This is a genomic window from Azospirillum sp. P4_B5 (assembly GCF_056402275.1).
The window spans coordinates 1-53823 of record NZ_JBFUHT010000032.1 but is presented as its reverse complement, the minus strand read 5'-3'; the positions used below and the strand labels follow the sequence as shown (position 1 = coordinate 53823).

Sequence of the window (53823 nt, the reverse complement as noted above, 5' to 3'; positions counted from 1 at the left end):
AGGAGTCTGGGACGCGTGGTGAGGCCCCAGGTTGGCGTGGCTCGGCGCGGCATAGACGAGCAGCGTGGCCAGCATCAGCAGGCTCACCACCACCCTCCTCACCGACGACCGCGTCGCACGCCACATGGCGTTTGCCTCATCTTGTGGGAGCCGTGCGGCACCCCAGTGCCCACCGCACCCTTATGGAAACCTACGACCGTTCCCTGGCCCCTGCAACAACAGATGGCTTCGGCAACGATCCCCACCAAGCGTCGGAGAAGGAGTGCGTCGGAATGTCCCCCGCACCTTCGACCGGGTCGGAGATGCCACAGGAAGAACCCTGCGCCTTCCAGCCGCTGGAAGGTCAAGGACAAAGTCGAACACGTCTCCTGTCCGGTCACCGGCGCCGTCCTGCCGCAGGCGCAAGGCACCACCGCCCGGTGACGTTTCACCCACGGCGTTTCCACTACCGGACCGTGACACGGGCGCCGGGTTGATGCCGATCAATTCCCGGACCTACGATACGGGTTACGGTTGGCATGGCCTGGGAAGTCCCGGGTCATTGGTGACGATGGCAGACATGACGCGGTTGGGCCACATCTTCGCCGTTCTGGCGTTCGCCTTCGCGCTCCTGGTGGGCGCGGCGGGCGGAGCCATGGCGCATGTGGAGGCCCATGGCGGCCCGATCGACCACAGTTCCCACCACACGCCATCGCCTTCGACCCCGTCGCATGGCGACTCCCACAAGGCCGCCCTCGTGGTCGTGGCTCCGTGTTGCCCGGCGGCCGAAGCCCCGGCGGACCATGTCGTCGCCGTCGCGGTGACGATGGTGGACACGTTCTGGCACCCGCGGCCCGACTACGCCCCCAACGCCCGGGACATCGCGCCGGACACGCCCCCTCCGAAAACTGTCCTCTGACCGGCCGAGCGCCCTGACGCCGTCTGCGTCGGATGCCCGGCCACGCGCCGCCCGACCGGCGGCGTTCGCGAGCGATTCCGACCACGCGACCAGAGGACTCTCACGATGTCTGAGAGGCATTTCACGACCCGTCGCGGCTTCATCGCCGGACTGGGCTTCGGCGCCGTCTCCCTGTACGGCGCCTGGGCGGCATACGGGGCCGCACCGCTCCCCTTCGGCGGCAAGGCGGCCGCTGCCCCCGAACCCGACACTCACGGTGGTGGTCATGGCGGCCATGGTGCCGCCGAAGCACCCGCCGAGGCCGGTGGCCACAGTGGTCACGGGGCTTCTGCGGGCATGGCGCCCGAGGAGTTCCGTTTCGAACACGACTACTTCATCCAGCGGTACACGCAGAAGGACGGCAGCGTGAACCCGCACGTCAGCGAGGACACGCACAGCCACGCCGCCGAGGGACATGACCACGGCCATGACGCCGGAGGCGAGCCGGTGGACGTCTACCTGATGGCCCAGAAATTCTCCTACAGCCCGGACATGTTGTGGCTGAAGGCCGGGCAGGCGTACCGGTTCCGCATGATGGCGGACGACATAACCCACGGAGCGTCGATCCAGCTGGGAGCCGCTAGCCGGATTATCCGTCTCCGCCCGGGCACGGTCACCGAGCAGACGATCACCTTCACTAAGCCGGGCGAGTACCTCGTGTACTGCACCGTCTACTGCGGCCAGGCGCACGACGCCATGCAGGGCCGCATCGTCGTCGCGTGACCCGGGGAGGCCCCACCATGGATACCATCTCAACGAACGTCGCCCCGGTCGGCTCCAAGCCCACCCTGGCGGCGCGCATCAAAGCCCTGCCGACGCCCGACAAGGCGCTCCTCAAGCTGCTGTTCGGTGCCGCCCAGCTGGCGCTGGTGCTGGGCTTGATCGGAGGCTTTGCGACCGCACTGGCCCGTGCCGGTGCGCTGACCTTCTTCCCCGACGACGCCTACCGCCTGCTCACCCTGCACGGCGTGTCGGTGTTCTTCTACTGGCTGTACCTGATCCAAGCGGCCCTCCTGCTTGTGCTCGCCGCTGCCGAGAACGGACGCGGGCTGGCGTTGCGCCCGTTCGCCTGGCTGGGTGCCGCGCTGATGCTGGCGGGCTTCGGTGTCAGCGAATGGATCTCCTACACCGGCACGCCGCTGCTCTACGACGGCAGCCCGGAACTCGCCGCGGACGATCCGCGCTCGGTCGGGTTCTTCGCGCTGGGCTACCTGCTGCTCTCCGGCGGCCTGGTCGCCTCGGCCGTGAGCGGCATCGCGACGGTGCTCCAGCCCCGGCTGCGTGGCGAGGCGGACGCATTCACCTCCATCGGCTTCGCGCTGTTCGCCTGGGCGGGGTTCCTAGTGGTCAGCGCCATCGCGGCGACGAACGCCTTCCTGCCGGGCGTGCTGTGGTCGCTGGGCGCCGGGCCGTTCCCGGCCGACTACGGCACCGAGTGGCACATCCTGTTCCACAACCTGCACTACCTGCCGCTGATGGCGACGGTGCTGGTGTGGTACGTGCTGACCGAGCACCTGACCGGCGTGAAGTCCATCCACGGCGCCAGGATGTCGAAGGTCGTCTTCGCGGCGTATCTGGTCTTCGTGCCGCCGACCAGCCTCTACCACATGTTCCTGGAGCCGAACCTGTCCGAAGGCGTGCGGGTGGTCGGCTCGCTGCTGTCGCTGTTCGTCTCGGTCCCGACGCTGGCGGCCTTCGCCATCATCGTCTCCTCGCTGGAGGCCAGCGCCCGGGCGCGTGGCGCAACCGGCTTCTTCGGCTGGATGCGCGCGCTGCCATGGAACAACCCGGCCATGACGAACATGGGCTGGGCGGTGGCGAACATGATGATCGGCATCACCTTCGCTTTCGTCCTGATCCAGGGCGAACTGGCACCGATGCTGTCGGACACCTTCTTCGTGCCCGGCTACTTCCACTTCTTCGCGGTCGGTGTGCTGACCCAGACGTTCCTGGCCGCCATGATGGTCATGCTCCCGGCACTCGGCGGCGGCACGCTGTGGCGCCCGGCGGTGCTGAGGCGCATGCCCCTGCTGGTGACGATCGGTCTGGTCATCTTCGGCGCCGCGGGCATCACGGCCGGGTTCATGGGCGTGCCGCGCCGGGTGTTCGACGTGAGCTACGGCGGCATGGCCCCCGCGGCGTGGCCGGTGCTGATGGCCCTGGTCGGCGTCGGCGCCACGGTCTTCGCCGTGGCCATCTCGGTCACCGTCTACGGCGTCGTGCGCACGCTGCTGTCGCGGCGCGCGACGGCTGAACGGGCTCCCGTGGTCGATTGGCAGGCCGGGGCGCGCGGCGTCGGCGTCGCGCCCGCGTGGACCGGGCCGGTGTCGGTCGCCGCGCTGGTCGCCGCCATGTACGTCTTCACCATCGTCGCGTTCCAGCTGATCCAATCCCTGCCGATCATCGCGATCGGCGGCGGGCATGGGCACTGAGCGCAGGAGAAAAGCCATGAAGAACGACGAACTCTGGCTGACCCTGGCCATCGTCACGGTGTGGGCGGGGTTGGCCGCCGTCTACGCCTTCGTACCCAGCCTCGGGATGCCCGGCTACGTCCGGGTCTGGGGCGGCGGCGCCATCGTGTTTCTGGTGCTCGCCGGGATGCTGTTCGCCGTCGGCCGCAAGGCGCGTAGGGGCTGAGCCGTTGCGCACGCCGCCGCGGGGGTGAGGGCATTGCTCAGCCCCCGTGGCGCCCGATGTCACTTCTTGATGCCGAGGAGGTTCTCGGCCTGGGCGAGCGTTGCCTCCGACTCGGCATGCTTCCCCTGCTTGTGGAGCGCCTCGCCGTCGGCGCGGAGCTTTTTGACCTCGGCCAACTTCGCGGCGTCCAGCTTCGGATTGGCCGCGAGCGCCTGGTCGATGGCGGCCATGTGCCTGGGGCAACTGTTGGCGAGCGCCGGGCCGGTGAGGGCGACGGCGAAGATGGTGGCCAAGGCGATGTTCCTCAACATGCTTCCCCTCCCGTTTTGCGGCACGCGAGAGCGCGGGCCGTTTGATGGACGTCGGAACAGCGCCGGGTATTACAGCACCCGCGACCGCGGATAACGACTGGGCAACAGTATAAAGGCATCCAGGATGGCATTCCGCCATCGTCCACTCCCAGGAGGGTGCCTTGAAGCTGGTTCGCGACGCGAGGACATTGAAGCTGAAGGCAATCGCCTCGCTTCGAACTGCCATGACGGGGTTCAACTCCTTCGGTGAGGACGGCCGCGTCACCACGGTCCTCCTCCACCTTCAGCATGCGTCCGAGATGCTTTTGAAGGCGGCCCTCGTGCAGAAAAGGGTGCAGGTCTTCGACCGGGAGAAACAGTTCTCCTTGGGCTTCGAAAAGTGTGTCAACTTGGCGAAGATGCACTGCGGAGTCACCGAGGACGAGGCGGGCATCTTCAAGGCGGTGGACGCCATGCGGGACGCGGCCCAGCACTGGTTCGTCTACGTCTCGGAGGACATCCTTTACCTGCATACCCGCGCACTGGTGACCGCCTTCGGCTCCGTCCTAAAGCGGTCGCTCGACGACGACCTGTCGTCGCACCTGCCGACCCGTGTCCTGCCAGTCTCCACGATGCCTGCGGGGGACTTCGACTTCCTGATCGACCGTGAGCATAAGCTGGTTGCAGAACTCCCGGCCCCCGGGCGCCGCGCCCAGGATGAAGCGCGGGGGGCGTCAGGGCCATGCTTGCGATGGAGTCCCATGTCTCTGACGACGTCGAGATCTCCGAACGGGACATCGAGCGCGTGGTGAAGGCGGTCAAGGGCGGAAAGTCCGTTGCCGACGTCTTCCCCCGCCTCATGGCCCTGAGGGCAACCGCGACCGGCGCCGGGCCGACCGTCAAGATCAAAATCGAGAAGAAGGTCGGAGCGCCGGTGAGGCTGATCGCGAGCGACGATCCGGCAGAGGCCGGGGCCGTCCGCGAGGTCGACCTTCGCAAGCGATTCCACATGAGCGCCACGGACTTGGCGGCGAAGAGCGGGCTGACGCCGCCGAAGGCCAACGCGGTCCGGCAATGGTGCGGGATCGACGGCGATGCCCAGTGCTGCCACGTTTTCCAGCACGGCAGCATGAAGTTCCCGTCCTACTCGGACCACGCCCTGACAAAGATGAAGAAAGCGGTCGAGGACCACGGGATCGACGCGATTTGGGCCGCGCACAAGGGGAAAGCAGCCAAACCGGTGCCCGAAGTGCGCGCGGCGTAGGGTCGGGTCCGGACCAGTCGCGTCGACCGTCCAACCGCTGTTCCTCGACCTCTCACAGATTGGTTGGCCGGTTGATCCGACCAAGGTCCGCCGCATCGGCCGCCATGCGCCTCACGCACCAGCGGGCGTAGGTCCTGGCGAACAGGATGCCAAGGATGCGTCCGTCAGGCGATGCGGGGCGAGAGAAGTCGATGAACACGCGCAGCGCCGAACCGTCCCCCTTGGGTTCAATCTCGAAGCCCATGCGGTACGGACCGATGACCAGAAGCCGGGGGCGCCCCATGGTCTCCCACACCTTGCGCCGCGGCGGATCGCGTTCGGTGACAACCTCGTCGACGCCCAGGGAGATGTCGAGGAAACGGCCGCTCATGCGGATGACCGATCCGACAGCACGCCCCTTGTCCTCGTCGAAGGCGTAGGTCATGCGCCCGCCCAGCGTCATCATGGAAGGCTTCTCCATGTGCGCGGCGAGCCGCGTGTGATCGTCCAGGCGTTCGAAAAGCTGCTCTGGCGCCATGGCCACCTCGACGGTCGCGGATTCGTGGAACGGGTAAGCCATATCCGCCTACTGCGGAAGCCATCGTTCTCGGGGACGAAATGGTCCGGCAGGGGCACCCTCGGGGGCCCTGCCTCTTCAACAAGCCGCCGTGGCGCGTGTCCCGCCAGCGCCGCTCAGACGAGCGTGCGCAAGATGGCGTGGATGGCCTTCATGCCGCTTCCGAACCGGGCGATGGACTCCCGGTGCGACTCCAGTTCCCCGTATGGCAGGTAGCGGACCTTGAGGTCGGCCACGCGCGAGAAGGCGGGCCGGGCCAGCTGGGTGCGGACCTCCTCCTCGCGGCCGTTCGGCGCCACCAGGAACAGGCACTCCAGTGCGTGCGCGTCGCCGCCGAGCGCGAGGTCGAGCATGCGGACAATGCCCGAGTAGATCGAGGTGGAGTGCTCGACTTCGAAGGCGGCGGCGACGTGCGCCTTGCCGCGGTCGAGCCACAGCACGTCGATCAATCGGACGGCGTCGGCGCCCGGCGCCTTCTCGATCGCCTCCGGCAGGCGCTCAAGGCAGCCCGCGCCGAGCTTGCCGCCGTTGTAAGGCCGCCCACGGTCGTTCGACGCGATCCAGACGTCGTAGTCCAACGCCCTGCCGAGGTCGCGCAGCCAGCCCTGGATTTCGGTGTGCGTGCGGTCGCCCTCGCGCTGGGCGGCGGCCGCCTTCGTCGCCTTGTCGCTTTCCTCGCGGACCTTGGCCAAGTCGGCCTCCCAGGCGGCCCGGGCGGCCGCGTCGTCCTCGCGCGGCCGCGCGGCATACCGGCCCGAACCGACGTCGAACAGCAGGCCGCCGACGGCGCCGAGGTCGTTGGAGAGCAGGTCGCGGTGCTCGGCGTTGAACGTCAGGATGCCCTGGCGCATGGCCAGGAACTCGTTGTGGCTTTCGAGTTCGCCACATCCAGGGGCTTTGGGATGTAGGGAAGGCCGCACTCAAAAGCCTTCTTAGGCCCATGTTGGATCGGATCAGAATAGGCCGAGGACACCGGCGTTGCGGTACAGCATGTAGGCGGCGACGGCGAACAGCACGGCCGCGAAGACCTTGGTCAGCGCGCCCTTGCGCGTGGACAGCCCCACCGCGGCCTTCATGCCCGCGAACCCGCCGACCACGCCACCGGCGATGAACAGCGCCGCAACCGTCCAGTCGACAAGTCCCGAGAGCGCGTAGTTGGCCGCCGTGGTCAGGCCGAAGGCGCCCACCGAGAACAGCGACGACCCGATGGCGTTGAGCACGGCCATGCCGCTGCCGAGCAGAAGGCCCGGGACGATCAGGAAGCCGCCGCCGATCCCGAAGAAGCCCGAAATCGCGCCGGTCAGGAAGCCGATGCCGACCAGGCGCACCGCAATGGACTTGTTGATGCGCACCCCGGGGTCGCCCTCGCTCCCGCGCTTCCTCAGCATGGAGGCGCCGACCGCGACCATCACCAGCGCGAACAGGAACAGCAGGCTCTCGCCGTTGACCGCCTTGCCGAGCGTCGAGCCGACCAGCGCCCCGATCACCCCGGACGCGGCGAAGGTCGCCGCGCAGGGCCACTTCACCGTCCCGGCCCGTGCGTGCTGGGCCAGGTTGGCGAAGGCGTTCGCCGCGACCGCCAGGGCGCTGGTGCCGATGGCGACGTGGGGGTCCGGCACGCCCACGACGTAAAGCAGCAGCGGCACGGCCAGGATCGACCCGCCGCCTCCGATCAGCCCGAGGGAGAAGCCGACCAGCGAGCCGGACAGGATCGTGAGGAGTTCGGGCATCTGAGCGTTCCAGGTCGGAGAAGGTCACACTGTCGCAGCGCGACGCACGCGGATGGACCGCATCAGGTCATGGGCGCCGATCCCGGCGAGCATGGCGGCGACGAACAGCCCCGCCCCAGGAACACTAAGGCCGAACGCGGCGAGCGCCGGGCCGGGGCAGTAGCCGACCAGCCCCCAGCCGACGCCGAACAGGACAGCGCCGGTCGCGAGTCGGCGGTCGACGGCCGTTGCGGTCGGGCCACGGAGCGCCGTGTCGATCAAGGGCGTCCCGCGTCGGCGCGCAAGGGCGAAGCCGACCGCCGCGACCGGGATGGCGGCGGCCATCACGAAGGCGAGGCTCGGGTCCCAGGAGCCCGCCACGTCGAGGAAGTCCAGCACCTTGGCCGGGTCGATCATGGAGGACACCGTCAGGCCGAGGCCGAACAGCAGGCCTGACGCGAGGGCGACGAGCAGGGCGGGCATGGCGGTCAAACTCCGATCAGGTGGCGGGTGACGAAGACGGTGGCGGCGGCGCTGGCCATAAACAGGCCGGTGGCCGTCAGGGAACGCGGCGACAGTCGGGCCAGGCCGCAGACACCATGACCGCTCGTGCAGCCGCTGCCCAGTCGGGTGCCGAAGCCGACCAGCAGACCGGCGACGATCAGAGTGGCGGGGCTGGCGGGCGACGCGGAATGCGGCAGCGCACCGCCCGCCGCGCCGTAGAGCAGCGGCGCCGCCATCAGGCCGACCAGAAAGGCGGCACGCCAGGCGACGTCGCCGGGGCGCCGCGCGCCAAGGCCGCCGAGGATGCCGCTGATCCCGGCGATCCGGCCTTTGGCAACCCACAGGAGGGCCGCGGACAAACCGATCAGGAGGCCGCCGAGCGCGGCCGAAGCAGGCGTAAAGTTTTCCATGGGTCTCTAAGGTCGGGATTGGGCCGTCATTCGGGGCGAGAAGCGGCGCAGAACAGGCGGTAGAGGTCGGTGAGGATGGGGCGGACCCGGTCTGAGCCGATGCGGTAGAAAATGACCGTGCCGTCCCGGCGGGTCGCGACGAGTCCTTCCTCGCGCAGCTTGGCGAGGTGCTGGGACAGGTTGGACTGGGAGAGACCGAGGCGCCGGACGAGCTCGCCAACCGGCACCTCGCCCTCAAGCAGCGAGCACAGGATCATCAAGCGATGGCGGCTCGCGAGCGAGCGCAGGAATGCCTCGGCATCGGCGGCGCGGGCTTCCAACTCGGCGGGGTCCATCGGCGGATCGTTGGGGGTGTCCGGCATAGTTTCCAAATCATTAATTTAGTCTTGACTAATGTATGAGGCCGAGCCACCTGTTCAAGCGGTATTGGGAACGGACCCGCCAGGCCAGCCAGGAGGTCTCCATGAAACCCGACGTGATGCCGCTTTTCGACGAGGCGACCAACACCGTCAGCTATGTCGTCGTCGATCCCGCCACCCGGGCCGCGGCTCTGGTCGACAGCGTGCTCGACTTCGACCCGAAGTCGGGCCGCACCGCGACCGCCTCGGCCGACCGCATGATCGCGCTGGTGCGCGAGCGCGGCCTTACCGTGGGGTGGATCCTGGAGACACACGTCCACGCCGACCATCTGTCGGCGGCGCCCTACCTGAAGGAACGGGTCGGCGGCCGCATCGGCATCGGCGAGCACATCCGCGAGGTCCAGAAGGTCTTCCGCACCCTGTTCAACATGGAACCCGGTTTCGTGGCCGACGGCCGCCAATTCGACCATCTGTTCGCCGACGGCGAGCGGTTCCGGATCGGCGGCCTGGAGGCTCAGGCCATCCACACGCCCGGCCACACCCCGGCGGACATGACCTACCTTATCGGCGACGCGGCCTTCGTCGGCGACACCCTGTTCCAGCCCGACTACGGCACGGCGCGCTGTGACTTCCCAGGCGGCGACGCCCACGCCCTGTACCGCTCGATCCGGCGCATCCTGACCCTACCGCCTGAGACGCGGCTCTTCACCGGCCACGACTACAAGGCGCCGGGCCGGGACGAGTACGCCTGGGAGAGCACGGCCGCCGAGCAGCGGGCGTGCAACGTCCACGTTCGGGACGGTGTGGGCGAGGACGAGTTCGTGGCGCTCCGCACAGCCCGTGACCGGACACTGGACATGCCGAAGTTGATCCTGCCCTCGGTGCAGGTGAATGTGCGCGCCGGGCGGTTGCCGCCCGCCGAGGAGAACGGCAAACGCTACCTCAAGATCCCCATCGACTCTCTGTGAGCGCCCGTCAGGGCTCCCCGGTGTCCGGCATCTCCTGGCGGGTCCCGGAGACCAGATCCTCGATCCACGTCGTCGCGGCGACGGCCTAAGGCAGGCCGAGGGTCGGGATCGCCAGGAGCGCCACTTGCCGGATCGCTTCAGGGTCGACGCCTTCGGCGAGCGCGCGGCGGACATGGGAATGGACAGCACCCTCCGAGCGGGCGCCGATTGCCAAGGCCAACTTCACCAGCCGCCTCGTCGTGTCGTCGAGCGGCCCCGATCCGGCAAAAACGACAGAAGAGACTCACAGGAAGGGAAGAGACACCCCATGAAGACCATCAACACGCTGGCCTGCGCGCTCGCGGCCCTAGCCGTCGGCACGATCACCCTCGCCGTGCCGCACGCGGCGGACCCGCAAAGGATCGACCTGACCCAATGGACGCCGCCGGATATTGCGACGGTGAAGGACGACGACCTCGGCAAGCTCGTCAAGTACGGCCACACACTGACGACCGAGACCCACAGGCATCTCGGCCCGGAGGCCGCCGACCCGGCCAAGCGGTACGCCGGGAACAACCTGGCCTGCCAAAGCTGCCACCTGAACGCCGGAACGCAGCCCTACTCGATGCCGTGGACCGGCGTGCATGCGGTCTTCCCACAGTACCGTGGCCGCGAGGACGCGATCAGCACCATCGAGGAGCGCGTCAACGGCTGCATGGAGCGCAGCATGAACGGCAAGGCGCTGCCGCTGGAGGGCACCGAGATGAAGGCGTTCGTCGCCTACATGAAGTGGCTGTCCACCGGCATCCCGGTCGGCGCGAAGATCGAGGGGGCGGGCACCCGGCCGATCAAGGAACCGGCCCGCGCCGCCAACCCTGAACGCGGCAAGCAGGTCTACGCCGAGGTCTGCGCCGCCTGCCACGGCGAGGACGGCCAGGGCGTGCGCAAGGGGCAGGTCGGCGACGGACAGGGCTACCAGTTCCCGCCGCTGTGGGGGCCGGACAGCTACAACGACGGCGCGGGCATGTACCGCCAACTGACCGCGGCGGCCTTCGTCCACAGCAACATGCCGCTGGGCACGACCCACGAGGCGCCGGCCGTCTCGGACGAGGACGCCTACGACGTCATCGCCTTCGTGAACAGCCAACCGCGTCCCCACAAGGCCAACCTCGACAAGGATTTCCCGAACCGCCTGCGCAAGCCTGTGGACATGCCGTTCCCGCCGTTCGCCGACGGCTTCCCGGCCGAACAGCACAAGTACGGCCCCTACGATCCGATCCGCGCCAAGCTGAAGGAGTTGCAGCGGGCGACGCAGTAAACGGTCAGGCGTCCCCTCGGCGGAGGAGCCGGCGGGCTTCTCCGCCACTCCTGTCAGCCGCCAGAGTGAACCTCGCGTTCGACGCGCGTCAGCAGGTCGGTGAAGAAGGTCACGTCCTCCGGCGTCAGGCCCAGCTTGGCGTGGCGGGGCAGGAACTCGGCCACGGGACGGCCGCTCTCCCGCCCGTGCAGCACGCCGTCGCGGACCACCAGCGATTCCCGGGCCAGATCGGCGGCGGACTCGTGGCAGCGGCCGCACCGTTCCTTGAAGCGCGGTCCCGTGCTGGCCTGGGCGAGCAGCATCTCGTACATCGGCCGCACGAGGTTCTGCGGCAGGTGATGGTGTTGCAGGAAGACGATCAGGTCGTCCGTGTGATGGCGGCCCTGGAGCTTGCCGTCCTTCACGGTGAGGAACCGTTGGGCGAAGGCCCCGGCGTGGGGGTGGCAGTCCCCGCAGGTCTGCTCCCAAAACTGGTGCAGGTCGGTCGCCTTGCCCGGCGATGTCGCAAGGAGCAACGGAACCAGGAACGGCAGCGCAAAGACGGTTCTCATGCCGCGTCTCTTCGAGAAGCAAGGAATCAACCGACTGCGGGCAGCATGGCACGTTTCCTCATCGGATAGTACCCCCTCCCTACGTAAATCACGGCGGCCCGCGCCAGATACCGCCGTCTTTCACCGCACGACGGCGGTGGCCACCGGGTGGCTCCTGGACGCTGCGCCACTCTCCCTGCGCAGGGCGATCACCGCGCTGCACGCTTGTCCACCACTCCGGGAATGTCCCGGGTCGGCCGCGGGAACCTGCCCTTGAGGGCGTCCACGCCTTCCTGGGGGCGGGCAGCGGGCACGAGATCTTGTCGGGCACGACGGCGTTCCGCGGTCGACATGTTCATCGCGCGATCGCGGGTCTCGACCAGCCCAGGCTGAGCCTCGCCGTCACGGTTGAACGACCAGGCCAGCATGGGAGGGCCGTAGGGCATCCGGTCACCCGGTTGCGTGCCCTTCTCGGACTGCCATGTGTGCCAGGTCTTGCCATAGCTGTTCATCTTGCTCTTCATCAACTCGTGCTCGGCGACGTCGGGCAGGTTCGGCGCCACCAACTGTCCGGACAGGATCTCTCCATTGTGGGGGTGCCAATACCGGCGCTCCTGCCGCGGCAACCGCTCGAACAGTCGCTCGGAGATGATGTACTCGACACCCGTCAGGTTGGCGCTCGCGGTGTTGCCGTCGAACAGCGCGCACTGGGCGAAGTCTTCATTCACCTGGCGACAGAAGTGGTGCGCCTCCATCTGGTGGTTGGGCTCGTTCTTCATGGGATGGAAGCCCACGAGGTAGACATCCATCCCGCCGAGCGGCGCGTTGCTTTGAAGCACCGCCGCCCCGGCCTCGAGCACGTTGGTCTTCATGCTCTCGGCGCCGCCCTGCGGGCTGACGGACGGCGCCACGCTTCCTGTGCCGGTGCAGGCGGCAAGCGCCACCACGAGCGCGAGGGACAGAGCGGTTCGGTGATGCGGTATGGCCATGGTCCCGTCCTTAAAAATTGGAAAGTCGAGGCTCCGGGGCTGCATGGAACGGACCCTCCGCACGCCCCGGAGAAGACAGGATGGAATTGCCCGGCCCGCCGCCGAGTCAGGCGGCCGGTCGGGAGCACCGCCCCGCGCAGGACGACGTCGCGGGCGCTTACGACGGGCTATGCGGGCACGCCCTGGAAGGACTTGTCCCCGATACGGCGCAGTGCCTCCGGTGCGTCGTCGGGGCAGTCGCCGCAGAGGCGGTTCGCAGGGACCGCCACGTCGATCTTCTTCGGGTACGGCAGGCTCAGGTTCGCCATGATCGCGGCGAACTCCTCCAGGCTCTTGTCGTCGCCCAGGCGCGGATTGCGTTCCCGCTCCTGGAGCACGGTCGAGGCATGCCGGTGCTGGTAGTCGTGGCTGGGGTAGACGAGCGTGTCGTCCGGCAAGGTGAAGATCTTCTCGCGCACCGACCGGTAGAGCGCCTCGGTGCTGCCGTTCTGGAAGTCCGTGCGACCGCAGCCGTCGATCAGCAGGGCGTCGCCGGTGAACACCCGCGGCGTGTCCCCGCGTTCGACGAGGAAGCAATGGTGCGTGTCGGTGTGGCCCGGGGTGTGGAGCGGCTTGAAGGTCAGGCTGCCCATGGTGAGCGGCTGGTCCTCGGCGATCCCGATATCGGCGCACGGCAGCCCGTCCATCGCCGGATAGGCCACCTTGCAGCCGGTCAGGCTGCGCAGTCGACAGGCCGAACTGATGTGGTCGGCGTGGATGTGCGTGTCGAGCGTCACGGCGAGCCGCAAGCCGAGTTGCTGGATCAGCGCCAGATCACGCTCGACCGTTTCCAGCACCGGGTCGAGCAGGATCGCCTGGCCGGTGTCGCGGCAGCCGAACAGGTAGGTGTAGGTCGAGGATTCCGGCTCGAACAGCTGACGGAAGATCACGGCGCCCCTCCTCGCGTCTTTCCGCCGTCCACGTAGCGTGTGAACAACGCCCTCATCTCCGGCGTCCCGAACTGGAAGCCCATCGCCTCGGCCTTGGCCGCCGCCGCGTCGTCGGACAGGCCCTCGATGCGGGCGACGTGCATGAAGGTGAAGAGGGCGGCGCGGCGCCCCGACGCGCAATGGATGGCGACCGGACCCGGCAGGCCCGCGACCTCGCGGTCGAAGCGTTCGGCGGTGGCTTCGTTCATATCCTGGGGGGAGACGGGGATGCTCAGGTAGGCGAGGCCGTGGCTCCGGGCGATCTCGCCCTCCTTGGTCGGCGACAGCACCTCGTCCTTTTCGCCGGGGGTGCGCAGGTTCACGATGGAGCGGAAGCCCTCGCGGGCCAGTTCCCCGACGCGGCCGGCGGTCGGCGGTGTCATTTCGATGGTGAAGCGGTCGTCCACCCTCAAGCGGTCCGTCATGCCATGCTCCGTTTGTGTGCGGGTCGCCGTGGAGCCCGGACCGATACCGGCCGCGGGCACCTCGGGTGGGTCACGCCACGGTGGCGTCCAACGCCGCCTCAGCGCGCTGGCGCGGGGTCGTGTTCGGGGACGTCGTGTCAAGCCGCCGGAAGTCGCCGCGCAGAGCCTTGAGCGCGTACCGCTCGCGGTCGATCTCGGCGGTGGTGCGGACGCCCAGGCGGCGGAACACCGGGACTGGCGGGCACCAGCCCTGGAGCGCGTGCTGGAGCAGGAACCCGGTCACGACCGCGGGCAGGACCAGGAAGCGGCGGTCCACGAAGGCGCCCAGCACGGTTCCGGTCAGCGCCAGCGTCGCCGCGTTGGCCTCGAGCGTGCGCTCGATGTCCCACTCGTGGTCGAGCTCGTCCAGGCGCCGGTCGATCGCCTCCGGGTGCTCGGCGTGATGGCGGACGCTCTCCTCGATCTCGGCGACGAAGCGGCGGTTGAGGGCGGCGGACGTGGCGTTCTCCACGCGCGACGCGGTGGCGGGCAGCATGGTTCCCTCCTGTGTCGGTTCCGGTGGACGGCGCCGCGCTCAGGGGCGGCGCCGTCATGCCCAGCAAACATTAGGAAGGTCTGATGCGTTCCCGGAGGTCGTGGCCCGACATGTCGACCGGACAGACCACCGCGTGGCGGCGCTGCCTCCACTCCCAGGTGACCGCCGCCGCGGTGACGGCGGCGCCGACCACGGCCAAATGAAGGCGGTACGGCTCGACGTGGGCGAGCAGCAGGTCCGCCCCGAAGACCAGCAGCAGGAGCTTGTTGCAGGTCGGGCAGGCGATCCCCAGGAACCAGAGAACGCTGCCCAGTCCGGCGCCACGGGGCGGACACATCGGCCGCCGGATGGCCACGTAGATTCCGACCAGCACCGCCTGGACGGCGAGCAGCCAGACTTCGAACCCCTGGGTCGGCGTCATGCGGACGAACACGGGGTTCGGCCACACGGCGGTGACGGTTCCCAGCACTAGGAAGATCAAGATCGCCGCGGCGGTCCCTCGCAGGACACGAGGCGGGCTCATCGGACTGTCGGCGAGATTCATGACGGATGCTCCACGCTGGTTCAGCCCTGCTTGTCGTCGCGCTTCTTGGCGCGGACGTCGGCGACGATCTCCTTCATCGTCTTCAGATCGAGGCCGCCGGGAATGAGGTAGCTGCCGATGACGAAGCCCGGGGTGCCCTGGAGTTTCAGCATGGCCGCCTGCGCGGATGCCTGCTTGAAGGCTTGGTCCACCTGAGCGTCGCGCTCCTTCAGGTCCCGCTCGGCCCGCGCGAAGTCGAGACCGGCCTCGCTGGCCGCCTTGCGGATCTTCTCCTCGTCGAGGCGACCGGGAATGTTCATGAAGGCGTGATGGACCTGTTCGTAGCGGTCCTGCCAGCGCGCGGCGAGCGCGATCCTGGCGGCGTAGATCGACGGCGCGCCGAAAACCGGCCAGTGCTTGTGGATCACCCGGACGTTCTTGTCCTCGGCGACCAGCTGCTCGAGGAAGGGGTGGACCTTGCGGCACACCGGGCACTGGTAGTCGAAAAACTCGATCACCGTCACGTCGCCCAGCGGGTTGCCCACGACCACCGCGCTGGGGCCGCGGGTCAGGGCATCCGGGCCGAGTTCCGCCACCAGGGGCGGGGCCGCCGTGGCCGCGGCGGAGGTCGGGGCGACGAAGGACTGGATGGCGACAGCCCCGGCGCCGAACGCGGCGGCGGAGACGGCGACGGTGAAAAGGGTCGTGACGAGGCGGGAGGTCATGATGGGACTCTTGGCTCCGTGATGCGACTGGGCGGACCGCCGCTCGGGACGCCCGGAGGCGGCGGTCGGGATGCTGAGGAGCGTCGCGCTCGGACGTTCCGGCTGGCCAAGCGCGACGCGGGGCGTGGTGTCTGCGAGACTCGTGGGGGAAGCCGCGGTTATCCGGCTGTCCGGGCCTTTCGGACGGCGTCCAGTACGGCGCCTTCGGACAGCACCTCGGGCAGGACGATGCCGTGCGGCGCGCCCGGCCCGTAGACCGCGTTGAACGGGATGCCATAGCGGTCGTGCTGGCCGAGGTAGGCGGCAATGGCCGGGTCGGGGCTGGTCCAATCCGCCCGCATGGCGACGACGCCGTCCCTCGACAGCGTACCGGCCACCGGCTCGCGATCGATCACCAGCTTCTTGTTGACGATGCAGGTGACGCACCAGTCCGCCGTTACGTCGACGAAGACCGTCTGGCCCTGAGCGACCAGCCGGGCGATCTCCGCCTGCTCGAACCGCTGCCACCGCGCCGATGCCGCGGAAGAGGTGGCCGGGGCCGCGTGGTCGAGGACGGCGGGGATGGCGACCGCCGTGGCGAGCGCGACCAAGGCCACCGGCCCGGCCGCGAGGCTCACGGCCCCGAAGCCCCGGGTGGCCAGGGCGAGGGCGCCGACGGCCAGCAGGGTGGCCGCGACGACGCTGGCGGCCGTGCCGACCGACGTCTGCGCGGCGAGGACCGTCACCAGCCAGATTGCTGTGGCCGCAAGGGCAGCCGCGAGCAGGTGGCGGAGCGTGCCCATCCAGCGCCCCGGCCGGGGCAGCAGCGCGACCGCGCCCGGAAACAGGGCCACGAGCAGGTACGGGGCTGCCAAGCCGACGCCAAGCGCGCCGAACACGGCGAGGATCTCCAGCGGGCCGCGGGCCAGCGCGAAGCCGACCGCGGTGCCGAGGAACGGCGCCGAGCAGGGCGTCGCCAGCAGGGTGGCGAAGGCGCCCATGGCGAAGTGCCCGGCGGGGCCGTCGCCCCCGACGGTGCCGAGGGCGGTGGACAGAGAGGACGGCAGCCGGATCTCGAAGACGCCCGCCATGCTCGCCGCGAAGGCGACGAGGACGCCCACCATGACGGCGAGAAAGACGGGCTGCTGGAACTGCATGCCCCAGCCGACGATGCCGCCCGCCCCCTTGAGGGCCGCCAGGGTGCCCGCCAGGACGAGCATGGCGGCGATGGCGCCGGAGGCGGTCGCCAGGAAGCCCAGCCGCACCCGGCGGCGCTCCTGGCCTTGCTGGCCGATCACCGACATCAGCTTGAGGGAGAGCACCGGCAGGACGCAGGGCATCAGGTTGAGAACGAGACCGCCCAGCAGGGCCACCGCCAGGAACGGCAGGAGGTCGGCGAGCCGGTCGCCCGTCAAGGGCGCCTCCGACGACACGGTGACCTTGGCCTCGACGGCGCGGCCGCCATCGACGACCGTGACGGTGAGGGGCCTGTCGGCCATGCCGACGACATCGGGTCCGGCGACGACGGGCAGCGTGAGCAGGGCGGTGCGTCCGCCGTCCTCGCGCGCGACCTCGGGCTTGGCGAACGCCCAGTCGCCCCCCTCGACGAAGGCGTCGGGAGCCGCCAGCGGCGCCGTGGCCGACGCCACGCGGACCACGAGCGCCCCGCGCGCGGGGTCGGTCCAGGCGCCCTCGACGGTGACGCCGGACGAGTTCCCGTCACCGGGAACCTGGGTGTCGAACCGTGCGATCAGGTTGCCCGCGGCCGCGTCAGGTGTGGCGGGACCCGCGGGCCGGTCGAGGCCGACCTGGTGCGCGGCCGGGACGCAGACCTCGCTGCACACCAGCAGGTCGACCTTGCCGCGCAGCGAGACGGGCTCGCCCGGGCGCTCGACGGTCACCTCGAGGGGGAGGACGACCTCGCCGGTGTAGCCCAGGGTCTCGATGCCGAAGGTCGAGAAACGGTGCGGCGCGGGCCAGCGGACCGCGACGGACGCAACGTTGGTGGAGCCCGACCAGTCCATTCGGGGCGGCATGCCCGCGTCTCCGGGCGAGCGCCAGTAAGTTTTCCAGCCGTCGTCCAGGACGATGCGGAGCCCCGCCGGGATGGTCTGTGACTGACCGGCGGCGTCGACCGACGCCAGGATCTGCACCGTCGAGGTCTCGGCCGATGATTGGGGACCGACCATTGCGGAGACGGAGACGGGGGCCAGCACGGCGAACAGGAGGACCGCCGGGAGGGCGCGCAACAAACGGCTGGTCGCAGCCTTGTAGGTACCGCCGAACACGGCGGCGAGCGGCGCCAGCGAAGGGCGCCGGGTGACAGTGATCGACATCGCGTTGTCCGTCCGCTGAGGGAACAGGGCCGTGCGCTCCGGAGTGGAGCGGCAAGCCTGCTGGGGATCGGCCACGGACGGTCCGGCGGCGGGCAATGCCCGGCGCAACGACGGCCCTGTGGCGGTTCAGGCGGACAGGCGCGGAGGCGGCAGGTCGGGGAGCGTGGTGATGCCGCGCGACGGATCGTCGATGGCACACGCGTGGCTGTCGGCACCAGCTGCCGAAGGGGGGGGAACAGTGGACGCGGCATTGGGAAGGGCGCCGCACACCGTGAGGCATGGAACGGCGGTCGGGCACCGTGCCGTCCCGGTCGATGCGTCGCGTCCGTTGCAGGGCCGGTCGGTGTCGTCAGCGGCGGTCAGGACCGTCGGAACGACCGCCTCCCGTTCCTCCGCGGAAATGGTGTCGCCGAGTGCAGGCGGGAACGACCGGACGGTGTCCACAGGGGCGAACGCCCTGGCCCATCCGGGACCGGCGAACGCGACCAGCGTGGCCAGCACGAGCAGTGCCGTCACCAGTGCCCGGATCATGTTCGCCGTGTGTGGCACGCGCATCCTCTCGTCATCCCGCATCGAAGCTACGGTCGGCGGGGGCTTGGCGCAACCCGCATTCCGCTCACAGACCCGTGAGGGGTGGTTCGGAACTCCGATCGCCGTAGCCTGTTCCCCTGCCACCCCTTGCGCATTAGATATTACTACAGTCTAATGGAATGTCGCCATCGATTAGACGGGCGTTTGCATAAGCCCAGGAATCCTCAGCCGACATCGCACGGAGGAGCGCGATGACCTATCACGTTTCAATGTCCGGGGGGCGCTGCTGACGTCTTGAGCCGCCTTGAAGCGTAAAGGGCCTGCGGGCGGGAAATCTCCAAGGATACGACGGCATGAGCCTATATCAGCATCACATACTGCCGCGGCTCACCGACTGGGCCATGGGGCAGGCAGTGCTCAGCGATTTCCGCTCCCGCGTCGTCGGCGGTGCGCGGGGGTGCGTTCTCGAAATTGGGATCGGGTCCGGGCGCAACCTCCCGTTTTACGGGGGAGAGGCCACGGAGGTCGTCGGCGTGGACTCCTCTCCGGAGTTGCTGGCCCTCGCTCGGAGAGCGGCGGCGGTGCCCCCTCACCCTGTGACCCTGATCGAGCAAACTGCGGAGCAACTGCCGTTTTCCGACAGCAGCTTCGACACGGCGGTGGTGACCTGGTCGCTGTGCAGCATACCTGATCCGGTCGCGGCGCTGCGGGAGGCCCGCCGTGTGCTCAGGCCGGGTGGGCAGTTGCGCTTCGTCGAGCACGGCCTCGCGCCTGACCCCGGCGTCCGCCGCTGGCAGCGCCGCCTGACGCCGCTGTGGTCGAGGTGTGCGGGGGGCTGCCATTTGGATCGCAAGATGGACGACCTCATTCATGAGGCCGGGTTCCGCATCACGGACCTGAAGGCGGGTTACGTCCCCGGCATCAGGCTCCTGGGCTTCATGTACGAGGGCTGCGCATGCAGCCAAAGCGGATGAGGCGTGCGTGTTGCTGCTCATCGGAAAGGCTTCAACAGGACCATTGACCTTCTAACGACTGGAAGGTGGAGGCTGCCTCCAGAGACGAACCGGAGCAGTCCGGAAGGACCCCGTCGAGGAGGATACCGATGTTGCAGTTCACCGTTTCCGGCATGACGTGTGGCGGATGCGCCAACGCCGCCCGCAAGGCCCTGGCTGCCGTCCCCGGCATCACGGCCATCCAGGCTGACCCGCCCAACCGCCGCCTCGCCGTCGAGGGCGACGTCGGCGCCGACCTGATCGTCCGCACGCTGGCCGACGCGGGCTACGACGCCACGCCGATCGCCTGAGGAGACGCACCATGTTGACGAAGAAGAATGCCCTCCGGGGCAGCGCCCTGGCTCTGGTCCTGGCGCTCTCCGCGGCATCGGCGGCCATGGCCGACGGCGGTGGCGGCGGGGATTGGCACGAGACCGCCGTCTACGAGCTCGCTCTGGTCCCGGGCGGCGCGGCCGACTCCGCAGCCGTGAGGGCCGACCTCGACTACGTGACCGGCATGCGCGAGCACCACGCGGGTGCGCTGACGATGTCCGAGGAGTACCTGGTCAAGGGCCGGAACCCGGTGCTGCGGCGCATGGCGGGCGCCATCATCGCCAACCAGGAGTACGAGATCGCCGTGCTCGACGAGGTGAAGCGCCAAGTCGAGCAACCGCCGACGGTGCTGGCCGACTTCGGTTCGACCAAGCTCGTCCGGCGACCGGTCGCCACCGAGGGGTTGGAGCACCGCCTGTCCTACATCAAGACGCCGCCGCCGACGGCGCTCGACCTCTGGACGACATCCGGCGCGGTCGACGAATACGACGTCCGCTGGGCCAAGGCGATGATAGCGCACCACCAAGGCGCGCTCGACATGGCGTGGGACTACAACTCCGACCCGAACGGCGAGAACAGCTTCCTGCGCACCATGAACTAAGACATCGTCCAGGACCAGACCTACGAGATCGGGTTCCTGGAGAGCGTCATTGATCGCTTCCCCGGCGACGCCAGCGCCATCAAGCTCGACCCGTCCATGGTCCACGGCATGTCCATGCACGGCGCGCACGGTACGATGGACCACGGCGCCATGGGTCATGACCGGATGGATCACGGACCCACGGGGCACCGACAAATAGGCCATAAGGGAATGGGCCACTGATCCGGTATAGGATGTCCGGCGACGATCATGCTGGTACCGTTTCTTGCCACCGCTCTCCTGCTGCGATGAAAGGCACGAGCACGAAGGATCGCATCGAACGCGAGAACGGTTGGCTGTCCTCATCAGGGAGTGCGACATGCGCACCAATATCGACATCGATGATGCTCTGATTGCCGAGGCGATGGCGGCCACCGGACTGACCACGAAAGAGGCCGTCGTCGAGGAGGCGATTCGCTGCTTGATCCGCCTCAAGCAGGAGGAGAACACGCTGGCGCTCCACGGTACTGTCGAGTGGCAAGGCGATCTGGAGGCGAGCCGCCCAGGTCGCGGAGACGACTGATCGTCGTGGGCGGCCCGCAGGCGGAGCAACGGCGGGGCGGGTGCTCAGCACCGCAGCTTCCGTTCCGCCTTGGCTCCGGCGACCAGCGCGCGCCGAACCAGAGCGGCAAGCTGGCGGGCCTGGAGGCGCCCGCGGACGAACCCCTCGCGCATCGCGTCCAGCGCCGCCGGGGCAATCTCGGGCAACACCGCCACGGCGCACTCGTCGTCGTCCGCCGCGTCGGCCAGGCATCCCGCGAACAGCGCGTCGAAGTCGCGCGCCCGCGGAGTCCCGACCTCGACCACAGCCAACTGGGACATCTGGAGCGCCGGGATCGCCCCCGTGTCGTTCGCCGTCAGCAGCCACATGACGCGCGACAGGTCGACGGGAAAGGCCAGCGCCTCGTCCGGCCAGCGCCGGGACGAGGACGGCTCGAGTAAAAGGGCCGTCGCGTCCATTGGCCCGTCGTAGAGCAATGGCGAATGCCGGAGGCACACCAAAGCGGATTTTGCCACCTCGCCCAGTCGCAGCTTCCGAGCGGCATCCACAAATCACGACCCGACCGCGTCCGCCAAAAGGCAGGGTCGCCCTTCGGACGCCCCGAGCGCCCCATGCCATTCGACCTCGGCAATACGCTCATGGTCCGCCAATGTCTTCTTTCTCCTCGAGGTGAGAAGACGCAACTGTTGAACAATCGGTTCGAGTGGGTCCACCAACCTGGACGAGTTCATCACCAGATCAGCTTGGCCAACACGATGCAGGCGCATCTTGGCAACCTGATCCATCATGGCTCGCTCCACAGGAAGGGGTCCCGTTCTGAGTACCTGGATGACCGTGAGGGGGGGTGTGGTTCCCCCTCCCTCACGGCACCGGTCGCAGGCTTGTCTTCGCATCTCCTGCGCAGGCCGGGCTTGACGGGGGATGCCCGCCACCCGAGATTTCACGGCGAGCGTCCGTCGTGATCCAGGAGCAGCCATGGCCCCCCAGCGCCGTCACATCCTGCGTGCCCTTGCCGCCGTCGCGGTCGGTGGTGGCGCGGCGACCCTGTCCGGCCCCGCCGCGGCGTTCCGCGTGATCCCGAACGATGATCTGAAGGGTGTGCTGGACGAGGGCTGCGGCGCCACCGCCTATCATCGCCGGATGATCGACGAGGCGGTGCAGGCGGCCGGCGTCTCGCTGACGGAGGAGCAGCGCAACACGCTCCTTTCCCAGATCTCCTGCCCGACCTGCCGCTGCCCGCTGAACCAGATCGACAATCCCGCGGCCGGCCTGCGTTTCTAGAGACTGGCCGAGACGCCACGCGCCGGCCAGACCCTGCGCCCCGTCATCGGAGCTTCTTCGCACGGTCTGGCCGAAGACGGTGTCAGCGCGGGGCGGTGGCGCGGTTCCAATTGGTGGCGTCCGCCGGGTTGCCGGGCAGGGGAGCCAGGGCCGGTGCCATTGCGGCTGGCGTGGCGAACAGGGCGTCGAACTCGTCCGCCGTCATCCCGGTGAGGACGAGTGCCTGCCGCTCTTCCGAATAGCGCAGCTGTCCGGAGTCCAGCGTCACGTGACGCTTCACAGGATGGACCGGAGCACCGCTCGCCACCACGAGTTGGACCGGCTCGCGAGCCGGGGTGAGGACGACATCCTCCACGGCTCCCATGATGCGGTTTTCCGGAATGGACTGCACGGTCAGCCCGACCAACTCCAAAGGCGACATCTGCGCCATGGGACGTTGCGTGGCGCCGGTCTCCGCGCAGGCGCCGAGCGCTGCCAGTGCGCAGACGGCCAGCAGGCGGATGGCGGGGCGGGGGGTGAAGCGTCGATGGTTCATGCGTGGCTCCTCCGTCGCGTGGGCAAGGCTATAACGCGGCAGCGGAGCAGAGGGGTCGGAGGGAGGATCGGAAAAGGGCGCGGCCGGCGGCGGCCACGCCCCTTGCGCCATCAGTCCCTCATGCCCGCGGTACTTCCTTCAGGTGAGGATGCTGCCGGTCAGGTGAAGACATAGTCGCGGCCGGACACCAGCCCCACCGAATCCACCGTCAGCGACGACCCGTCGCGGAAGCCGAAGGCCGTGCTGGTGGCGGTGGTGGAAACGGTCAGGTCGGCGGCGGAGAAGCCGCGGAACTCGATGCGGTCGATCCCCGCTTCGAAGTAGCTGATGTCGTCGGTGCCGAAGCCGCCCGGCGCCACGTCGAAGCGGAAGATGTCCGTGGCGCCGTCACGATAGCTGACCATGTGGTCGTTGCCGGCTCCGGGCAGGAAGATGTCGGACCCGTCGTCGCGCAGCGTGTCGATCAGCCAATCGTCGCCGATGCCGCCGACCAGCGTGTCGTCGCCGCGCCCACCCTTCACCGTGTCGTTGCTGGACCCGCCATCCAGCCAGTCGTCGCCGGCGCCGCCGAACAGCTGGTCGTCGCCCTGGCGCCCGTACATGCGGTCGTTGCCCGGATCGCCGGCGTAGGGGTCGCCCAGCCAGTCGTTCCCAAGCCCACCATCCAGCATGTCGTTGCCGAGACCTCCGGAAAGCGAATCATTCCCTCCATTGCCATAGACCGTGTCAGCGGAGTCGGTGCCGAGATAGCGTTCGGCGGCGTTGGTTCCCGAAAACCTGGCCATGGTTGCCTCTCCTCAATGATTAACAAATCGTTAACATCAAGCCGGCAAGAGAGAAAGGTAAAAAAACACTTAACGCATCGGCGCCAATTTTTGCCACGGTCCCTTGGGTCTTGTTGCCCTTGTGTTTCGGTGTTGTTTCCAGATTCGAATCTTCGATTGCCAAACACCGACAGTCCGAAAATGAAAAAGGCCGGCGCCTTGCGGCACCGGCCTTTCTTGAAACTGCCTGTTGCGAACAAACGCCGTGTCCGACGCTCTAAGCCTGGGTCGGTGACGGCATGCCGGGGACCGGCTGATCCGCCGGCGGCGGCATTTCCGGAGGGGTATCGGGGTTCTCGGGCACCGGGTAGGGGTCCGGCGTGGTCGGACGGTCCGGCTGCGGGGTGTTCGGGTTGCTCGGCGGCGGCACCTCGGTAGGGTGTCCTGGGGTGGACCGTTCCGGCGTCATGGGATCGCTCATGCGGGCGTCTCTTCCGTGGTTGAAATGTGTGGTGGGCGCGTCACTCGGCGGCGCGTTCGACGGCCCGGCCGCCGGCCTGGACATCCTGCCCGGCCCCTTCGATCGTGTTGCAGCCGGCAAGCAGCGCGGCAAAGGTCAGAACGAAGCTGGCGAGGGCGATCTGGCGGACGGGGAACGGCATGGCGCGGCTCATGATCCCGAACTCCTCAATGGATGCTGTTGCTTCGTCAACGCGCCGCCGCGGTCGTTGGTTCCGGCCCATTCGGCGGATTTGCAACAGGGCGGAAGGACAATAAGCCGCCACTTGACGTGGTACGCCGCAAGGTCAAGATGGCCGGTTCCGCCACCGACGGCGACAACCGTACACAAACGACCGACACACAAGCGACCGACTGCCCGATCATGCCCGACCACGCGATTCCCGCCCCTTTCCTGGCCGACCGTCTGCGCACCCACGCCGGCGAACTGCTGCGGCTGGCCGCCCCCGTCATCGTCTCGCGCGCCGGCTTGGTCGTCATGATGGCGGTGGATACGGCCATCGTGGGCCGCTACAGCGCGCAGGAGCTGGCCTATTACGGGCTGGCCCATCTGCCGGCCAATCTGCTGGTCACCACCGGCGTCGGGCTGATGATGGGCGTGGTGGCGGTGACCGCCCATGCCCTGGGCGCCGGCCAGGACGCCGAATGCGGGCGTATCTGGCGCCGGGCGATTCCCTACGCGCTGCTGCTCGGCATCCTCTTCGCCCTGGCCTCGCTGGCCGGCGAGCCCTTCTTCCGCCTGACCGGCCAGTCCGCGGATCTGGCGGCGGGCGGCGGGCAGGTGATGGCGGTGCTCGGCTACGGCATGCCGGGCATGATGCTGTATGTCGCCACCGGCTTTTTCCTGGAGGGGCTGAAGAGGCCCATACCGGGCATGGTGGCGATGATCCTCGGCAATCTCCTGAACGCTCTGCTCGCCTGGATGCTGGTGTGGGGGCATGGCGGCTTCCCGGCCATGGGAGCGGTCGGCTCGGCCTGGGCGACCACGGCGGTGCGCTGGGGGATGGGGCTCGGCCTCGTCTTCTACGCCTGGCACATGAGCGACCACGCGCGTTGGGCGGTGCGCGACCCGGTCCGCGACTGGTGGAGCGGCAGCCGCAAGCAGCGCCATCTCGGCTACGCCGCCGGGGTCAGCCTGGGCGTGGAGAGCGGCGCCTTCGCCACGCTGGGCCTGTTCGCCGGGATGATCTCGCCGCTGGCGCTCGGCGCCTACACGGTCGGGCTGAACCTGACGGCGCTGCCCTTCATGGCGGCGGTCGGGCTGGCCTCGGCCACGGCGGTGCGGGTGGGGGTGGCCTATGGCCGGCGCGACCCGCTGGACATGGCGCTGGCCGGCTGGACCGGGCTGGGCGTCACCAGCCTGATCCTGGCCGGAGTCGGGGTGCTCTACCGCTGGATGCCGGAGCCGCTGGCCGCGATCTACAGCGCCGATCCCCAGCTGATCGCCGCGGTGGCGCCGCTGATCGCCTTCACCGCCTGGGTTCTGGTGGCGGATGGCGGGCAAGTGGTCATGGCGAACGCGCTGCGCGGGCGCGGCGACGCCTGGGTCCCCACCGCGCTGCACTTCATCTCCTACGCGGTGGTGATGATTCCGGTGTCGGCCTTGCTCGCCTTCGGGTTGGACCGCGGGGCGCGTGGTCTTTTTGAGGGAATTTTGATCGCCAGTGTGGTATCCGTGACCATCCTTTCGCTGCGCTTCGCGCTGTTGAGCCGCCCTCGGCTAGCAAAGGCCGAAGGCCATTGACCTGCAAAGGCCAGAAATCGTGGGAACGCCGGAGCGTTGTGTGCACATGCGAAAGCTGATAGGAATTCTTATATTACATGCAGCGGCCCGAAGGGCCGTGCGGACGTGCCCCGTTGAACCGTAAGTGTTGACCTTGAGCGTTGAACAGCAAGCGTTGAACACCGAGCATCGCCGCAGCCCGTAGAATGAGTTTGTCTCCTTGAGCACGACGCCCCTTCCTCCCGCCTCCGACATCGCGCCGGTCACCATCGAAGACGAGATGCGCCGGTCCTATCTCGATTACGCGATGAGCGTGATCGTGAGCCGCGCTCTGCCCGACGTCCGCGACGGGCTGAAGCCGGTGCACCGCCGCATCCTCTACGCGATGAAGGAGGGCGGGTACGACTCGACCAAGCCCTATAAGAAGTCGGCGCGCATCGTCGGCGACGTGATGGGTAAATACCATCCGCACGGCGACAGCGCGATCTATGACGCCATGGTCCGCATGGCGCAGGGCTTCTCCATGCGCCTGCCGCTGATCGACGGGCAGGGCAACTTCGGTTCGATGGACGGCGACCCGGCGGCGGCCATGCGCTACACCGAGGCGCGGCTGGCCAAGGCGGCGGAGGCGCTGCTCGACGACATCGACAAGGACACCGTCGATTTCCAGGCCAATTACGACGATTCGGGCAAGGAGCCCACGGTCGTCCCGGCGCGCTTCCCGAATCTGCTGGTTAATGGTGCCGGCGGCATCGCCGTCGGCATGGCGACCAACATCCCCACCCACAATCTGAGTGAGGTGGTGGACGCCTGCTGCGCCTACATCGACAACAACGACATCACCGACGAAGAGCTGATGGAGTTCGTGCCCGGCCCGGACTTCCCGACGGGTGGCATGATCCTCGGCCGGTCGGGCGTCCGCTCGGCCCTGATGACCGGGCGCGGCTCCGTCATCATCCGCGCCAAGACCGAGATCGAGGAGATCCGCAAGGACCGCTTCGCCATCGTGGCGACGGAGATCCCGTACCAGGTCAACAAGTCCAAGCTGATGGAGCGCATCGGCGAGGTCGTCAACGACAAGACGATCGAAGGCATCTCCGACCTGCGCGACGAATCGGACCGCGACGGCGTGCGCGTGGTGATCGAGCTGAAGCGCGACGCCATGGCCGACGTTGTGCTGGCCCAGCTCTTCCGCCACACCCAGCTGCAGACGTCCTTCGGCGTCAACATGCTGGCGCTGAACGGCGGCCGGCCGGAGCTGATGAACCTGCGGCAGATCATCGCCGCCTTCGTCCGGTTCCGCGAGCAGGTCATCACCCGGCGCACCGAGTTCCTGCTGGGCAAGGCGCGCGAGCGTGCCCACACCTTGGTCGGTCTGGCCGTCGCCGTCGCCAACCTGGACGCCATGATCGCGCTGATCCGCAGCGCCCCGGACCCCGTCTGGGCGCGCGAGCAGATGATGGAGCGCGAGTGGCCGGCGCTGGACGTCGCCCCGCTGATCGCGCTGATCGACGAGCCGGGCCGCGGCGTGTCGGAGAACGGCACTTACCGCCTGTCGGAGGAGCAGGCCCGCGCCATCCTGGACCTGCGCCTGCACCGCCTGACCGGGCTTGAGCGCGATAGGATCGGCGCCGAGCTGACGGACGTGACCGACCAGATCGCCGATTACCTGGAGACTCTGGCCAACCGCGCGAAGCTGCTGGGCATCCTCCGCGACGAGCTGGTGGAGATGAAGGAGCGGTTTGGCACTCCGCGCCGCACCGAGATCCAGGAGCTGGAGTTCGAGGCCGACATCGAGGACCTGATCCAGCGCGAGGACATGGTCGTCACGGTCAGCCAGTCCGGCTACGTGAAGCGCGTGCCGCTGTCCACCTACCGCGCGCAGAAGCGCGGCGGCAAGGGGCGGTCGGGCATGTCGATGAAGGCGGAGGACGCGGTCAGCGACCTGTTCGTCGCCAACACCCACACGCCGCTCCTGCTCTTCTCGTCGCGCGGCATGGTCTACAAGCTGAAGGTCTACCGCCTGCCGCTGGGCAACCCGCAGGCGCGCGGCAAGGCCTTCGTGAACCTGCTGCCGCTGATTGACGGCGAGACCATCACCACCGTCCTGCCGCTGCCCGAGGACGAGGCTGTGTGGGCCAACTTGCACGTGGTCTTCGCCACCTCGAAGGGCAACGTGCGCCGCAACCGCATGTCGGACTTCGCCAACATCCGCTCCAACGGCCTGATCGCCATGAAGCTGGAGGAGGAGGGCGAGCGTCTGATCGCCGTCCGCACCTGCTCCGAGGCGGACGACGTGCTGCTGGCGACCGGCGGCGGCAAGTGCATCCGCTTCGAGGTCGCCGACGTGCGCGTCTTCGCCGGCCGTACCTCGACCGGCGTGCGCGGCATCCGTCTGGCCGACGGCGACGAGGTCATCTCGATGACCACGCTTCACCATGTCGACTCCTCGCCCGAAGAGCGCGCCGCCTTCCTGAAGATGAAGCGCGAGGAAGGCGTCGAGATGGAAGGCGAGGCGGCGCCGGAGGCCGACGAGGTGCCGACCGAGGCCGTGACGATCAGCCCCGAACGCTACGAGGAGCTGAAGGGCCTGGAACAGTATGTGCTGACCGTGACCGAGCGCGGCTACGGCAAGCGGACCTCCTCCTACGAGTACCGGGTGACCGGCCGTGGCGGCCAGGGCATCTGGAACATGGAGATGGGCGACCGCAACGGCTCCATCGTCGCGGCCTTCCCGGTGGAGGACTCGCACCAGGTGATGATGGTCACCAACGGCGGTCAGGTCATCCGCATGCCGATCCACGACGTGCGCATCGCGGGACGCAAGACGCTGGGCGTCACGCTGTTCCGCGTCGGTGCGGACGAGCGCGTGGTGTCCGTCGCGTCCATCGCGGAGGATGAGGACACCAACGGGAACGGGACCAACGGCAACGGTGGCGATCCGAACGGCGGCGGGACGGCCTCCGTGGACGACGCGCCCGTGGACGATACGTCGGCAGATGGCGCCGCTCCTGGCGATACTCCCGGTGAGACGATCGAATAAAAAGAGGCGGAAGATACTCCCATGGCCAAGCGCCGCATCGGTGTCTATCCCGGCACCTTCGACCCGATCACCAATGGGCACATGGACATCATCCAGCGGGCGTCGCGCCTCGTCGATCATCTGATCGTCGGCGTCGCCCGCAACGCCGGTAAAGGTCCGCTCTTCTCGACGGACGAGCGGGTGGCGATGGTCCGGGAGGACGTGACCGCCCTGAACAACGCCGGGGCCAGCATCGAGGTGCGGGCCTTCGACACGCTGCTGATGCATTTCGCGGTGGAGGTGAATGCCACCGTGATCATCCGCGGCCTGCGGGCGGTCTCGGACTTCGAGTACGAGTTCCAGATGGCGGGGATGAACGCCCGCCTGAACCCGAAGATCGAAACCATGTTCCTGATGGCCTCGGAAAAGAGTCAGTTCATCTCCTCCCGCTTCGTGAAGGAGATCGGGCGTCTGGGCGGCGACATCCGCGGCTTCGTCAGCGGCCGCGTGGCTGAGCATCTGGCCGAGCGCTTCGCCCTGGAGGCGGGCAACGGCGACGCCAGCAAGCAGGTGCAGACGCTCAAACAGTGACGGCGCCGGGGCCGCGGCGGAGGGCGAAATTTTTGTGCGCTCCGCCCAACCCCGCTGTTGACCGGGGCGTCACCGCCCCCTATGTTGCGCCCCGCATCGGCAGCAGGCCGCATGCTTCTGTGATCCGGTAGCTCAGTCGGTAGAGCACGTGACTTTTAATCATGTGGCCGTGGGTTCGAATCCCACCCGGATCACCATTCCCCTCGATCATTTAGCGCTCTGACGGACCGTTGCGTGACCGTCTGCAAGGGTTCGGGGTACCGCCCCCGGTTGCCGCCTGTTTAAAAAGATCGGACGGGCGATCCCTCGTGTCACCCCGGCCGCAAGCCGGAACCTTCCGCCGACGTCCGGTGTTGCTTGGCGGCAGCGTCAAGAGGGGGAGTTGCCGGCATGAACCGAGCCACCGATCCGTATGCCGACACCATGGGTGGCGTCGCGGCGGACAATACAGAGAACACCACACCCACATCCGACGCATCGGCATCGCCGCGCGGCCGGCGTGGAAAGGACGAGATCGAGCAGGACATCCACGCCATCCGAGGCCGCATGGACGCGGTGCTCGATGAAATCGAGTTCCGCCTCTCGCCCGGCCAGATGTCGGGTGGAGTCATCGAGGTGGTGCGCGATGTGGTGGAGGGCAACCCGTCGCGGATGGCCCGTGCCATCCGCTCCAACCCCTGGCCGCTGGCTCTGGTGGCTGCGGGCGCCCTGTGGTTCGCCTGGACCGTCTCCCGCACACCGGAGATCGAGCCGACCGTTTCGGGCACTGCTGCGGGACGGGTCGCCGACGGCGCGATCCAGGACGTGCTGAGCGTTCTGGTGGCGGCGTGTCGCCAGGGAGCCACCGGATTCCGCCAGGCCGACATGGTTCTGGACGACCCTGACCTGAAGGGACGGCTGGTCCAGGTCGCCACACAATTCGACCGCAGCGCCGCCGCCTTGGAAGCGGAACTGGTGCGCCGTGGTGGCGGCCGTGACCTGCAGGCTCCTGTCCACGCGGTCTGGCGTGACCTGGACACGGAACTGGGTGGTCCGCGGACGCGCGGCGGGCTGCTCCGCGGGCTGGAGAGCGGCGTGGAAGGGACGTTGGGGCTGTTCCGCAACAGCCTGCACGATGACCTGCCCGAGGAACTGACGGTGGTCGTCGGCGCCCATTTCCATGAGATCGAGACGGTGCGTCACCGTGTCGGCGCGTTGCGCGAAGCGGTCGCGTGAGGGAGGGGGCATGCTGGGGCTGAGCCGTCGCCACCGCAATCAGTATCCGCGCGTCGAGATGGGAGGGCGGGGGCGATCGGCGGCCCGGCCCTCCGACATCCCAAAGGCGGGTTGGAAGGACATCCTCTGGCGCACCTGGGAAGAGCAGGGGAAGGACAACATCTCCATCGTGGCGGCGGGGGTGGCCTACTACGCCCTGTTCGCCATCTTCCCGGCGGTCGCCGCGTTGGTCTCCCTGTATGGCCTTGCCTTCGACCCGGCGGGGGTGGAGCAACAGGTCAACCAACTGGCCGGGCTGCTGCCTCCGGAGGCGCTGGACGTGCTGCGCGATCAGGCCCGCAACGTGGCGTCGGCACCGCGGGAAGGTCTGGGCTTCGGCGTTCTGTTCGGCCTCGCCCTGACGCTGTGGAGCGCGTCGCGCGGCACGAATTCGCTGATCACCGCGCTGAACATCGCCTACGGGGAAGAGGAGCGGCGCGGCTTCCTCTGGCTCGCCTTCCTATCGCTGGTGCTGACGCTGGCCGGTCTGGTGTTCGTGATCATGACCCTGGCGCTGATCGTGGCGGTTCCAGCGGCCATCAACTTCCTTGGCCTGCGGGACACCCCCATCGGCTGGGTCGCCAGCCTCGCCCGCTGGCCGATCCTGGCTGTGGCCATCATGCTGGCGCTCGCCGTGCTCTACCGCTACGCCCCGGACCGGCGACAGCCGAAATGGCGCTGGGTGACCTGGGGCTCGGCCGTCGCTACCACGCTGTGGATCGTCGCGTCGGTGGGCTTCTCGGTCTACGTCTCGAACTTCGGCAGCTACAACCAGACCTATGGCTCGGTCGGGGCGGGTGTGGTGCTGTTGCTGTGGTTCAACCTGACCTCCTACGTCATCCTGATGGGGGCGGAGCTGAACGCGGAGATCGAGCATCAGACCGCCCGCGATACGACGGAAGAGGATGGGCGCGGCCCGAAGCCGATGGGCCATCGGGACGCCTATGTTGCCGACACGGTTGGGAAGCGCCGGGCTTAGCGCTTCATCCGCTCGACGTTATCCGGGTCAGCGATTGCCGCAGCTCTGAATAACGCCATCGACCTTGCGGGAGCTGTCGGCGGTCAGCCGATCGTGGATGAAATCGGACCACAGGCCGGCCCGGTTCAGATCGTCGGACACGCAGCGGCAGGTGGCGGTGCAACGTTCCATCTCGCCGCCACTGCCGGTGCAGGTCGCCACGCAGGAGGTCTGGAAGCTGCGGATGTCCGCCGGGTCGGCACCAATTCCCATCGCCAGCAAGGACAGCAAGCCGAACAGCACGGGCTGGTGCAGCAGATAAACCGCCAGGCTGTGCCGTCCGGCCCAGGCGAACCAACGCCCGACCGCTCCGCCCGGAGCCAACGTCGGGCCGGGACGCCACAGGCGCCCCAGCGCCATCCCGAACAGGAAGCCGCCGAACCAGGGGAAGAGCGGCACATAGTCGTTCGATTCCGGCTCGAAGGTCATCAGCCCGACCCAGCGCAGCCAAGGCTCGTCGAACAGCGGCAGGGCGACCGTCTCGCCCAGCGCGATCACCGCCCCGCCGAGCAGCAGAAGCACCGGCCAGGGAAGGCGCAGCAGAGCGAGGCCGAGCAGGCTCGCCACCGCCATGTGGTGCAGCACGCCGAAGACGATCGGGCTGTCCGGAAACATCGCCACCGACACCGCCGACACACCGCCCGCGGCCAGGGCAAGCATGGCGAAGCGCCGCAGGAAGCGGCGCCGGTCGATCCCTCCTTCCGCCGCCAGGACGAGGCTGAGGCCCGACAGGATCAGAAAGCTGCCGAGGATGCCGGTGCGCGCGGCCAGCCAGAGCGGATCGCCGAACAGGTCGAAGTTGGCCAGCCCGAGATAGGTCAGGTCCCAGGAACCGTGATAGAGAGCCATGGCGAGCAGCGCCACGCCGCGCGCCATGTCGATGACGCCGACGCGCCGCGCCGTCATGGTTGCCGGAGCCGCCGATGCGGGTGAGGTGAGGAGGATGGGCATGGGCGACTTTTGCCGGAATGGCCTTTCCCTGTCCACCGGCGCCGGTCAAGAAACCATGGTCGGGGAAAGAACGAGCCGGGCCGTGGTGCCCTGGCCGGGAGATCCGGTCATGCTGAAGGCTCCGCCGATCTGGGCGGCCAGCGAGCTGACGATCTTCAAGCCGAGGCTGGAGGGGCGGGTCAGGGTGAAGCCATCGGGAAGGCCCGCCCCGTCGTCACACACCGTCAGCACCAGTTTTCCATCGTCGGCCCGCAGGTCGACGCCGATCCGCCCGGCCTCGCCGTTGGGGAAGCCGTGCTCCAGTGCGTTGCTGACCAGCTCGGCGACGATCAGGGCCAGCGGGATCAAGGTGTCCGGCGGCAGATCGGATTCGGCGGCGCTGACCGTGCAGTCGACCCGCTCCGCCCCGGATGTCTTGAGGATGTCCTGACACAGCTCGCGCAGGAACGGCTCCATGTCCATCGGCCCGTCATGGGGAGCGTGAAGCCGGCGGTGCAGGCGGCCCAGCGTGGACAGCCGTCCGGCGGTCTCCTCCAGCGCGCGGCGGGCTTCGGGATCCCGGACCTTGGACTTCTGAATCGCGATCAGGGAGGAGGCGAGCTGAAGGTTGTTGGAGACGCGGTGCTGAAGCTCGCTGAACATCACCTGGGTTTGCTGTGTCAGGCGGGCGCTGCGGTTGCGCTCCTCCGCCAGCCGCTCCAGCGCCACGTTCATGATGTGAATCACGGCGATGTCCACCGCCACGACCAACCCGAAGAAGCCCAGCGCCAGCGCGCTGCCGGGGTTCAGATCGAGCGATTGGCTGGTGCCGAGGAAGAAGTACCAGGAGGCCAGCCCGCTCAGAATCGCCGTCAGGATGCCCGGCCACAGCCCGGCCAGGAAAGTGGTGACGATGACCGCCGGGAAGAAGGTCAGGAAGGGGAAACCCGCCGGCAGCCGGTCGTCCAGGGCAAGTCGCGCTACCAGAGCGATGGCGAAGGCCGCCAGCGCGAACATGAACCCCAAACCCTTATGCCCGCGCAATCGGGAGAGCTGGGCAAGAGTCATATGCGGCGGTCGTCCGTTTCGGAAGAGGGGAACGGACGATGTCGTCCGTGGAAGAGAGCGTCTACGATATGGAGATTCGTATGCGAACGCACCGCCTTTTATGCGGGTGCTTGGCAAATTAAGTTCGATCTTCGTAATGTTCGTCCGGCGCTTGGTCGCGTGTCTTCACGACGAGGCCAGGGCGTTGCGCAAGTCAGCGCATTGGTCCGGCAAAGGCGCTATCGACCCTTGTGCGGCGATGCGTCCAACGCAGAACGCTGAAACCGGTGGCAACGGGGCTTGTGGGCAATCACGGCGATCAGGCGACCGGTATCCCCTTCCGCTGCGGTCAGGGCCAGGACGGAACCGATGCCTTCCTCGGGCCGGTGCAGGGCATCCGCCAAATCCGCCAGTGCGCGACGGAACGCGATCCCATCGGGTGGCGCCCCGGTGTCACCCTGAGCGACGGACCGCGGCTGCGAGAAAAGAAACGGCGCTGCGGATTGCCGCTGCGCCGTTCGTTGCCGCAGTTTGCCTGTGCAACTTTTCCGAAGGCCTCAACCGAAAGATTTTGGGACCTTTCGGTCGAGGCTTCGGTACGGTGTCAGCGCTTCACGGCGATGCCTTCGACCTGCGACACGTCGCGCACCGCGCCGCGGTCCGCGCTGGTGGTCAGGGCGGCGTAGGCGCGCAGAGCCGGCGAGACGACGCGGTTGCGGTTGGCCGGCTTCCAGGCGTCGGCGCCCTTGGCGTTCTCGGCGTCGCGGCGGCGCTGCATCTCCTCGTCGGACAGGGCGAGGTTGATCTTGCGGTTGGGGATGTCGATCTCGATCCGGTCGCCGTCCTGGACGAGACCGATGGCGCCGCCCTGCGCCGCTTCCGGCGAAGCGTGGCCGATCGACAGGCCCGACGTGCCGCCGGAGAAGCGTCCGTCGGTAACCAGGGCGCAGGCCTTGCCCAGCCCCTTCGACTTCAGGTAGCTCGTCGGATAGAGCATTTCCTGCATGCCGGGACCGCCGCGCGGGCCTTCGTAACGGATGACCACCACGTCGCCCGCCTTGACCGTGTCGCCCAGGATGGCCTCGACCGCCGCGTCCTGGCTTTCGAAGACGCGGGCCGGGCCGGCGAAGACGAGGTTGGAGGCGTCGACGCCCGCCGTCTTCACGATGCAGCCCTTCTCCGCGATGTTGCCGAACAGCACGGCGAGGCCGCCGTCCTTGCTGAAGGCGCTGTCGACGGAGCGGATGACGCCCTTGTCACGGTCGAGATCCAGTTCGGGCCAGCGCTTCTCCTGGCTGAAGGCGATGGTCGTCGGGATGCCGCCGGGGGCGGCCTTGAACATGGTGTGCACGCCTTCGTCCTGGGTGCGCTTGACGTCCCAGCGGTCCAGCGCATCGCCCAGCGTCTTGGCGTGGACCGTCGCGACGTCGCGGTTCAGCAGCCCGCCGCGGTCGAGCTCGCCCAGAATGCCGAAGATGCCGCCGGCCTTGTGCACGTCCTCGATGTGGACGTCGGACACCGCCGGGGCGACCTTGCAGACGTTTGGCACGCGGCGCGACAGCCGGTCGATGTCGGCCATGGTGAAGGGCACCTCGCCCTCCTGCGCGGCGGCCAGCAGGTGCAGCACCGTGTTGGTGGAGCCGCCCATGGCGATGTCGAGCGTCATGGCGTTCTCGAACGCCTCGAAGGTGGCGATGCCGCGGGGCAGGGCGGTGGCGTCCTCCTCCTGGTACCAGCGGCGGCACAGTTCGACGGCCATGCGGCCGGCGGCCAGGAACAGCTCCTTGCGGTCGGCGTGCGTCGCCAGGATCGTGCCGTTGCCGGGCAGGGAAAGGCCCAGCGCCTCGGTCAGGCAGTTCATCGAATTGGCGGTGAACATGCCGGAGCAGGAGCCGCAGGTCGGGCAGGAGCCGCGTTCCATCACCGCCGCTTCCTCGTCGGTCACGGTCGGGTCGGCGGCGGCGACCATGGCGTCGATCAGGTCGACGGCCTTGGTCTTGCCGCGCCAGTTGACCTTGCCGGCCTCCATCGGGCCGCCCGACACGAAGACCGCCGGGATGTTCAGCCGCATGGCGGCCATCAGCATGCCGGGGGTGATCTTGTCGCAGTTGGAGATGCACACCAGCGCGTCGGCGCAATGGGCGTTCACCATGTATTCGACCGCATCGGCGATCAGCTCGCGCGACGGCAGGCTGTAGAGCATGCCGTCGTGGCCCATGGCGATGCCGTCGTCCACGGCGATGGTGTTGAACTCCTTGGCGACGCCGCCGGCCTTCTCGATCTCGCGGGCGACGAGCTGGCCCAGATCCTTCAGGTGGACGTGCCCCGGCACGAACTGGGTGAAGGAGTTGGCGATCGCGATGATCGGCTTGCCGAAATCGCCGTCCTTCATGCCCGTCGCGCGCCACAGGCCGCGGGCGCCCGCCATGTTGCGGCCGTGCGTGGAAGTGCGGGAGCGATAATGCGGCATGTCTCTACCTCAGGGATCGAACATTGCGTGCGGATGCGCAGGGGCAGCAACACTAGCAATCCCGAAGGCCGGAAACCAGACCTCTCGTTCCCTTTACCGTTCCATTTTCCGGCTGGCGGGGCATAGGAGCTTTGCGGAGAACGGGGAGTGGAGTGCCCCGCCCCTCAGCCGCGCGACGCGTCCCGGCGCGACGCCTTGCCCGGCTTTCCGCTTGCCGCCCCGCCGCGGGAGATCTGGCCGCCGGTCTTGGTCGTGCCGGTCTGCTCCGTCCGTCCGGCGGCCACCGCCGAAAGATTTTCAGCCGCCGCCCGTGTGCCGCCGCCCCGGGCGGCTGTGGGAGTGGCCTTTGGCTTCGCGGGGGCCGGCTTCGCGTCGGTCGCCTTCGTGGAACGCCGTTTCGGCGGGGCTTCCGGGGCGCTGCTTTCCGTTTCCGCGCTCTGCCGCTCGGCGCGGATTTCGTCATCGACCTCGGCTTCGGCCTGGGCCCAATGCTCGTCATGCCGGCCGTCGGGGCGGCCGTCCCGCTCCCAGATGTTGTGGGCACGGCGGCGAACACGCTCGGCCCGATCCTGGCCCGGCTTTTCGGTCATGGGGCTGCCTCCTCCTGGTCATGGCGGGTCGGGGTCACGGACCGGCCTGTCCGTCACAACGCAGGAGAGCGGCAGTGGTTTCCGAACATCCGAAAGCGTGGGCCAAAAGGCGGAAGATGTATCGTCAGCGGCTTTCCTGTCCGACGAACCGGCTTTCGAAGCGGGCGGCGTCGGCGGGAGCCAGGGCGACATGCACATGGGCCTGTCCATCCTCGTCCCGGCGGTCCAGCACCTGTCCATGCTCGTACAGCCATGCCAGGGCGCGCCCGTCCGCAAGGTTCACGCTCAGTTCCAGCACCTGCCGACCAGCCGATATGCGCCGGTCCAGCAAATCCAGCAAGTCGTCCAGGCCCTCACCGGTCAAGGCGGATACGGCGACGGCGCGTTCCTCACCCTCCATCATGCGCTGGTTGGCGAGGCGCATGTGGAGCGCTCCGCGGGCGGTCGCCGGCATCTGGTCGGTCTTGTTCAGCACCTCCACCACCCGCGGGTCGTTGGCGGCGTCGATCCCGAGATCCGCCAGCACCGAGTCCACATCCGCCTTCTGCGCGGCCGCATCGGGATGTGAGACGTCGCGGACGTGCAGGATCAGGTCGGCGGCCTGCACCTCCTCCAGCGTCGCCCGGAAGGCGGCGACGAGTTGGGTGGGCAGTTCCGACACGAAGCCCACCGTGTCCGACAGCGCCATGGTCTTGCCGGAGGACAGGGCGATCCGACGCACCGTGGGGTCGAGCGTGGCGAACAGCATGTCCTCGGCGGTGACGCTGGCGCCGGACAACCGGTTGAACAGCGTCGACTTGCCGGCGTTGGTGTAGCCGACCAGCGCAACCAGCGGCGTGCCGCCGCGCTGCCGGGCGGAGCGGTGCAATTTGCGCGTCCGCCGCACCTCTTCCAGGTCCGACTTCAGGCGGGTGATGCGCTCGGCGATCAGGCGGCGGTCGAGTTCGAGCTGGCTTTCGCCGGGGCCGCCCAGGAAGCCGAAGCCGCCGCGCTGCCGCTCCAGGTGGGTCCAGGACCGCACCAGCCGCGAGCGCTGGTAGGTCAGGGCCGCCAACTCGACCTGCAACTGACCCTCGCGGGTCTGGGCGCGCTCCCCGAAGATCTCCAGGATCAGGCTGGTGCGGTCGATCACCTTGGCCATGCAGCGGCGTTCCAGGTTGCGCTGCTGCACCGGACTCAAGGGATGATCGATCACCACCAGATCGGCGTGAAAGGCTTCCACCATCCCGCCGATCCGCTCGGCGGTGCCGCGCCCGAACAGAGTGGCGGGATCGGGGCGGGCGACGCGGATCACTTCGGCGTGCGGCACCTCCAGGCGGATGGCCTGGGCAAGCGCAATCGCTTCGGAGAGTCGCGCGTCGGGCTGGCGCGCCGCGACGTTTCCATCGTCGGCATGCGTGGGCAGGACCGGCAGGATGACCAGAGCGCGGCCGGCGGAGGGCGGTCCCGCCCCGTCAGGATCGTGCCCCTGGTCATTGCGGGAAACGGAGGCGGCGGAACGGGGTGACGGGCGGTCGTCGGAATCAGGCATTGGGCTGGCACCGTTCCTTCAGGCAAAGGGGTTGGGCGATCAAGAGTTGCAGGCCCGCAAAAAACAGCCCGCCGCTGCCGCGGTTCCAAAACCGTCCGGAATCGTGCACAAACCGCTGGCGTGTAACCTCTGGGCATACTCCGATCATGTCATCCACAGACCGCGGCGCCACGTCACCCAATACGGTCAGGCCCAACCGTCCGGCTGGGGTGCCCAGCGCCGGCGTGCTGGAGCGCTGGCCATGGTGGGGGCTGTGCGGGGCGCTGGCGGCGGCGATGGTGGTGTCGGCTCTGGTGATCGGCTTCCGTACGCCCTACTGGTCGCACGCCGACCAGGATCTGGTGCTGGCCTATCATGGGCTGCTGTTCAACGAGGGGCTGGCCCAGGAGTATTTCGATCATCCCGGCTACACCTATTTCCTGGTGATCGAGGTCTGGTACCGGCTGCTGCACGCGCTGGGGCTGATGCCGGTCGTCACCCTGTCCAGCCTGCCGCCCGCCGCCGACACCGCCGCCTACGACGCCGCCTGGCAGAATCTGGTGGAGGCAGGACGGGCGCTGTCCATTCTCATCACCACCGGCTTCGCGCTGCTCTACGCCAACCTCGTCCGTACGCTGGTCGGCGACCGTCGGGTGGCCTTCCTGGCCGCCGTGGTGACGGCTTTCGGCATCGGCCTGTCCACCCAGGCGCGGCAGATGCGCACCGACCTGCTGTCGGCCTCCTTCGTGGTCACGGCGCTTCTTCTGGTGCTGGTCGCCGTCCGCACCGCACCGGGCTGGCGGCCCCTGCTGCTTCTCGGGCTGGCCGGTCTGCTGGCCGGTTTGGCGGTGGTGACGAAGATCCAGGCGATCTTCCTGGCGCTGGGCATTCCAGTGATCGCGCTGGCCTTCGGGCGCCGCTTCGCGGGGGAGGGCAGACACCACTGGATCGCCGCCGGCATTCTGGCGCTGGCGGCGGGCGCGGCGGCGCTTCCCGCGGTGGCCCTGATCCAGCACGGCATCGCCAGCGCCGGGCAGTCGCTATACCCCTACCGGCCGGTCGGCGTCGGGCTGTCGGGGGTCTATCAGGGGATCGTCGTCGGTTGGGTCGTCCTCGGCATGGCCGTCTACGCGGCGGTGTGGCGGGTGCGCCTGTCCTACGCGGTGGCGGCCATGGCGGCGGTCGCGCTCGGGCTGGCGCTCGGGGTGCTCGCCCTGACGATCCGCCCGCATGAACAGAACGTCATCGCCGTCGCCAACCTGATCGAGCACATGTTCGTCTTCACCACCTGGAAGCATCAGGCGGCGCTCCAGGGGCAGGAGCAGGTGCTGTCCGACGGGCTGGTGACGCTGCTGGCGAAGGGGCTGTGGCGCACGCTGGCGATTCGCACCATCGTCCTTCACCCCGACAACATCCCGCAGACCGTCGTTGTGGAATGGTTCATCATCGGCGGCTGCATCGTCCTGTGGCGCCGAGGGCAACGTGTGGCCGCGGCGCAGGCGGCGCTTCTGCTGCTGGTCGCCTGGGGTCTGGAAACGCTGTTCTCCCTGCGCGGCTTCCAGCGGGCCTACGCGGCCTACACCGACCCGCTGATGGGGCTCGCCGCGGCCTGGGTGCTGCTGCGCCTGCCCGGCCTGCTGGATGGCGCCCGGACGCGCCTCTGGATCGTCGGCACGGTGGCGCTGGTGGTGGTGGTCGCCCAGGTCTGGCCTACCATCGAGGCCATCCGCCTGCCCAACCCCGCCGGCCAATGCGGCTGGATTCCCACCTACATGAAGCGGGTCGAGCCCTTCCCCTTCTGCCGCCCCGGTTGAGGTGCGGCGCCGGCGTCCCACATCATAGGGATAGGCTGACCATAAGGTTCGACCCCCATGGACGATACCGCCGACACCCGCTGGAAGACCGATCCTGACGCCCCCGACACCGCGGGCAACGCCGCGGAAGGGCAAGGCGCCGACGAACTGGACCGGCGGGTGGCCGCCGCGGCGATGCGGCTCGCCGCCGGGCAGGGCTGGCGCAACACCGGGCTGCTGGCGATCGCACGGGCCGCCGGGGTGGCGCCGGACGTCTTCTACCGCCGTTTCCCAGATCGCTCCGACGTGCTGGCCGCCGTGTCGCGGGTCGCCGACACGGCGGTTCTCGCCGACGATGCTCCGGTCGGCCCGGACGAGAGCGCCCGCGACCGGCTGTTCGACGTGATGATGCGCCGCTACGACGCGCTGCTCCCCTACCGGGACGGGCTGCGCTCGGTTGTCCGCGACTTGCGGCGGGAACCGCTGACCGCGCTGGCCTTCTCCCGCCATTTCGGACGGTCGATGGCCTGGATGCTGCGCGCCGCGGGGGTGGAGGCTGACCGGACCGGCGGCCCCTTGTTCGTGGCCGGGCTGGGCGCGGTGCAGGCGCGGGTCATGCGCGTCTTCCTGGAGGACGACAGCGCCGACCTGTCGCGGACCATGGCGGCGCTGGATTCCGAACTGCGGCGGGCGGAGCGCTGGGCTGGGGCATTACGCCGCAGATCCGGACGCGCCTCTTCCTCCGAATCGCAAACGGCGCCGCAGGGCGCCGGGAAACCGGCCAGGGAACCGGGAAGCGCGTCCGCCGGTTGAGGTTCCGTAGGACGCAGTGTAACCCCTGGTGCGACGCACAAGGGCGTTGACTATCTTTTTGGCAATCTGCATAGTCGCGCCACAGGTTTGCTGCGCCGCAGCACGCCTAATGAATCCTTTCGTCGGGGGTGAGAACCATGGCCAAGCAGACCGGTAACCCGTTCCTCGAATTCGACCTGTCCAAGATGCTGGGCGAGTACAAGGTGCCGGGCCTGGACATCGAGTCCATCCTGGCGAGCCAGCGCAAGAACATCGAGGCGGTGACCGCCGCCAACCAGCTCGCGATCGAGGGTCTGCAGGCCGTTCTGCGCCGCCAGGCCGAGATCGTCCGCTCCTCCGTCGAGGAGGCCGGCAGCTATGTGAACCAGGTTGCCGCCGCCGGGACGCCGGAAGAGAAGGCCGCCAAGCAGGCCGAGATGGTCAAGGTCGCCTTCGAGAAGGCCCTGTCGAACATCAAGGAACTGGCCGAGCTGGTCGCCAAGTCCAACACCGAGGCCGCCGACGTGCTGTCGAAGCGCGTGTCGGAGAGCCTGGACGAGGTCAAGGCCGCCATCGCCAAGAAGTAAGCTCCTCTCCCGCCGGAGAGTGCCGCAAGGGGCCGCCCACCGGGGCGGCCCTTTCGCGTTTCAGCTTCGGCGCCGCCGATGCTAGCCTTGCCCGCGACGAATGAAACCGTAACAACCGCAACAGGGCAGGGACGATTCCCGTGACCATCAATTACGACGATTTCCTGAAGGTGGACATCCGCGTCGGCACCATCACCGCGGCGGAGCCCTTTCCGGAGGCGCGCAAGCCCGCCTACAAGCTGACCATCGATTTCGGGCCGGAGATCGGGACCCGGCGCAGTTCCGCCCAGATCACGCGCCACTACACGCTCGACGAGCTGGTAGGCCGGCAGGTGCTGGGCGTGGTGAACTTCCCGCCCAAGCGCATCGGCCCCTTCACCAGCGAGGTTCTTTGCCTGGGTCTCCCGGATGCCGAGGGCGAAGTGGTGCTGGTCGGGCCGGGGCAGGGCGTGCCGAACGGCGGGCGGCTGTACTGAGTGTGCTCCTGAGTCTGCGGACAGCAAAAGGGCCGGGAGGCATCGCCGTCCCGGCCCTATTTCTTTTGGCGAAACCCTTACTCGGCGCGTTCGATGGAGCCCCAGAGGTCGTACTCGTCGGCGTGCTCGATGGTCACGTCCACGATGTCGCCCGGCTTCACGTTCGTCTCGCCGTTCAGGAAGACGTTGCCGTCGATCTCCGGCGCGTCGGCGTAGGAACGGCCGATGGCTCCCTCCTCGTCGACCTCGTCGATGAGGACGCCCAGCGTGAAGCCGACCTTCTGCTGGAGCCGCTCGGCGCTGATCGCCTTCTGGGTCTCCATGAAGCGCTCCCAGCGCTCCTGCTTGACCTCTTCCGGAACGGCGCCGGGCAGGTCGTTGGCGGTGGCGCCGTCGACCGGCTCGTACTTGAAGCAGCCGACGCGGTCGAGCTGCGCCTCCTTCAGCCAGTCCAGCATGAACTGGAAGTCCTCTTCCGTCTCGCCGGGGAAGCCGGTGATGAAGGTGGAGCGCAGAACCAGATGCGGGCATTCCTGCCGCCACTTCCGGATGCGGTCGAGCTGCTTCTCCTGGGCCGCCGGGCGGCGCATCGCCTTCAGCACGGTGGGGGAGGCGTGCTGGAACGGGATGTCCAGATAGGGGAGGATGCGGCCCTCCGCCATCAGCGGGATCACCTCGTCCACATGCGGGTAGGGGTAGACGTAGTGCAGGCGCACCCAGACGTCGAAATTCGCCAGTTCGCGACAGAGGTCGATGAAGCGCGCCTTCACCTTGCGCCCGTACCAGTCCTCTTCGGCGTACCTGCGGTCGATGCCGTAGGCGCTGGTGTCCTGGGAGATGACCAGCAGTTCCTTGACGCCGGCGGTCGCCAGCTTCTCCGCCTCGCGCAGGACCGAAGCGACCGGCCGGCTGACCAGATCGCCGCGCAGGGACGGGATGATGCAGAAGCTGCAGCGGTTGTTGCAGCCCTCGGAAATCTTCAGATAGGCGTAGTGGCGCGGGGTCAGCCGCAGCCCTTCCGGCGGCACCAGATCGGTGAAGGGGTCGTGGACCGGCGGCACGGCGTCGTGCACGGCGTTGACGACCTGCTCGTACTGGTGGGGACCGGTGACAGCCAGCACGTCCGGATGGACCTGCCGGATCATATCCGATTCCACGCCCATGCAGCCGGTCACGATGACCCGGCCGTTTTCCTTGATCGCCTCGCCGATGGCCTCCAGCGATTCCTTCTTGGCGGAATCGAGGAAGCCGCAGGTGTTGACCAGCACGACGTCCGCGCCGTCGTAGGACGGCGAGATCTCGTAGCCTTCGGCGCGCAGGCGCGTGAGGATGCGCTCGGAGTCGACGAGCGCCTTGGGGCAGCCCAGGCTGACGATCCCCACCTTGGGGGAGGAGGCCGGGTTGGTCTTGAAACCGGGAATGGACGGGGGCGTGCTGGTCATGGCGCGCATATATAGGCGAGTCGCGGCGCAACGCCAGACAAAACGCGCGGCGCAGCCCCGACACGAGGTGGTGGGTGCCCTGCGTTGTCTTCGCACCGGCCCGGTGTTCCGGCCGGCGCCACAGGGGGTGCGACACCTTGTGCTGAATGGCATTTAAGGTCAATGTTTCGTTTACTGTCGCGATGCCGTAGTGTGCGCCCCGTCGTCGGGGGTGGGGAGTCATGGACTTGCCTACTGCAGTATGTTAGTTTGGTGACCATATAGTCTCTATAACGTACAGACGCGTTGCCGGCTTTTCGTTCTGCGGCGCCGTCTTTCTCCGGCAACTGTCGAGACTCCGCTGCCATGTCGAAAAGCCCACCGTCCCTGGCATCGGCGCAGGCGATCGCCGAGGTCATGATGCACATCGGTCACATTGCCGACAGCATGGGCTATACGCAGGGTCTGAAGCCGTCGCAATGGACGGCGCTGCGCTATTTCGCGCGCGCCAACGACAGCCAACGAACCGTTTCCGCCTTTGCGGACTTCCACGCGACGACCCGCGGCGCGGCGTCCCAGATGGTCGAGGTTCTGGTGACGAAGGAACTGCTGACGCGGGTCCCAGTGCCGGAAGACCGCCGAGTCGTGCAACTTCACCCGACCGAGAAGGCTCTGGCGCTTCTCGAATACGATCCGCTCAAGGACTTCGCCGCGGTCATCGCGGCCCTGCCGGGGCCGGACCAGTTCCAACTCGCGGATCTGCTGTCGCGCGTGCTGAAGGGGTTGTTGAGCCAGCGGGCTTAGGGAACGAAGGCGCGTTGCCCCCTCCCTAACCCTCCCCCGCTTTGCAGGGGAGGGGACAATTTCTCCCTCCCTTGCGAAGCGGGGGAGGGCCGGGGTGGGGGAAATGAGCCGTTACGCGCTCCCCACCGTCGGCCGCTTCAGCCGCTCGACCGCCTTGGTGACGATCTCGTGCAGGCCTTCGCCGCCGGCGCTGCTGTGATCCAGCAGGCGCTGGCGCATGCGCGGCTCCCAGAAGGCGCGGATGTGGCCGGCGGTTTCGGTCACCGCCTCGTCCTGCGGGTAGGACTGGAAATAGCTGGCGATCTGGTTCGCCATGCGGACGAGTTCGCGTGTGGTGTCCATGGGTCGGCTCCCGGAAATTTGGTTTTCTTCGTCAACGGAACAGCATGACGCCGTTGCCGCGCGCGCGGGCGGCCAGCGTCATGCCGGCGGCGCGGGCGAGCTTCAGCGCCAGCGCCGTGGGGGCGGAGATGGTGGCGAGCATGGGGATGCCGATGGTCGCGGCCTTCTGGACCAGCTCAAAGCTGCAGCGGCTGCTCATCACCGCGAAGCCGCCGGACGGGTCGATGCCCGCGCGGGCCAGCGCGCCGGCCAGCTTGTCGAGTGCGTTGTGCCGCCCGACATCCTCACGCGCCATCACGATGCGCCCGTTCGGCCCGGCCCAGGCCGCTGCGTGCAGGGACTTGTTGGCGCGGTTCATCGGCTGGTGGTCGGGCAGGGCGGTAAAGGCGGCAGCCACGGCCGCCACCGACGGGGTGAAGCCCGCCGTCACCTTCGGCGGCTCGCGCACCGCGTTGGCGAGGCTGTCGATTCCGCACAGGCCGCAGCCGCTCCGCCCTTCCATGGAGCGGCGGCGGAGCGAACCGCGCAGAAGACGCAACGGGTCGGCCTCGATGGACAGGACGATGCCGTTCTCCACCGGGCGGACGTCGATGCGGTCGATGTCGGCGGCACTGCCGACGATGTCCTCGCACAGGCTGAAGCCCAGCGCGAAGTCCTCGAGATCGGCGGGCGTCGCCATCATCACGGCGTGAGACCGTCCGTTGTATTCGAACGCCACCGGAGTCTCCTCGGCGACCAGCCACGTCACGTTTGCCTGATTCGCCGCCAGATCGGCGGTTTCCGGAAAGCCGGTGCCGCTGGCCGGCAGGGAATGGGCGTGGGTGAGCATGGCTGGTCCTCCGCTGCGCGTTGCCGCTTTACTCCGCCGCCACTTCCACCAGATCGCCGCGGCGGATCTGCCAATCGGACGGGTGGTTGCTCAGCGTCACCTGCACCGCGGTCACCTTGTATTCGGGGCAGTTGGTGGCCCAATCCGAATTCTCGGTGGTGACCACGTTGGCGCCCGTCACGGGGTGGTGGAAGGTGGTGTAGACCACCCCCTGCGGCATCCGGTCGGAGATGCGCGCCCGCAGCGTGGTGGCGCCGATGCGGCTGGCGATGGACACCAGATCGCCGTCGCGGATGCCCCGCTCCTCCGCGTCGTGGGCGTGGACCTCCAGGATGTCCTCCGGGTGCCACGCCACGTTGGCGGTTCGGCGGGTCTGGGCGCCGACGTTGTAGTGGCTGAGGATGCGGCCCGTCGTCAGGATCAGCGGGTAGAAGCGGGACGCCCGCTCCTCCGTCGGGACATACTCGGTGATCATGAAGCGGCCCTGGCCGCGCACGAAGCCGTCGGCGTGCATGATCGGTGTGCCGACCGACTCCTCGTCGGTGCAGGGCCACTGCACGCTGCCCACCCGGTCAAGCTTCTCGAAGCTGACGCCGGAGAAGGTCGGGGTCAGGCGGGCGATCTCGTCCATGATCTGCGCGCCGCTGCGGTAGAACATGGGATAACCCATGGCGGTGGCCAGATCGCAGACGACCTCCCATTCCTGCTTGCCGGTCTTGGACGGCATCACCGGGCGGACGCGGTTGATGCGGCGCTCGGCGTTGGTGAAGGTGCCGTCCTTCTCCAGGAAGGAGGTGCCGGGCAGGAAGACATGGGCGAAGGCCGCGGTCTCGTTCAGGAACAGGTCCTGCACGACGACGATCTCCATGGCCCGCAGGGCGGCGAACACATGCTGGGTGTTCGGGTCGGATTGGGCAATGTCCTCGCCCTGGACGAAGATCCCCTTGAAGGTCCCGTCCACCGCGGAGTCGAACATGTTGGGAATGCGCAGACCCGGCTCAGGGTCGAGGGCGGCGTTCCACACCTCCTCGAACTGCTGGCGGACCACGTCGTCGGAGACGTGGCGGTAGCCGGTCAGCTCGTGCGGGAAGGAGCCCATGTCGCAGGAGCCCTGGACGTTGTTCTGGCCGCGCAGCGGGTTCACGCCAACGCCGTCACGCCCGATGTTGCCGGTCGCCATGGCGAGGTTCGCCATGCCCATCACGGCGGTCGAGCCCTGGCTGTGCTCGGTGACGCCCAGGCCGTAATAGATCGCCGCGTTGCCGCCGGTGGCGTAGAGCCGGGCCGCCGCGCGCATCTCCGCCGCCGGGATGCCGGTGTACTGCTCGGTGTTCTCCGGGGAGTGGCGGGGGTCGCGGACGAAGGCTTCCCACCGGGCGAACTCCATCGGGTCGCACCGGTCGGCCACGAAATTGCGGTCGACCAGCTCCTCGGTCACGATCACATGGGCCAGCGCGTTCATCGCGGCGACGTTGGTGCCGGGACGGAGCTGGAGGTGGTGCGTCGCCGAGACGTGTGGGCTGCGCACGAGGTCGATGCGGCGCGGGTCGATGACGATCAGTTTGGCGCCCTGGCGCAGCCGCTTCTTCATGCGGGAGCCGAAGACCGGGTGGCCGTCCGTCGGATTGGCGCCGATGACCAGGATCACGTCCGACTTGTCGACGCTCTTGAAATCCTGCGTGCCGGCGGAGGTGCCGAAGGTCTGCTTCAGGCCGTAGCCGGTCGGGGAGTGGCAGACGCGGGCGCAGGTGTCGACGTTGTTGTTGCCGAAGGCGGCGCGGATCATCTTCTGGACGACGTACACCTCCTCGTTCGTGCAACGGGACGAGGTGATGCCGCCGATGGAGCCGCGGCCGTATTTCTGCTGGACCGCGCGCAGGCGGGTGGCGGCGTAGGTGATCGCCTCCTCCCAGGACACGATGCGCCACGGATCGTCGATGGTCTCGCGGATCATCGGCTTCGTCTGGCGGTCGGCGTGGGTGGCGTAGCCCCAGGCGAAGCGGCCCTTGACGCAGGAATGGCCCTCGTTGGCGCCGCCGTCCTTGTGGGGGACCATGCGAACCACGGTGGTGCCCTTCATCTCCGCCTTGAAGGAGCAGCCGACGCCGCAGTAGGCGCAGGTGGTGATGACGCTGTGCTCCGGCTGGCCCAGCTCGATCAGCGACTTCTCGGTCAGGGTGGCGGTCGGGCAGGCCTGGACGCAGGCGCCGCAGGACACGCACTCGCTGTCCATGAACTGTTCGAGCGCGCCTGGCGACACCTTGCTGTCGAAGCCGCGCCCGTCGATGGTCAGGGCGAAGGTGCCCTGGACCTCGCCGCAGGCCCGCACGCAGCGCGAGCAGACGATGCACTTGGACGGGTCGAAGGTGAAGTAGGGGTTGCTCTCGTCCTTCACCGCGGCGCGGTGGTTCTCACCTTCGTAGCCGTAGCGGACGTTGCGCAGGCCGACCGCGCCGGCCATGTCCTGAAGCTCGCAGTTGCCGTTGGTCGGGCAGGTCAGGCAGTCCAGCGGGTGGTCGGAGATGTACAGCTCCATCACGCCGCGGCGCAGCCGGCCCAGACGCTCATTCTGGGTGTGCACCTTCATGCCCGGGGCGACCGGCGTGGTGCAGGAGGCCGGCGTGCCGCGCCGCCCCTCGATCTCCACCATGCACAGGCGGCAGGAGCCATAGGCGTCCAGCATGTCGGTGGCGCACAGCTTCGGCACGGAGATGCCGGCTTCCATCGCCGCGCGCATCACCGAGGTGCCTTCCGGCACGGTCACCGTGCGGCCGTCGATGTCCAGCGTCACCATGGTGGCGGACTCGCGGGCCGGGGTGCCGTAATCGATGTCTTGGATGGGCATGGGGATCGACATGGGGTCTGGTCCTTTCCGCTCACTCGGCCGCGACAGCCGCGGGGCTGCGGGTGAAATCCTCGGGGAAGTGCTTCAGGGCACTGCGCACCGGGATCGGCGTCATGCCGCCCATGGCGCAGAGCGAGCCGTCGGTCATGACCTCGCACAGGTCGTTGAGCAGCGTGATGTTCGCCTGCACCTTCTCGCCGGCGATGATGTGGTCCATCACCTCGACGCCGCGTACCGCGCCGATGCGGCAGGGGGTACACTTGCCGCAGGATTCGGCGGCGCAGAACTCCATGGCGAAACGGGCCTGCCTGGCCATGTCCACGCTGTCGTCGAAGACGACGATGCCGCCGTGGCCGACCATCGCCTCGACCGCCGCGAAGGCCTCGTAATCCTTCGGCAGCTCGAACAGCGAGGGCGGCAGGTAGGCGCCGAGCGGGCCGCCGGCCTGAACCGCGCGGATCGGGCGCCCGGTGATGGTGCCGCCGCCGAACTCGTAGAGCAGCTCGTGCAGGGTGACGCCGAAGGCCTTCTCGACGATGCCGCCTCGGCGGATGTTGCCGGCGAGCTGGAAGGCCAGAGTGCCGCGCGACCGGCCGACGCCGAAATCGCGGTAGTGGTTGGCGCCCTTGTCCAGGATGATCGGGACCGAGGTCAGCGACAGCACGTTGTTGACGATCGTCGGCTTGCCGAAGAGGCCCTCCAGCGCCGGCAGCGGCGGCTTGGCCCGGACGGTGCCGCGCTTGCCCTCCAGGCTTTCCAGCATGGAGGTCTCCTCGCCGCAGATGTAGGCGCCGGCGCCGACGCGGACGTCGAGGTGGAAGCGGTGGCCGGTGCCATGGATCTCGTCGCCCAGCCACTTCTCGTCATAGGCCAGCCGGATCGCCTCGCGCATGGTCGCGACGGCGTGCGGGTACTCGGAGCGGATGTAGATGTAGCCCTCGGTGGCGCCCACCGCGATGGCGGCGATGGTCATGCCCTCGATCAGGCAGAAGGGGTCGCCCTCCATGATCATGCGGTCGGCGAAGGTGCCGCTGTCGCCCTCGTCGGCGTTGCAGCAGATGTATTTCTGGTCCGCCTGGGCGTTCAGCACCGTGTTCCATTTGATGCCGGTGGGGAAACCGGCACCGCCGCGGCCGCGCAGGCCGGATTCGGTGACCTCGGTCACGATCTCCGCCGGGGTCATGGCGAGCGCCCGCTCCAGCCCGCGGAAGCCGCCGTGCAGCCGGTAATCCTCGACCGACAGCGGGTCGATGATGCCGCAGCGGGCGAAGGTCAGCCGCTCCTGCTTGGCGAAGTAGGGGATCTTCTCGGTCAGGCCGTGGGCCAGCGCGTGGTCGGCGCCTTCGAGGAAGCCGGCGTCGAACAGGCCGGCCACGTCCTCGGCCATCACCGGGCCGTAGGCGACGCGGCCCTCGGGCGTCTCCACCTCGACCAGTGTCTCCAGCCACAGCATCCCGCGGGAGCCGTTGCGGACGATGCGGAGCGGGATGCCGCGCTTGGTGGCCTCGGCCCGGATGGCGGCGGCGGTCTCGTCGGCGCCCACCGACAGGGCGGCGGCGTCGCGCGGGACATAAACGGTGTGCAGGGGCTCGCTCATCGTGCAACCTCCGTGGCCAGGGTGGAGGCGGTGATGGCGTCGAAGCGGGCCGGGCTGACCCGGCCGTGCAGCGTCTCGTCCACCATCACGGCGGGGGCCAGGGCGCAGTTGCCCAGGCAGAAGACCGGCTCCAGCGAGAAGGCATCGTCGGCGGTGGTCTCGTGGAAATCCACCTTCAGGCGGCGGCGGATGTGGTCGATCAGCCCGTCGGCGTTCATCGACTGGCAGGCCTCGGCCCGGCAAACTTTGATGGTGTGGCGGCCGGGACGGCTGCGGCGGAATTCGTGGTAGAAGGACACCACCCCGTGCACGTCGGCGCGCGACAGGTTCAGCTCACGCGCCAGCAGCGGGATGGCCTCCTCGTCGATGCAGCCGAACTCTTCCTGAAGAGCGTGCAGCATCGGCAGCAGGGCCCCGCGCAGGTGACGGTTGGCGGCGATCACCGCCGTGGCGCGTTCTTCGCTCCATGGAGATCGGGCGTTCATGGTCTCCTCCCCCGCGCCCACCTGGATCGGCGGCGCTTCGTTGGTGTCTTGTCCGTCAGCGTTACGGACATTGGGGGAGGCGGGCAAATTTGATTTTCTGATGCGGTGATAGGGTTTCGCTATCACCACACGGGCGGCACGGTTATGCTGTTGAGATCATAGCCCTTTTTAGAGACCCCAGGGGGCCAGCGCCTCGTCGGTCAGGGCGCGCACGCGCTCGGCGAGGCCCGGTTCCGCGGCGACGGCAGCCAGCGCCCTGGCGAGCGGGGCCGGCGGCTCGCGGTCGGCGTAGACGAGTCCGACGGCGTAGGTCAGGTCCGGCTCGGTCAGCGGCAGGGCCACCAGATCGGGGTGGCGGGCGACCAGGGTCAGGAGCTGGCTGGGCACCACGCTGGCGGCCAGACCGCTGCGCACGATGGTGTAGATGGTGACGATGGAATTCGTCTCCATCAGCGGAACCACCGTCCGGTCGGCCATGCGGAAGGCGGTGTCGGCGATGCGCCGGTTCTGCATGTCGGGGGTGAGCAGGCACAGCGGCAGCTCCGCCGCGTCCGTCCAGCGGATGCTGGTGGCGCCCTCCCGCACCTGGCGGCGCTGGGCCAGCAGGAAGTAGCGCTCCGAAAACATCGGCACGGTGCGGACGTTGCTCAGCGGCTCGTTGTCGAGATAGGTGACGGCGGCGTCCAGTTCGAACCCGTCGAGGTCGCGCTGGATGTCCCGCGAACTGAGCGAGCGCACGCTGGAGCGGATCTGCGGGTAGCGCTCGGCGAAGCGGGCCAGAACATGGGGGACGGCGGGCAGGGCGGTGGGAATGGCGCCGATGCGCAGATGGCCGGAAAGGCCCTGGCCCAGCGCCGTCAGCTCCTGATAAAGCCCGTCCCGCTCCGCGACGATGCGGCGGGCGTATTCCAGCACCTTCAGACCCTCCGGGGTGAAGCCGGAGAACTTCTGTCCGCGTTCCACGATGGGCACGCGCAACTCGTCCTCGAGCTGGCGGATGGCGTTGGACAGCGTCGGCTGGGAGACGTGGCAGGCCTCCGCCGCCCGGCCGAAATGCTGCTCGCGCGCCAGGGCCAGCAGATAGACGAATTTGCGGAACACAGTCCCCTCCCGCGCGTGATGGGCCGGTGCCCGCTCGGCGTCCTTCTCAGGGCGTCGCGCACGTTATGCCGAATCGGACACACCGGCGGCAAGGAAAGAGGCACGCCCCGCCGCGGTCCATTTCGGACGTCACTCTCCCGGCTGCGCCGCGGCGGTGGCGTGGGTGGAGCGCATCAGGGTTCCGCGCTCCGTCAGCAGGACGGTCAGCAGCGCCAGCACGCCCAGCACGGTGAATCCGATGGTCAGCGGGCGCACGGTGCCGTCGAAGGACTGGCCGACGATCCAGCCGACCATCGCCGCCATGCCGGTGCTGAAGAAGCCGACAAAGGACGATCCCATACCCGCCACATGGCCCAGAGGCTCCATCGCCATGGCGTTGAAGTTGGGGGCGATCAGGCCGAAGCAGAAGAAGATCGCGGCCATGAACAGGCCGAGGCCGAGCAGCGGCGGATGCTCAGGAAAGCCGAGCAGCGCCATGGCGACGCCGGTCAGCGCGTAGCCGATCAGGGCGACGTGCGACACCCGGTGCATGCCGACCCGCCCGACCAGCCGCGCGTTGACCAGCGAAGCCAGGGCCATCACCCCGGCGATCGCGCCGAAAGCCACCGGGAACATCGTCCCCAGCCCGTAGACGTCCACGAAAATCTGCTGCGCGCTGCCGACGTAGCTCAGCAACCCGCCGAACAGCAGGCCCATGGCCGCGGTGTAGCCGACCGTCGCGCGCGTTGTCATAACCTTATGGAAGGCATGGCCGAGCGCCGCGGGAGACAGCGGCAGCCGATCCTCCGCCGCGCGGGTTTCCGAAAGCCGCAGCATCGACCAGGCGAAGGCGGCCACGGCCGCCAGGAACAGTGCGCCGAACACCCACGGCCAGGTGCCGAGACGCAGGATTCCCTCGCCCAGGGCCGGGGCGATGATCGGCACGATGATGAAGATCATCATGACGAAGGACATCACCCGCGCCATGTCGCGCCCGACGAAGCGGTCGCGCACGATGGCGATGGCGACGACGCGCGGCGCGGCGGCGCCGAAGCCTTGCAGCGCCCGAGCGGCCAGAAGCGTGGTGAAGCTGGGGGCGAAGACAGCGCCCAGCGACCCGATGGCGAAGATCACCAGACCGGCGGCCAGAACCGGCTTGCGCCCGAACCGGTCGGACAGCGGCCCGTGGAAGGGCTGCCCGACCGCGAAGCCCAGCATGTAGGCGGTGATGACGAGCTGACGGTCATTTTCCCGCACCACCCCGAAGGAGCTGGCGATGTCCGGCAAGGCGACCAGCATGATGTCGATGGACAGCGCTGTCAGCGCCATCAAAAGAGCCATGAGCGCGACGAACTCGCCGAAACGAATGTCGCCGCTCCGGCCGGCGGAAGCGGAATGGGGCATGGAATCAGGCATTGGACCAATGTGCCGCCCGCCTGTCTCCGCGGCAAATCGAATTCCCGCAGGCCCGCCATCGACATTTGGTCATGGACAATTCAGGGCTGTGGCACCCTGCGGCTCTATACGCCGCACATCACCACCTTTTGTGGTGTGTCCAACTTTCATTTGATGGTTTCAAGAACTGAAAATGGTTCCTACTGAAAATAGTGATAGGTGGGCGGATTTTGTGGGAGTCGCCGGAGTGCCTGTCTATAGTGGGCGGCGTCAACGGTTTGTGAAAATCGGGTATGCGCCTTCGTCTCCCCTTCGTGGCCCTGCTGGCGCTTCTTCCGCTCGTCGCCTTTGCGGTGGCCGCGATCATGCTGGTCGACCGTCAACAGGAGCGGTCGGTCGAGGAACTGATCCGCCATGCCACCGACGCAGCGGTGCGGACGGTGGACGGGCGCGTCCTCATGACGCGCAGCGCGCTCGAAATCATGTCCTCGGCCCGTTCGCTGGACATCGGCGACCGCGCCGTTTGGAGGGAGCGGTCGGAACGTGCGCTGCGCCAGCGTCCGGATTGGATCGCCCTGGAGGTGCGCGACCGCCAGGGTGAGGTCAACCTGCTCCACCGGCCGCAGGAGCCGGAAGCGGACGCCATCGATCATGCGGCCCGATTGGCCCAGACGGACCGTGTGTTCCGGTCGGGAGAGGTCTGGATCAGCGGCGTCATAACCGACCCCGCTGGCAAGGTGGAGCCGGTCTTCGCGGTCAGTGTGCCGGTTTGGGGCGTGGGCGAGGTGCGGCTGGTCCTGACCGCCTATGTGCGGGCCTGGTCCCTGCGTCAGGTCCTGGTCGATCAGGTGGCGACGCCGAATTGGATCGTCGCGCTTCTCGACCGCGATGGGCGCTTCATCGCCCGGACGAGGTCCGAAACGGCCTTCGATCCGGCGGTCGGAAAGCCGGCGCACGAGTCTCTTGCCCAGGCGCTGAAGATCGGCGACGAGTTTTTCCTGTCACGTACCCAGCAGGGGCAGGAGGTGCTGTCGGCGAAAGCCGGCTCCGTGGCGGCGCCCGGCTGGCTCCTGGCGCTCGGCACGCCGGCCGAGCCGATCCAGGCGGCGGCGCGGCGCACGGTCTACGCGGTCGCCGGCGGCGGGCTGGGCGCGCTGGCGGTGGCGGCGCTGGTCGCCTGGGCC

60 protein-coding genes, 1 tRNA gene and 1 pseudogene (1 of these 62 only partly in view) are annotated in these 53823 nt (G+C 68.3%); 25 read left to right on the top strand and 37 right to left on the bottom strand.

The genetic code is table 11. The annotated features are described in order from the left end of the window. Positions 1-87 carry the 5' end (the start) of a hypothetical protein gene (locus tag AC1DVI_RS22265; RefSeq protein WP_476959829.1) on the bottom strand. The gene continues 264 nt to the left of window position 1, outside the view, so 87 of the gene's 351 nt are visible here — the first part of the coding sequence; its start codon is at positions 85-87; its stop codon lies off the left edge, out of view. Between the two features lie 472 nt (positions 88-559). Between AC1DVI_RS22265 and AC1DVI_RS22260 the strand changes: the two genes are divergently transcribed. From AC1DVI_RS22260 to AC1DVI_RS22245, 4 genes are all read left to right on the top strand, one after another. After that, complete coding sequence (locus AC1DVI_RS22260) at positions 560-898, top strand: hypothetical protein (protein ID WP_476959828.1); 339 nt, start codon at positions 560-562, stop codon at positions 896-898. A gap of 105 nt (positions 899-1003) precedes the next feature. After that, positions 1004-1660, top strand: a complete 657-nt coding sequence (locus tag AC1DVI_RS22255; protein WP_476959827.1) for a cupredoxin domain-containing protein — start codon at positions 1004-1006, stop codon at positions 1658-1660. 17 nt (positions 1661-1677) lie between these two features. Beyond that, a complete protein-coding gene (locus AC1DVI_RS22250) occupies positions 1678-3369 on the top strand; it encodes a cbb3-type cytochrome c oxidase subunit I (RefSeq protein WP_476959826.1) in 1692 nt (563 codons plus the stop codon). A 16-nt stretch (positions 3370-3385) separates the two neighbouring features. Next, the gene (locus tag AC1DVI_RS22245) at positions 3386-3574 is read left to right on the top strand and encodes a hypothetical protein (protein WP_109070249.1); all 189 of its coding nucleotides are present in this window, start codon (positions 3386-3388) and stop codon (positions 3572-3574) included. 59 nt (positions 3575-3633) lie between these two features. Here the strand turns inward: AC1DVI_RS22245 and AC1DVI_RS22240 are convergent, their stop codons facing one another. Then, the gene (locus AC1DVI_RS22240; protein ID WP_109070248.1) at positions 3634-3885 is read right to left on the bottom strand and encodes a hypothetical protein; all 252 of its coding nucleotides are present in this window, start codon (positions 3883-3885) and stop codon (positions 3634-3636) included. A 161-nt stretch (positions 3886-4046) separates the two neighbouring features. Between AC1DVI_RS22240 and AC1DVI_RS22235 the strand changes: the two genes are divergently transcribed. Then, positions 4047-4676: a hypothetical protein gene (locus AC1DVI_RS22235; RefSeq protein WP_476959825.1), complete on the top strand. Its 630-nt coding sequence runs from the start codon at positions 4047-4049 to the stop codon at positions 4674-4676. Next, positions 4607-5128: a hypothetical protein gene (locus AC1DVI_RS22230; protein ID WP_476959824.1), complete on the top strand. Its 522-nt coding sequence runs from the start codon at positions 4607-4609 to the stop codon at positions 5126-5128. The genes AC1DVI_RS22235 and AC1DVI_RS22230 overlap by 70 nt, the downstream gene beginning before the upstream one ends. A 52-nt stretch (positions 5129-5180) precedes the next feature. On the opposite strand, the gene AC1DVI_RS22225 is transcribed toward AC1DVI_RS22230, so the two are convergent. From AC1DVI_RS22225 to AC1DVI_RS22200, 6 genes are all read right to left on the bottom strand, one after another. Then, positions 5181-5687: an SRPBCC family protein gene (locus AC1DVI_RS22225; protein WP_109070247.1), complete on the bottom strand. Its 507-nt coding sequence runs from the start codon at positions 5685-5687 to the stop codon at positions 5181-5183. Positions 5688-5800: 113 nt separating this feature from the next. Then, positions 5801-6604 (bottom strand): hypothetical protein, encoded by an 804-nt coding sequence (locus AC1DVI_RS22220; protein ID WP_476959823.1) that lies wholly within the window; start codon positions 6602-6604, stop codon positions 5801-5803. A gap of 33 nt (positions 6605-6637) precedes the next feature. After that, positions 6638-7414: a sulfite exporter TauE/SafE family protein gene (locus AC1DVI_RS22215; protein WP_476959822.1), complete on the bottom strand. Its 777-nt coding sequence runs from the start codon at positions 7412-7414 to the stop codon at positions 6638-6640. 24 nt (positions 7415-7438) lie between these two features. Beyond that, positions 7439-7876: a DUF6691 family protein gene (locus tag AC1DVI_RS22210; RefSeq protein WP_476959821.1), complete on the bottom strand. Its 438-nt coding sequence runs from the start codon at positions 7874-7876 to the stop codon at positions 7439-7441. Positions 7877-7881: 5 nt separating this feature from the next. Then, positions 7882-8307: a YeeE/YedE family protein gene (locus tag AC1DVI_RS22205; RefSeq protein WP_476959820.1), complete on the bottom strand. Its 426-nt coding sequence runs from the start codon at positions 8305-8307 to the stop codon at positions 7882-7884. 26 nt (positions 8308-8333) lie between these two features. Continuing rightward, a complete protein-coding gene (locus tag AC1DVI_RS22200) occupies positions 8334-8669 on the bottom strand; it encodes an ArsR/SmtB family transcription factor (protein ID WP_476959819.1) in 336 nt (111 codons plus the stop codon). A 101-nt stretch (positions 8670-8770) separates the two neighbouring features. On the opposite strand from AC1DVI_RS22200, the gene AC1DVI_RS22195 reads away from it, so the two are divergent. Continuing rightward, on the top strand, positions 8771-9634 hold the full coding sequence (locus tag AC1DVI_RS22195) for an MBL fold metallo-hydrolase (protein ID WP_476959818.1): 864 nt from the start codon (positions 8771-8773) through the stop codon (positions 9632-9634). A gap of 85 nt (positions 9635-9719) precedes the next feature. Here the strand turns inward: AC1DVI_RS22195 and AC1DVI_RS22190 are convergent. Then, positions 9720-9890: pseudogene (locus AC1DVI_RS22190) on the bottom strand (carboxymuconolactone decarboxylase family protein); the annotation flags it as partial. Positions 9891-9941: 51 nt separating this feature from the next. On the opposite strand from AC1DVI_RS22190, the gene AC1DVI_RS22185 reads away from it, so the two are divergent. Next, complete coding sequence (locus tag AC1DVI_RS22185) at positions 9942-10931, top strand: c-type cytochrome (protein WP_476959817.1); 990 nt, start codon at positions 9942-9944, stop codon at positions 10929-10931. Positions 10932-10984: 53 nt separating this feature from the next. Here AC1DVI_RS22185 and AC1DVI_RS22180 read toward each other — a convergent pair whose 3' ends face one another. The 9 genes from AC1DVI_RS22180 to AC1DVI_RS22140 form a co-directional block, all read right to left on the bottom strand. After that, positions 10985-11482 (bottom strand): hypothetical protein, encoded by a 498-nt coding sequence (locus AC1DVI_RS22180; protein WP_145623658.1) that lies wholly within the window; start codon positions 11480-11482, stop codon positions 10985-10987. Between the two features lie 188 nt (positions 11483-11670). Then, the gene (locus AC1DVI_RS22175) at positions 11671-12450 is read right to left on the bottom strand and encodes an OBAP family protein (protein ID WP_476959816.1); all 780 of its coding nucleotides are present in this window, start codon (positions 12448-12450) and stop codon (positions 11671-11673) included. Between the two features lie 167 nt (positions 12451-12617). Beyond that, a complete protein-coding gene (locus AC1DVI_RS22170) occupies positions 12618-13379 on the bottom strand; it encodes an MBL fold metallo-hydrolase (protein WP_476959815.1) in 762 nt (253 codons plus the stop codon). Then, positions 13376-13843, bottom strand: a complete 468-nt coding sequence (locus AC1DVI_RS22165) for a protein tyrosine phosphatase family protein (RefSeq protein WP_476959814.1) — start codon at positions 13841-13843, stop codon at positions 13376-13378. The genes AC1DVI_RS22170 and AC1DVI_RS22165 overlap by 4 nt, the downstream gene beginning before the upstream one ends. Before the next feature lie 70 nt (positions 13844-13913). Next, positions 13914-14378 (bottom strand): hypothetical protein, encoded by a 465-nt coding sequence (locus tag AC1DVI_RS22160; protein WP_476959813.1) that lies wholly within the window; start codon positions 14376-14378, stop codon positions 13914-13916. Between the two features lie 70 nt (positions 14379-14448). Beyond that, positions 14449-14922, bottom strand: coding sequence for a hypothetical protein (locus AC1DVI_RS22155; protein WP_476959812.1), 474 nt, complete (start codon positions 14920-14922; stop codon positions 14449-14451). Between the two features lie 20 nt (positions 14923-14942). Next, positions 14943-15626, bottom strand: a complete 684-nt coding sequence (locus AC1DVI_RS22150; RefSeq protein WP_476959811.1) for a DsbA family protein — start codon at positions 15624-15626, stop codon at positions 14943-14945. Positions 15627-15784: 158 nt separating this feature from the next. Continuing rightward, positions 15785-17941: a protein-disulfide reductase DsbD family protein gene (locus AC1DVI_RS22145; protein WP_476959810.1), complete on the bottom strand. Its 2157-nt coding sequence runs from the start codon at positions 17939-17941 to the stop codon at positions 15785-15787. A gap of 126 nt (positions 17942-18067) precedes the next feature. Next, positions 18068-18496, bottom strand: a complete 429-nt coding sequence (locus AC1DVI_RS22140) for a hypothetical protein (protein WP_476959809.1) — start codon at positions 18494-18496, stop codon at positions 18068-18070. A 329-nt stretch (positions 18497-18825) separates the two neighbouring features. Here AC1DVI_RS22140 and AC1DVI_RS22135 point away from each other — a divergent pair, with 329 nt between their 5' ends. The 4 genes from AC1DVI_RS22135 (at position 18826) to AC1DVI_RS22120 (ending at position 20960) form a co-directional block, all read left to right on the top strand. Then, positions 18826-19446: a class I SAM-dependent methyltransferase gene (locus tag AC1DVI_RS22135; protein WP_476959808.1), complete on the top strand. Its 621-nt coding sequence runs from the start codon at positions 18826-18828 to the stop codon at positions 19444-19446. Between the two features lie 128 nt (positions 19447-19574). Beyond that, positions 19575-19775 carry a heavy-metal-associated domain-containing protein gene (locus AC1DVI_RS22130; RefSeq protein WP_476959807.1) on the top strand — a complete coding sequence of 67 codons (201 nt, stop codon included), beginning with the start codon at positions 19575-19577 and terminating at the stop codon, positions 19773-19775. Positions 19776-19786: 11 nt separating this feature from the next. Beyond that, positions 19787-20398, top strand: a complete 612-nt coding sequence (locus tag AC1DVI_RS22125; RefSeq protein WP_476959806.1) for a DUF305 domain-containing protein — start codon at positions 19787-19789, stop codon at positions 20396-20398. Positions 20399-20756: 358 nt separating this feature from the next. Beyond that, the gene (locus AC1DVI_RS22120) at positions 20757-20960 is read left to right on the top strand and encodes a type II toxin-antitoxin system VapB family antitoxin (protein ID WP_476959805.1); all 204 of its coding nucleotides are present in this window, start codon (positions 20757-20759) and stop codon (positions 20958-20960) included. A 44-nt stretch (positions 20961-21004) separates the two neighbouring features. On the opposite strand, the gene AC1DVI_RS22115 is transcribed toward AC1DVI_RS22120, so the two are convergent. Beyond that, positions 21005-21397, bottom strand: a complete 393-nt coding sequence (locus AC1DVI_RS22115; RefSeq protein ID WP_476959804.1) for a hypothetical protein — start codon at positions 21395-21397, stop codon at positions 21005-21007. A gap of 93 nt (positions 21398-21490) precedes the next feature. Next, positions 21491-21727: a hypothetical protein gene (locus AC1DVI_RS22110; protein WP_476959803.1), complete on the bottom strand. Its 237-nt coding sequence runs from the start codon at positions 21725-21727 to the stop codon at positions 21491-21493. Between the two features lie 187 nt (positions 21728-21914). On the opposite strand from AC1DVI_RS22110, the gene AC1DVI_RS22105 reads away from it, so the two are divergent. Further along, positions 21915-22220, top strand: a complete 306-nt coding sequence (locus AC1DVI_RS22105) for a hypothetical protein (protein WP_014197265.1) — start codon at positions 21915-21917, stop codon at positions 22218-22220. An 82-nt stretch (positions 22221-22302) separates the two neighbouring features. Here AC1DVI_RS22105 and AC1DVI_RS22100 read toward each other — a convergent pair whose 3' ends face one another. From AC1DVI_RS22100 to AC1DVI_RS22085, 4 genes are all read right to left on the bottom strand, one after another. Beyond that, complete coding sequence (locus AC1DVI_RS22100; RefSeq protein ID WP_149165105.1) at positions 22303-22755, bottom strand: hypothetical protein; 453 nt, start codon at positions 22753-22755, stop codon at positions 22303-22305. 158 nt (positions 22756-22913) lie between these two features. Beyond that, positions 22914-23540 (bottom strand): calcium-binding protein, encoded by a 627-nt coding sequence (locus tag AC1DVI_RS22095; protein WP_476959802.1) that lies wholly within the window; start codon positions 23538-23540, stop codon positions 22914-22916. A gap of 256 nt (positions 23541-23796) precedes the next feature. Then, positions 23797-24000 (bottom strand): hypothetical protein, encoded by a 204-nt coding sequence (locus tag AC1DVI_RS22090; RefSeq protein ID WP_476959801.1) that lies wholly within the window; start codon positions 23998-24000, stop codon positions 23797-23799. A 40-nt stretch (positions 24001-24040) separates the two neighbouring features. Beyond that, complete coding sequence (locus tag AC1DVI_RS22085; RefSeq protein WP_109069550.1) at positions 24041-24193, bottom strand: entericidin A/B family lipoprotein; 153 nt, start codon at positions 24191-24193, stop codon at positions 24041-24043. Between the two features lie 137 nt (positions 24194-24330). Between AC1DVI_RS22085 and AC1DVI_RS22080 the strand changes: the two genes are divergently transcribed. From AC1DVI_RS22080 to AC1DVI_RS22055, 6 genes are all read left to right on the top strand, one after another. Next, on the top strand, positions 24331-25782 hold the full coding sequence (locus tag AC1DVI_RS22080) for an MATE family efflux transporter (RefSeq protein ID WP_476959800.1): 1452 nt from the start codon (positions 24331-24333) through the stop codon (positions 25780-25782). Between the two features lie 199 nt (positions 25783-25981). After that, positions 25982-28804, top strand: a complete 2823-nt coding sequence (gyrA, locus tag AC1DVI_RS22075) for a DNA gyrase subunit A (protein ID WP_476959799.1) — start codon at positions 25982-25984, stop codon at positions 28802-28804. Between the two features lie 21 nt (positions 28805-28825). Then, positions 28826-29374 carry a pantetheine-phosphate adenylyltransferase gene (gene coaD / locus AC1DVI_RS22070; protein ID WP_035675985.1) on the top strand — a complete coding sequence of 183 codons (549 nt, stop codon included), beginning with the start codon at positions 28826-28828 and terminating at the stop codon, positions 29372-29374. A gap of 121 nt (positions 29375-29495) precedes the next feature. Beyond that, positions 29496-29571, top strand: a tRNA-Lys gene (locus AC1DVI_RS22065). Positions 29572-29764: 193 nt separating this feature from the next. Beyond that, positions 29765-30589, top strand: a complete 825-nt coding sequence (locus tag AC1DVI_RS22060) for a ferritin family protein (protein ID WP_476959798.1) — start codon at positions 29765-29767, stop codon at positions 30587-30589. A gap of 10 nt (positions 30590-30599) precedes the next feature. Further along, positions 30600-31607 (top strand): YihY/virulence factor BrkB family protein, encoded by a 1008-nt coding sequence (locus AC1DVI_RS22055; RefSeq protein ID WP_476959797.1) that lies wholly within the window; start codon positions 30600-30602, stop codon positions 31605-31607. Between the two features lie 27 nt (positions 31608-31634). On the opposite strand, the gene AC1DVI_RS22050 is transcribed toward AC1DVI_RS22055, so the two are convergent. From AC1DVI_RS22050 to hflX, 5 genes are all read right to left on the bottom strand, one after another. Then, a complete protein-coding gene (locus AC1DVI_RS22050; RefSeq protein ID WP_476959796.1) occupies positions 31635-32597 on the bottom strand; it encodes an acetyltransferase domain-containing protein in 963 nt (320 codons plus the stop codon). Positions 32598-32642: 45 nt separating this feature from the next. Then, positions 32643-33593 carry a sensor histidine kinase gene (locus AC1DVI_RS22045; protein WP_476959795.1) on the bottom strand — a complete coding sequence of 317 codons (951 nt, stop codon included), beginning with the start codon at positions 33591-33593 and terminating at the stop codon, positions 32643-32645. A 634-nt stretch (positions 33594-34227) separates the two neighbouring features. Then, entirely contained in the window at positions 34228-36093 is a 1866-nt protein-coding gene (ilvD, locus tag AC1DVI_RS22040; protein WP_476959794.1) for a dihydroxy-acid dehydratase, read from the bottom strand. Positions 36094-36257: 164 nt separating this feature from the next. Beyond that, a complete protein-coding gene (locus AC1DVI_RS22035) occupies positions 36258-36683 on the bottom strand; it encodes a DUF2934 domain-containing protein (protein WP_476959793.1) in 426 nt (141 codons plus the stop codon). 124 nt (positions 36684-36807) lie between these two features. Beyond that, the gene (gene hflX, locus AC1DVI_RS22030) at positions 36808-38214 is read right to left on the bottom strand and encodes a GTPase HflX (RefSeq protein ID WP_476959792.1); all 1407 of its coding nucleotides are present in this window, start codon (positions 38212-38214) and stop codon (positions 36808-36810) included. Positions 38215-38360: 146 nt separating this feature from the next. Here hflX and AC1DVI_RS22025 point away from each other — a divergent pair, with 146 nt between their 5' ends. The 4 genes from AC1DVI_RS22025 (at position 38361) to AC1DVI_RS22010 (ending at position 41841) form a co-directional block, all read left to right on the top strand. Next, entirely contained in the window at positions 38361-40007 is a 1647-nt protein-coding gene (locus AC1DVI_RS22025) for a phospholipid carrier-dependent glycosyltransferase (protein ID WP_476959791.1), read from the top strand. A 57-nt stretch (positions 40008-40064) separates the two neighbouring features. Then, the gene (locus AC1DVI_RS22020; protein ID WP_476959790.1) at positions 40065-40799 is read left to right on the top strand and encodes a TetR family transcriptional regulator; all 735 of its coding nucleotides are present in this window, start codon (positions 40065-40067) and stop codon (positions 40797-40799) included. A 137-nt stretch (positions 40800-40936) separates the two neighbouring features. Continuing rightward, positions 40937-41365, top strand: a complete 429-nt coding sequence (locus AC1DVI_RS22015) for a phasin family protein (protein ID WP_476959789.1) — start codon at positions 40937-40939, stop codon at positions 41363-41365. A 140-nt stretch (positions 41366-41505) separates the two neighbouring features. Further along, positions 41506-41841: a tRNA-binding protein gene (locus AC1DVI_RS22010; RefSeq protein WP_376994791.1), complete on the top strand. Its 336-nt coding sequence runs from the start codon at positions 41506-41508 to the stop codon at positions 41839-41841. A gap of 77 nt (positions 41842-41918) precedes the next feature. Here AC1DVI_RS22010 and rimO read toward each other — a convergent pair whose 3' ends face one another. Next, positions 41919-43283 carry a 30S ribosomal protein S12 methylthiotransferase RimO gene (gene rimO, locus AC1DVI_RS22005; protein ID WP_476959788.1) on the bottom strand — a complete coding sequence of 455 codons (1365 nt, stop codon included), beginning with the start codon at positions 43281-43283 and terminating at the stop codon, positions 41919-41921. A gap of 345 nt (positions 43284-43628) precedes the next feature. Between rimO and AC1DVI_RS22000 the strand changes: the two genes are divergently transcribed. Further along, positions 43629-44066, top strand: coding sequence for a MarR family winged helix-turn-helix transcriptional regulator (locus AC1DVI_RS22000; protein ID WP_149165089.1), 438 nt, complete (start codon positions 43629-43631; stop codon positions 44064-44066). A gap of 111 nt (positions 44067-44177) precedes the next feature. Here the strand turns inward: AC1DVI_RS22000 and AC1DVI_RS21995 are convergent, their stop codons facing one another. The 7 genes from AC1DVI_RS21995 to AC1DVI_RS21965 all read right to left on the bottom strand — a co-directional run bounded on the left by AC1DVI_RS21995 (position 44178) and on the right by AC1DVI_RS21965 (position 52648). Continuing rightward, the gene (locus AC1DVI_RS21995) at positions 44178-44408 is read right to left on the bottom strand and encodes a formate dehydrogenase subunit delta (RefSeq protein ID WP_476959787.1); all 231 of its coding nucleotides are present in this window, start codon (positions 44406-44408) and stop codon (positions 44178-44180) included. 31 nt (positions 44409-44439) lie between these two features. Then, positions 44440-45237, bottom strand: a complete 798-nt coding sequence (gene fdhD, locus AC1DVI_RS21990) for a formate dehydrogenase accessory sulfurtransferase FdhD (RefSeq protein WP_476959786.1) — start codon at positions 45235-45237, stop codon at positions 44440-44442. 28 nt (positions 45238-45265) lie between these two features. After that, positions 45266-48094 carry a formate dehydrogenase subunit alpha gene (gene fdhF / locus AC1DVI_RS21985; RefSeq protein ID WP_476959785.1) on the bottom strand — a complete coding sequence of 943 codons (2829 nt, stop codon included), beginning with the start codon at positions 48092-48094 and terminating at the stop codon, positions 45266-45268. Positions 48095-48113: 19 nt separating this feature from the next. Beyond that, on the bottom strand, positions 48114-49679 hold the full coding sequence (locus AC1DVI_RS21980) for a formate dehydrogenase beta subunit (RefSeq protein WP_476959784.1): 1566 nt from the start codon (positions 49677-49679) through the stop codon (positions 48114-48116). Then, complete coding sequence (locus AC1DVI_RS21975; RefSeq protein WP_476959783.1) at positions 49676-50164, bottom strand: formate dehydrogenase subunit gamma; 489 nt, start codon at positions 50162-50164, stop codon at positions 49676-49678. The genes AC1DVI_RS21980 and AC1DVI_RS21975 overlap by 4 nt, the downstream gene beginning before the upstream one ends. A 168-nt stretch (positions 50165-50332) precedes the next feature. Beyond that, positions 50333-51265, bottom strand: a complete 933-nt coding sequence (locus tag AC1DVI_RS21970; RefSeq protein WP_200527496.1) for a LysR family transcriptional regulator — start codon at positions 51263-51265, stop codon at positions 50333-50335. A 129-nt stretch (positions 51266-51394) separates the two neighbouring features. Beyond that, positions 51395-52648 carry a multidrug effflux MFS transporter gene (locus AC1DVI_RS21965; RefSeq protein ID WP_476959782.1) on the bottom strand — a complete coding sequence of 418 codons (1254 nt, stop codon included), beginning with the start codon at positions 52646-52648 and terminating at the stop codon, positions 51395-51397. Between the two features lie 284 nt (positions 52649-52932). Here AC1DVI_RS21965 and AC1DVI_RS21960 point away from each other — a divergent pair. Continuing rightward, positions 52933-53823 (top strand): cache domain-containing protein (locus AC1DVI_RS21960; RefSeq protein WP_476959781.1); only part of this gene is annotated, 891 nt, incomplete at its 3' end.

Excerpts from the sequence above, each read along its gene's own strand:
- coaD (WP_035675985.1), top strand. The coding sequence starts at position 28,826 with ATGGCCAAGCGCCGCATCGGTGTCTATCCCGGCACCTTCGACCCGATC.
- AC1DVI_RS22000 (WP_149165089.1), top strand. The coding sequence starts at position 43,629 with ATGTCGAAAAGCCCACCGTCCCTGGCATCGGCGCAGGCGATCGCCGAG.
- AC1DVI_RS22240 (WP_109070248.1), bottom strand. The coding sequence starts at position 3,885 with ATGTTGAGGAACATCGCCTTGGCCACCATCTTCGCCGTCGCCCTCACC.
- AC1DVI_RS22175 (WP_476959816.1), bottom strand. The coding sequence starts at position 12,450 with ATGGCCATACCGCATCACCGAACCGCTCTGTCCCTCGCGCTCGTGGTG.
- AC1DVI_RS22255 (WP_476959827.1), top strand. The coding sequence starts at position 1,004 with ATGTCTGAGAGGCATTTCACGACCCGTCGCGGCTTCATCGCCGGACTG.
- AC1DVI_RS22215 (WP_476959822.1), bottom strand. The coding sequence starts at position 7,414 with ATGCCCGAACTCCTCACGATCCTGTCCGGCTCGCTGGTCGGCTTCTCC.
- AC1DVI_RS22250 (WP_476959826.1), top strand. The coding sequence starts at position 1,678 with ATGGATACCATCTCAACGAACGTCGCCCCGGTCGGCTCCAAGCCCACC.
- AC1DVI_RS22020 (WP_476959790.1), top strand. The coding sequence starts at position 40,065 with ATGGACGATACCGCCGACACCCGCTGGAAGACCGATCCTGACGCCCCC.
- AC1DVI_RS22035 (WP_476959793.1), bottom strand. The coding sequence starts at position 36,683 with ATGACCGAAAAGCCGGGCCAGGATCGGGCCGAGCGTGTTCGCCGCCGT.
- AC1DVI_RS22260 (WP_476959828.1), top strand. The coding sequence starts at position 560 with ATGACGCGGTTGGGCCACATCTTCGCCGTTCTGGCGTTCGCCTTCGCG.
- rimO (WP_476959788.1), bottom strand. The coding sequence starts at position 43,283 with ATGACCAGCACGCCCCCGTCCATTCCCGGTTTCAAGACCAACCCGGCC.
- AC1DVI_RS22160 (WP_476959813.1), bottom strand. The coding sequence starts at position 14,378 with ATGCTGCCCGCCACCGCGTCGCGCGTGGAGAACGCCACGTCCGCCGCC.
- AC1DVI_RS21965 (WP_476959782.1), bottom strand. The coding sequence starts at position 52,648 with ATGCCCCATTCCGCTTCCGCCGGCCGGAGCGGCGACATTCGTTTCGGC.
- fdhF (WP_476959785.1), bottom strand. The coding sequence starts at position 48,094 with ATGTCGATCCCCATGCCCATCCAAGACATCGATTACGGCACCCCGGCC.
- AC1DVI_RS22150 (WP_476959811.1), bottom strand. The coding sequence starts at position 15,626 with ATGACCTCCCGCCTCGTCACGACCCTTTTCACCGTCGCCGTCTCCGCC.
- AC1DVI_RS22130 (WP_476959807.1), top strand. The coding sequence starts at position 19,575 with ATGTTGCAGTTCACCGTTTCCGGCATGACGTGTGGCGGATGCGCCAAC.
- AC1DVI_RS22155 (WP_476959812.1), bottom strand. The coding sequence starts at position 14,922 with ATGAATCTCGCCGACAGTCCGATGAGCCCGCCTCGTGTCCTGCGAGGG.
- AC1DVI_RS22135 (WP_476959808.1), top strand. The coding sequence starts at position 18,826 with ATGAGCCTATATCAGCATCACATACTGCCGCGGCTCACCGACTGGGCC.
- AC1DVI_RS22055 (WP_476959797.1), top strand. The coding sequence starts at position 30,600 with ATGCTGGGGCTGAGCCGTCGCCACCGCAATCAGTATCCGCGCGTCGAG.
- AC1DVI_RS22210 (WP_476959821.1), bottom strand. The coding sequence starts at position 7,876 with ATGCCCGCCCTGCTCGTCGCCCTCGCGTCAGGCCTGCTGTTCGGCCTC.
- AC1DVI_RS22095 (WP_476959802.1), bottom strand. The coding sequence starts at position 23,540 with ATGGCCAGGTTTTCGGGAACCAACGCCGCCGAACGCTATCTCGGCACC.
- AC1DVI_RS22085 (WP_109069550.1), bottom strand. The coding sequence starts at position 24,193 with ATGAGCCGCGCCATGCCGTTCCCCGTCCGCCAGATCGCCCTCGCCAGC.
- AC1DVI_RS22105 (WP_014197265.1), top strand. The coding sequence starts at position 21,915 with ATGGCCCCCCAGCGCCGTCACATCCTGCGTGCCCTTGCCGCCGTCGCG.
- AC1DVI_RS22025 (WP_476959791.1), top strand. The coding sequence starts at position 38,361 with ATGTCATCCACAGACCGCGGCGCCACGTCACCCAATACGGTCAGGCCC.
- AC1DVI_RS22100 (WP_149165105.1), bottom strand. The coding sequence starts at position 22,755 with ATGAACCATCGACGCTTCACCCCCCGCCCCGCCATCCGCCTGCTGGCC.
- AC1DVI_RS22090 (WP_476959801.1), bottom strand. The coding sequence starts at position 24,000 with ATGAGCGATCCCATGACGCCGGAACGGTCCACCCCAGGACACCCTACC.
- AC1DVI_RS22225 (WP_109070247.1), bottom strand. The coding sequence starts at position 5,687 with ATGGCTTACCCGTTCCACGAATCCGCGACCGTCGAGGTGGCCATGGCG.
- AC1DVI_RS22140 (WP_476959809.1), bottom strand. The coding sequence starts at position 18,496 with ATGCGCGTGCCACACACGGCGAACATGATCCGGGCACTGGTGACGGCA.
- fdhD (WP_476959786.1), bottom strand. The coding sequence starts at position 45,237 with ATGCTCACCCACGCCCATTCCCTGCCGGCCAGCGGCACCGGCTTTCCG.
- AC1DVI_RS21995 (WP_476959787.1), bottom strand. The coding sequence starts at position 44,408 with ATGGACACCACACGCGAACTCGTCCGCATGGCGAACCAGATCGCCAGC.
- ilvD (WP_476959794.1), bottom strand. The coding sequence starts at position 36,093 with ATGCCGCATTATCGCTCCCGCACTTCCACGCACGGCCGCAACATGGCG.
- AC1DVI_RS22125 (WP_476959806.1), top strand. The coding sequence starts at position 19,787 with ATGTTGACGAAGAAGAATGCCCTCCGGGGCAGCGCCCTGGCTCTGGTC.
- AC1DVI_RS22230 (WP_476959824.1), top strand. The coding sequence starts at position 4,607 with ATGCTTGCGATGGAGTCCCATGTCTCTGACGACGTCGAGATCTCCGAA.
- AC1DVI_RS22205 (WP_476959820.1), bottom strand. The coding sequence starts at position 8,307 with ATGGAAAACTTTACGCCTGCTTCGGCCGCGCTCGGCGGCCTCCTGATC.
- AC1DVI_RS22195 (WP_476959818.1), top strand. The coding sequence starts at position 8,771 with ATGAAACCCGACGTGATGCCGCTTTTCGACGAGGCGACCAACACCGTC.
- AC1DVI_RS22145 (WP_476959810.1), bottom strand. The coding sequence starts at position 17,941 with ATGTCGATCACTGTCACCCGGCGCCCTTCGCTGGCGCCGCTCGCCGCC.
- AC1DVI_RS22045 (WP_476959795.1), bottom strand. The coding sequence starts at position 33,593 with ATGTTCGCGCTGGCGGCCTTCGCCATCGCTCTGGTAGCGCGACTTGCC.
- AC1DVI_RS22015 (WP_476959789.1), top strand. The coding sequence starts at position 40,937 with ATGGCCAAGCAGACCGGTAACCCGTTCCTCGAATTCGACCTGTCCAAG.
- AC1DVI_RS22245 (WP_109070249.1), top strand. The coding sequence starts at position 3,386 with ATGAAGAACGACGAACTCTGGCTGACCCTGGCCATCGTCACGGTGTGG.
- AC1DVI_RS22050 (WP_476959796.1), bottom strand. The coding sequence starts at position 32,597 with ATGCCCATCCTCCTCACCTCACCCGCATCGGCGGCTCCGGCAACCATG.
- AC1DVI_RS21975 (WP_476959783.1), bottom strand. The coding sequence starts at position 50,164 with ATGAACGCCCGATCTCCATGGAGCGAAGAACGCGCCACGGCGGTGATC.
- AC1DVI_RS22180 (WP_145623658.1), bottom strand. The coding sequence starts at position 11,482 with ATGAGAACCGTCTTTGCGCTGCCGTTCCTGGTTCCGTTGCTCCTTGCG.
- AC1DVI_RS22185 (WP_476959817.1), top strand. The coding sequence starts at position 9,942 with ATGAAGACCATCAACACGCTGGCCTGCGCGCTCGCGGCCCTAGCCGTC.
- hflX (WP_476959792.1), bottom strand. The coding sequence starts at position 38,214 with ATGCCTGATTCCGACGACCGCCCGTCACCCCGTTCCGCCGCCTCCGTT.
- AC1DVI_RS22165 (WP_476959814.1), bottom strand. The coding sequence starts at position 13,843 with ATGACGGACCGCTTGAGGGTGGACGACCGCTTCACCATCGAAATGACA.
- AC1DVI_RS22060 (WP_476959798.1), top strand. The coding sequence starts at position 29,765 with ATGAACCGAGCCACCGATCCGTATGCCGACACCATGGGTGGCGTCGCG.
- AC1DVI_RS22110 (WP_476959803.1), bottom strand. The coding sequence starts at position 21,727 with ATGATGGATCAGGTTGCCAAGATGCGCCTGCATCGTGTTGGCCAAGCT.
- AC1DVI_RS22200 (WP_476959819.1), bottom strand. The coding sequence starts at position 8,669 with ATGCCGGACACCCCCAACGATCCGCCGATGGACCCCGCCGAGTTGGAA.
- AC1DVI_RS21980 (WP_476959784.1), bottom strand. The coding sequence starts at position 49,679 with ATGAGCGAGCCCCTGCACACCGTTTATGTCCCGCGCGACGCCGCCGCC.
- AC1DVI_RS22120 (WP_476959805.1), top strand. The coding sequence starts at position 20,757 with ATGCGCACCAATATCGACATCGATGATGCTCTGATTGCCGAGGCGATG.
- AC1DVI_RS22115 (WP_476959804.1), bottom strand. The coding sequence starts at position 21,397 with ATGGACGCGACGGCCCTTTTACTCGAGCCGTCCTCGTCCCGGCGCTGG.
- AC1DVI_RS22080 (WP_476959800.1), top strand. The coding sequence starts at position 24,331 with ATGGCCGGTTCCGCCACCGACGGCGACAACCGTACACAAACGACCGAC.